Origin of the sequence: Streptomyces sp. NPDC058646, from assembly GCF_042716875.1 — a bacterium.
Classification (GTDB): domain Bacteria; phylum Actinomycetota; class Actinomycetes; order Streptomycetales; family Streptomycetaceae; genus Streptomyces.
Genome location: NZ_JBHXRK010000013.1, coordinates 111393 through 169063 on the forward strand (window position 1 = coordinate 111393; position 57671 = coordinate 169063).

Sequence of the window (57671 nt, forward strand, 5' to 3'; positions counted from 1 at the left end):
GCTCCAGGAGCCCGGCAAGACGATCACCTTCGTCCGCACCGGCGGCGTGATCAGCCAGTACCTGGAACTCGCACCGCAAGCGGTAGTCGAAGACCTCGCCACCGCTTCCGACGGGCTCAGGCCGACTGACAGCAGAACGCTCGTGGCGAGCGAGGCCGTCCTCAGAGCTCACGCTTGGACGAGGCGGGCCGTTTCTCCCCGTCACGGACGATGAGCAGTACGGCGTTGTGGGGGTCGGCCACGGCGGCACAGATTTCGAACGGCTGGGCGGGCCGGTACCCCCAGACCCGTTGCCGGGCTCGGCGACCGAGTCGTCCTCGGGCAGCAGCCCACCTATGTCCGGCAGCAACGCCAGTTACTCGCGTCGACGGCGCGGAGCAACAGCACGGCGCGCAGCCGTCCGGTCCGGGCCCAGGCTCATGCCCATGCCAGGAGAGCCGCCGTCTCATGGGGCTCCTACCCGCGTACGCGCCTGCACGGGTCGGCTCCGGTGTGTTCCACAACACGGCGGGCGTCAAACGAGAGCCGGCCCCGGGCGCATGAAAGTGGGCTGGTGAAGCATCCGCGAGGAATGGAATGTGTCATTTACGACCAGGACTCGGGCCGGTCGGAGCATGTGGAGTGCGAGCTGCCGGACGACGCCTGCCAGTCCGCCCTCAAGCGACTGCGGGGCTTGGGCGCCGGCGAGTTCGCCTGGGTCCGACTCGTAGACCCCTCGGCGGGCGACTTGGCCCAGCTGGCCCAGGAGCTGGGCCTGCACCCGCTGGCCGTCGAAGACGCGCTCCATGGACAGCAGCGCCCGAAAGCCGAGCGGTTCAACGACATGCTGGCTGTCGCGCTGAAGACCCTCCGGTACGTCGCGGAAGAGACGGCGGTGGAAACCGGCGACATCATGATCTTCGTAGGGGCTCGCAGCGTTCTCACCGTGCGCCACGGCCCGATCGACCCCTGTCTCGAGGCGGCCCGCAGGCTCGATACAGACCCGGACATGCTGCGCCTCGGCCCCTGGGCCGTCCTGCACGCGGTGCTGGACGTCGCCGTCGACGCGTACAACGACGCCGCCCGCAGGGTGCGCGCCACGCTCAACCAACTCGAAGACGAGGTTTTCTCGACGTCCCGCGTCGACCACACCCCGAGCATCTACTCTCTCAAGCGGGAGGTCCGCGAGTTCCGCGACGCCGTACAGCCGCTCGTCCCGGTGGTCCAGGGCCTGCTGAGCGGCCCGGGCGGGGTGGACCAGCGCCCGAAGATCGCCCCGTACCTCCGGGATGTCGCCGATCACCTGCACCGCACGGACATCGAGGTACGGACCCTGGACGAACTGCTGGACTCGGTCCTCGGCGCGCAGCAGGCCCGCGTGGGCACCTGGCAGAACGACGACATGCGACGCATCTCCGCGTGGGCGGCGATCTTCGCGGTCCCCACGATGGTCGCCGGCGTCTACGGCATGAATTTCGAACACATGCCCGAACTCGGCTGGACCTACGGCTACCCCCTCGCGGTGGGCCTCATGGCGATCGCGGCAGGAGCCCTCTACCGTGCCTTCCGCCGCAACGGCTGGCTGTAGAACCCGGCCCCCGCCCGCCCGAGCCCCCCGTCTCGGCCCCGTCCGAAGAACCCGGCGCGTGCTCGCTGACATGAGTGACGCCGCGGTGGAAAGCCGCAGGGTATGACACGCACACCGAAGCCAGGCCAGGAACACGAACGCGGGGAAGTTGGTCGCGAGAGCACGGCGGGGCCGGATCCGCAGGTGGAGGAGCGGGCTCCCGACCAGCTCACCGAGCTGCCGAAACGGTCGTGGAAGGCGGTGCTGCGCGGCACCGTGAAGGAGTTCAAGGAGGACGAGCTCGCCGACCGGGCCGCGGCGCTCACCTACTACGGGGTTCTGGCCCTGTTCCCCGCCCTGCTCGTGCTGGTGTCCCTGCTCGGCATCGCGGGGCAGTCCGCGACGAAGCAGGTCCTGGACAACCTGCAGAAACTCGCGCCCGGCTCGGCCCGCGACGTGATCAGCAACGCGGTCCAACAACTCCAGGGCAACGCAGGCATCGGCTCGCTCCTGGCGATTGTCGGCCTGGCCGTCGCGATCTGGTCGGCATCCGGATACATCGCCGCGTTCATCCGCACCTCGAACGCCGTCTACGACATGCCGGAAGGCCGCCCGGCGTGGAAGGTCCTCCCGCTGCGCCTGGCCCTCACGGTGACGCTGATGGTCCTGGCCTGCGCCAGCGCGCTCATCGTCGTCTTCTCCGGCTCCCTGGCCCGGCAGGCGGGCACAGCACTGGGGATCGGGGACACCGCCCTGACCGTGTGGTCGATCGCGAAGTGGCCGGTCCTGGTCCTGCTGGTGACGATCATGATTGCGATCCTGTACTGGGCTGCCCCGAACGCCAAGGGCCGCGGTTTCAGGTGGGTCACCCCCGGGAGTTTTCTGGCGCTGGTGATCTGGATGATCGCCTCGGCCGGCTTCGCGTTCTACGTCGCGAACTTCGCCTCGTACAACAAGACGTACGGCACTCTCGCGGGCGTGATCATTTTCCTGGTGTGGTTGTGGATCACGAACCTGGCCATCCTGCTCGGCTTGGAGTTCGATGCCGAGCTGGTGCGTCAGCGCGCCATCGCCGGCGGAATGCCCGAGGACGAGGAGCCCTACGTCGAACCCCGCGACACACGCAAGTGGAGCGATGAGGACCGCCGCCGCCTGGAGTGAGCGCAGTATGGAGCGCCCGCGGGCAGGAGAGCGGGGCAGCATCACCTCCTGCATGTCCTGCACAGCCGTGATCATCGGCTGACGAGACGGATGACCACCCGATTGTCGGCCTGAGCCCGCCAGGTACTGCCGCCGGTCATCGGTCGATGCGGGACCGAGGTGGATGTGGCACGACGGGGGGCGGCGGGGTCGTCCTGTCGCCGGTGCGGTCCGGGGCTTGCTGCCCCTTGTGGAGTGCGGAGCGGGCTTCCCGGCGCGGCCGGCCGGAGCGGGCGCCGTCCGGCTCGCTGCGTGCGAAGGCCTGCTCGCCTGCGCAATCCGGGCGGCCGCCGGGGTGCCTGGTGTCTGGCACCGGCCTCCGCACCGCGTTTCACTGGAAGGTGCCGGAAGGTGCCGTACCCCCGCTCCGGGAGGTTTCGTGAACACGCACACGCCGTCCCGTTTCGACCCCACCCGCGTCCCCCACCTGCTGGGCTCCTTCGCGCCGGTTACCGAGGAGGTAGACGCCGCCGAGCTGGAGGTGACGGGCGAGATCCCGGCCGCCCTGGACGGCCTGTACCTGCGCAACGGACCCAATCCCCGCTTCACGCCGATCGGCTCGTACCTCTACCCCATCGACGGCGACGGCATGCTGCACGGGGTGTGGCTCTCGGAGGGCCGCGCCGGCTACCGCAACCGGTTCGTACGCACCCCTGCCCTGGAGGCCGAGGAACGGGCCGGGCGGGCCCTGTGGGGAGGCCTCGAGTCCATGATCATGCCGGATGCCGAGCAGGTCGGACCGCAGCTCGCGGGGACCTTCCGGGACCTGCCGGACATCAACGTCGTACGGCACGGGGGCCGGATGCTGGCCCTCGCCGAGTCGTCCTGCCCGTACCGGATCGGCGCCGGGCTGCAGACCCTCGGCCGCGAGGACTTCGAGGGGGCCCTACCCGCGGGGATCACCGCCCACCCCAAGATCGACCCGGTCACGGGCGAGATGGTCGTCTTCTGCTACGGCCTGGAGCCGCCCTACCTGACCTGGTCGGTCATCGGCCGTGACGGCACCGTCACGAGCGGGCCCACACCCGTAGACGGCGTGGACGAGCCGATGATGATCCACGACATGGCTCTGACCGGCCGCTACGCCGTCCTGGTCCTCGCGCCCGCCTTCTTCGACCTGGACGCGGCCATGGCGGGCGGCTCGTTCCTGGCCTGGCGGCCCGAGCGGGGTACCCGCGTGGTCCTGATCCCGCGCGACGGCGGACCGCCGCGATGGGCGGCCGACGAGGCGTTCTGGCTGTGGCACACCGTGAACGCCTACGACGACGGCCCTGGAGCGGACGCCCCGGTGGTCCTGGACTTCGTGCAGTGGAGCCGGCTGACCGTCGGCGGCGCACCGGAAGCGGCGGACCCGGTCAGCGGCGGTCTGGCACGGGCGCACATCGACCCCGCGGCCGGCACCATGACCCGCACCCTGCTCGACGACGCCCGGGTGGAGTTCCCCCGCATCGACGACCGCCTCATCGGCCGACGCCACCGCCACACCGCACTGGCCACCTCCACCGGCCGGGCGGACCTGCTGCCGGGCGAGTACGACGCGGTGCGCTTCCACGACGCGCGAACGGGGACCGCCCTCGTCTGGGACGCCGGGGACCTGTCGGTCGGAGAACCGGTCTTCGCTCCCGAGCCGGGTACCGACTCCGAGGAACGTGGCTACTGGCTCACCTTCGCCACCGACCGCACCGACGGGTCGAGCTGGTTCCTGGTCGTGCCCGCCGGGGACCCGGCCTCCGGACCAGTGGCGCGCGCCCGCATCCCCGTCCGGGTGCCGCTCGGCCTGCACGGCTGCTGGCTGCCCGCCGAAGCCGGCCGAGCCGCCGAGCGCGGTGCGCCGTCCGCTGTCGGGTGACACACAGCCGGGCCACTGCCGGGCGGACCCCGCCTCCGCTGGCCCCCCATGAGCGCGCCGCCTGCCCGACCTGCGCGTGGCCGGGCCCGACGGCCGGCCCACCGGAGCACCCCGTCCCTGGCCGCACCACCGCGGCGCTGGCCTCCGCCACCGGATCCGGGCGCTCGTCCTCGCTCGGAGGGTTACCGCCGAAAAGCGCGCCGGCTGTGGTGGTGCGGAGACCTGATCCAGATTCTTCGGAGTTCGGCGGTCCGAGGATGTCGAGAACGTGCCACCGGCTCCGTCCCCGGGACACCAGCGGCCACCACCGGCGGCACGAGGAAGAAGGAGAATCCAGCATGGCGATTCAGCGGATGGACAACGTCGGCATCGTCGTCGAGGACATGGAGGCCGCCATCGCGTTCTTCGTGGAGCTCGGTATGGGACTGGAGGGCAGGGCGGAGGTCGAGGGCCCCGTCGCCGACCAGTGCACCGGACTCGACGGCGTCCGCTGTGACATCGCGATGCTCCGGACCCCGGACGGGCACAGCCGACTCGAGCTGGCGAAGTACTGCAGCCCCGCGGTGATCAGCGCCGGTCCGCTCAACCGTCCGCACAACATCCTGGGCACGCACCGCGTCATGTTCGCCGTCGACGACCTCGAGGACACGGTTGCCCGCCTGCGCCCTCACGGCGCCGAACTCGTCGGTGAGATCGCCCGGTTCGAGGACAGCTATCTGCTCTGCTACGTCCGCGGCCCGGAGGGCATCATCGTCGGACTGGCCGAGCAACTGCGCTGAGGCTGAGGAGGAGCGGCAGTCTGGACCTGCGCGGCGCTGCTGCACTGTCCAGGAGCAGCAGGACCGGCCCCCCTTTTCTCGCCCCAGGGCAGCCAGTTGTGATCGGTAGAGTCCAGCTTGCTCGTCCGGGTCAGTGAGCAGTTCCGCGTCTGCACCGCACAGCGCCCGCAGCAGCGCACCCATCGCCGGCACGCCGTCACCGGACCGGTCGGTTCGTCCCCGCGCAGGTCCAGGAGGAGATGACCGGCCGGGCACCAACCCCGCTCGGTAGCGCGGTGCGCCGCCAGGGTGGTCTCGACCACTCCGGCCAGTCCCGCCACTGCCCCGACCGCCGTCCCCGCCGGCCCACTCGTAGCCGCCGGGTCGAGCAGGGCGAGCAGACGCCGTTCCAGGTCGTCGACCCGCATGGTCTGAGTCCGCCCGCATGCCTTCGCGCGCTGTCTGACGCTGCACTCCCAGGGGTCTGGCCAGCGCTGGAGCCAGCCTTGGCTACGATGCGTTGCCGGACTCTCACCGTTCAGGTTGTTCGATAGCAGAAACCCCGGTTCGGTCTCCGAGGGAGAGACCGGTGTGCGTCGGGACCTCCGTCGGACGATCGGCAGATCGGAACGCCGGAAGACGCCCCACAGGTGTCGGCCTCCCGCATACGCGGCCCTCACCCCTCAGAGCGACAAGCCCAGCGGCGCCGTCAGTACGCCGGAATGGCGGTCACGAAGGGGGAGCCGTCATCAACCCGCATCGGTCCGGTCCCCCGGACCGGCGGCACGGTACGCGTCGGACGAATGCTGGCCACGCCGACTCAGCGGTGCCATCCTTGAAACAGCTTTCGGCTCGCACCCTGCGTCTTGTCTGTCCGGCCTGCCCTCCCGCCGGCCACCGAGCCCGCGTGGCTCACCTCCACAGGCCGTTTCTCAGATCCGCGCCGCTTGGGGCCCGCCATGCTTGACCTACGCAAACAGCCCTCACCCGGCAGCCGTCACCGCGCAAGGCACCACGCATCGGTGAGTTGCACAACGGAGCGCGGTGGTGTGTGCGTGATCACCGCTGCCGGGGAGTTCGACGTGGACACCGCGCAAGCCATGCGAGAGATCCTGGATGAAATCGCGCACTCGACCGCCCAAAAAACGATCATCGACTGTACTCGGATCACCACCGCCGACCCCGCGCTCCTGCACGTCCTGCTGGACGCCGACCGCGCACACCACATGATCTTGGCCGGGCCACTCCCCCACCAGGTGGACGCTCTGCTCACGCACACCGCCACCGCAACCCCGTTCCTGATCGCCGACAGCGTGGAAGCCGCCCGCAGCCTGTAGCCGCCTCGAACGGGTTGTCGCCATGACCGTGGGGGCGCGCGAGGTCTCCCACCAGACCGGGCTGGTTGTCCCCCTTCGGCGGCCACCGGTGTCGACTGCAACCGGTCCGATCCGCAGGGGCCGCCGGGCTCCGCCTGACGCTGAGTGCCGTCCCTTGTAGCAGCTGATCTCAGGCGTGCCTACCTGGTGGGTCGTGGCGTCAGCTGGTCCGCGGCGGCCTTCTAAGGGGGGCTCCCGCCGCGTGGAGGCTGGCGAGGGTCTGCCGGTAGGAATCGACCAGGCTGGTCTCCAGGTAGCTGACGCCGAGCTCCTGGCAGTACGCGCGGACGATGGTCTGGGCCCTGCGCAGGTGCGGGCTGGGCATGCTCGGGAAGAGGTGGTGCTCGATCTGGTAGTTGAGACCGCCCAGGACGATGTCGGTGAGGCGGCCTCCGCGCACGTCACGGGAGGTGAGGACCTGGCGCCGCAGGAAGTCGGGCCGCTCGGCGCCCCGCAGGGTCGGCATGCCCTTGTGGTTCGGGGCGAAGATCGAGCCGAGGTAGACGCCGAAGAGGCACTGGTGGACGAGCAGGAACACGACCGCCTTGCCGGGCGGCAGCACCAGGAACAGCGCGCCGAGGTAGGCGGCGGTGTGCACGGCGAGCAGAGCCCCCTCCCACACACGGTGCTTGAGCGAACGGTCGAACAGCGACCGCACGCCGGACACGTGCAGGTTGAACCCCTCCAGCGTGAGCAGCGGGAAGAAGAGGTACGCCTGCGAGCGGCCGAGCAGCCGCGGCAGTCCCTTGGCCGCCCGGGCCTGGTCCTGCGTCCAGACGAGGACGTCCGGGTCGAGGTCGGGATCGAGGTCCTCGTGGTTGGGGTTGGCGTGGTGGCGGGTGTGCTTGTCCTGCCACCAGCCGTACCCCATGCCGATGCCGAGGTTGCCGGCGACGCGCCCGGACACCTCGCTGGCCTTGCGTAGCCGGAAGACCTGCCGGTGGGCGAGGTCGTGAGCGAGGAGGGCCACCTGCCCGAACACGAGGGCGAGGAATGCGGCTGCCAGCAGCGTCCACCAGCTGTCGCCGATCAGGACGAAAGCCGTCCACCCGGCGGCGTACAGGAGCGTCACGGCAGCAATGCGCAGTGCGTAGTACCCGGGGCGCCTGGCCATCAGGCCGGCCTCCTGGATCTTCCGGGAGAGCCGGGCGAAGTCGCTCCCCGTATCCGCCCGTACGGGAGGGGGACGCACCGTCTGGGAGGAGTTCATGATCAGAATCACTTTCCGTCGTCCGTCATACGAAGGAGCGGCCCATGGCACGGGCGGAACGCCCTGCCCGGGACCCCACCCGGCCCGCGGGTGGCCCCGTACTGCTCATACCCGGGAATGCGGCGTTGACGTACGCCTCGGCCTATCCGCCCATTCCGTCCTGGCCCCGCGGCGACGCCCTACGGACCAGGAGCCTGCCCCGCTCCTCCTACCAGGCACGACCCGCCGTCACAGCGACCCGGGCCTGTGTTCACCGGTTCTGGCAGTCCCGCGGAAGTCACCGTCGACGTCTGAGCCCGGCTTCTGGCCCCCGGTCTGAGCATCCTCCTGCACGGCCGGCTCACGGCCCCGGCGACCAAGCCCCCTGACGCTGATCCACATACCCCCGGTGGACCCGTTTCCGGCAACAGTTCCTGCGTACTCATTGCCCTGCCCGGTCAAGCGGGGCTTGATCGTCAGGACCGCCCGCGCCCGTCACCGCAACGGCGCCCTCGCCCTCCCCTCCGCGACGCAGCCTCGGCCCAGAGCTGAGCCGGTACGGAAGGCGGCCATGCACAATCGAGGCAGCCCCTTCGGCCCCTTCCCTGGAGGGTGCCCGTGTTCGACACTGGTGCCCGGTCGCACTCGTCGACCGGGGAGAGGAACCATGAACTGCAGCAACTGCGGGGCCGGGGCGATCCAGGGATCCGACGGCCGATGGATCTGCACGAACCAGTGCGGGTGGAGCTCGGGGGCAACGCCTGCGGCGATACGCTCTGCCCATGACGGAACGGAGTAGCGACCCCGTGATCGAGGGGCCTCAGATCACCGAAGCGGAATGCCGTCGCTGCGGCACCCTCATCGCCGGCCTGGACGGCCGATATGCGTGCGGGGTCTGCGGCTGGTCGAACCACTGGAACGAAGGCCACAGCCAGCTTCCCAGCGCGGAAGACGATCTCGACCAGCCCGTACCGGCGGCCAAGAGCCGGAAGCCCTGAAGTACCCGGGCCGAGACTGCCGCCCCCGGGGGCCGCTGGCCGGGCGCCCGTCGTCCCGTACCTGCGCTGCGAGATGGTTGGCCAGGTCGTGGCGAGCCCGGTCGACTTCCGTCACCCCACCCGCACCTGCTGGGTGAGAACGCGGCGCAGGCACGGCATGAATGGGTGTGGCAAGCTCGGCATTCACGATGATTCTCCGTTCGGGGCCCTGCGCCAACTCGCGGGAGGCTGCGAGAGCCGGCCGGAGTCCGGACAGCCGTCGGTCTTCGTGCCTCCCCGTGTTTCTGCGCGTTCCGGGTGACCCGTCGCCAAAAGTCCTTGGCCTCGGGCGGTCGGTCTCATGGCCGGCATCTGCTTCACTCGCTTTCGTAGGCGTGCACGTCGCCTACCGACCCCGCCTTTGACGACGCCCCTCGGGCAGACCCAGCTGCTCGACATACTCGTACGGCTTGTTGAGCGCTCACCCACCCGCCGTCCTCCCTCACAGCCACGCCCGGCAGGATCGGCGATGGATTCCTAGCGTCGCCCCCTTTCATCGAGTCCGAGAAGGCGCATACCACCTCTCTTGACGCGTACGGGTTTGACGTAGTGCGCCCGCCGCGCCCCACGCCGCACCCGGGATCACGCACTGCGCACTTGCGCGTGGGCGGTCGCGCGGACTGTGGAGCATATGAACGGCTGCGAGGGCGAATGGGGTGGCTGCCGCGTCGACGACCTTGGTGTCAGCCGCCAGGCCGTCGGTGTCGACACGATCGGGCCGAACATCCGTGCCTGGTCACGCAGTACGGCCAGATCCGCGATGGCCTCACCGGCGTCGGCGAGCATCACCGCCAGGTCGGTGGCGATCCGGCCCGGACCATGTCCGGTCCCACGTGGCCGAAGCGGCCTGAGCGCGGCCGAATACGCGGCGCTCAGCCGGTGGTATCAGCGGGATCCGCCCACAGCCGCCCCCCGACATGTCCGACCACCCCCGAGCTGTCGGCGCTGACATGGATCTTGAGACGCAACCCGATAGCTGCACGTGGAAAGTGCCCTCCGCTTGGACCGACAGAACCCCTCAGCAGGTTCATCGTCCCAGGTCAGGAAGGCACTTTCGCCTTTCCGTCGCAACAGCCGCCGTAACCCAAGCGAAACGGCGAGGCTAAGTCCTTCGGCAGTTGCCGCCAACCGCAGCCTGTCCGCATCTGCCGGGACAGGGCCTCGCCTACACTCGCGCGATCAAGGAAGCGGCCCCCGAGGCCGTGGAAGTCGCCGGCCTCCGGCACCCGCTGCAGAACCGTGCGGCCGCGGTGGAGAAGACCTGCCACCAGCACCGCGCCTGCCTGCGTAAACGCGCCGCCGGAGAGGTCGGGCGGACATCGGAGGCGCCGTGGCTCATGCAGCTCCCACCCCATGAGACGCCCCGCCGCCGATCACGGAGCGGACCCGCATCGCTACGCAGACGTCCAGAGACTCGTCGTGGCCGGCTGGACGATCAGCGCCATCGGCCGCCGCCTCCACCTCAGCTCGTGGGGCCACTTCGGGAGCCCGGACACGCCGAACCCGTTCGCGCCGACGTCCCCAGCCCCCGCAAGATCACCCGTTGGGTCATGCGGCCGCAGGACACACTTCCACCCGAACTCGAACGCCACCTGCTCGACGTCCGGTCCGCCTGCCCTGACATGGCCGGGCATGCGACCTCCCCCGCGCCTTCGCGGAGATCCTCCGTCACCGGCGCGGATTCCTGCTGACCCGGAGGATCCGCCAGACAGAGCAGGATGCACCGAAACCGATCAGCGGCTTCGCCGGCCTCCTCCGTCAGGACCTCGCCGCCGTCACCGCCGGACTCGCCCTCGCCCAGCCATGCCCGTCACGGACGGGCGGAGGCGCGCTCTTACGGGTTCGACTCAAGGAATAGGGCGGCCAGACGGGGAAGCCGACGGCGCATCTCCCCATCGTCGTCGAAGTCGAAATCCTCGCCCATATCAACCACATTGCCGCCGGGAGTGGCAGCCCCGCGGAAGCTCTCCCAGGCTTCGTAGAAGGCATCTCTGTCGCCAGTGATCAGCTCGAACGCACCACTGGCCGCATAGGTGACGTCCTCGTAGAACAGCACCTCGGAGCGGTCCCGCAGATCGGCTGCCTGGATCGCATCAGGGTGCCCAGCGAGGCTGTCGGGAGCTGTGTCGACTCGCTGGTACCAGTCACGTCCCAAAGCGATCACACCAGCGCGGAAGTCGGTGAAGCTGTCGTCGGAGCATCCGCCCCCGATGAGGTATGCCGCCGCCCAGACGTCCCAGCGGCACAAGGCGTCGTGCAGTTCGTCGAAGCGTTCCGCGTACTCCAGGATCTCCTGCTGGGGCCTGCCTGCGAGCTGTTTGACGAGGACTGCGTCGAACGGTTCGCGTGCTGTCGCTGCCTCGGCCCGCGCAGCTTCGATGATCTCCCAGAACGTGTCGATATCCATGACCACGCACCCTGCCACGCGCCTCTGACAACCGGCCATGGGCCCGGTCGGCGCTGCTCTTCGCCCCAGTTGGTTCACGGAATGAACCAACTGGGGAACGTGACAACCACGTCGGGTCTCCCGGCTACCTGGACGTGGCCCGGCACCCCGAGATCGGTTTCCGGGCCCGGAGTCTGATCGGTCCGGCCCGAATGTCACCGTGCACGGCGAGTTGACCGCGTGCGGCGTGAGCCGGCCGGTCTTCGGCTCCCTCCGTACCGTCGCCCCGGACGACAAGCGGATCACCGCGAGCGGCACTGCCATGACCGACAGGTACGCCTTCGGCGTCACCAAAGGCAAGGGCATGACCGGACGGCACCTCAAGATCACTGTGGAGGTCGTCGCGCACCTGCCGCTGAACCGATCGCCATGCCCGTCGGCGCGGACCAAGCACCCGGGTGCCGATCTGGGGTGGTGGGCGGTGGTGACGCCGGCCTGACTGCATCGGGTCCGGCCGCCAGTGGGGGCAGCAAAACGGCCCCGCCCTCGGTGAGGGGGAGCCGTTTTCCGTCTGGGGGGACTGGATCGGTCAGGCGTGGCTGTGGTGTCGCTTGTTGCCGGTGACCAGTCGGTAGACGGCGAGGAGGATGACCGAGCCGATGATGGCGGCGATCCAGGTGGAGACGTCGAAGAAGCCGTCGATGGAGTCGACGCCGAAGATGACCTTGCCGAGGAAGCCGCCGAGCAGGCCGCCGGCGACACCGATGAGCATGGTGATGATGATCCCGCCCGGGTCCTTGCCCGGCATCAGCGCCTTCGCAATGAAGCCCGCGAGCAGTCCGATCAAAATCCAGGCAATGATGCCCATGCGCTTCTCCTACCTCGATGAACAGAGCCGGTGTTAACGACCGTCTTCACCGCGTCGGGGTTTCCAAACGCCCGGACTACATGATCCTTGAGCACCGATCGGCTCTACGGCCGACTCCTTCGTCAGGGCGCCGCGTACCTACGGTGCCTCCTGCCAGCAGGCCTTCGCCGACTGCACCCGACGCGCCGCGGGCGGCCTGACCCTGAGATTCTGCCCTTGCCGGCCCGGCCCGTGGACCGTGTCACAAGCCGGTACGGGTGCCGGGGGTTTAGCGGAGCGGGTTGGGAGCAGGAGAGCGATCACGACCAATCCGGTACTTCACGAGGAGGTCCCCATGTCGGGTACGGAGAAGAGCAAGGCACACGCCGAGCAGGCCAAGGGCAAGGTCAAGGAGACCGTCGGGCGTGCCGTGGGCAACGAGCGCATGACAGGCGAGGGTCACGCCGAGCGGGCGAAGGGCAAGACCCGCCAGGCCAAGGAAGACGTCAAGGACACCTTCCGCCACTGATCACGCGCGGCCGGCAGCCGCGTCGTCCGACTGGGCCCCGACCTCCTCCCCCTGGGTCGGGGCCCAGCCACGTCCACGCGCGGCCCAGAAGCCCGGCCTGGCTGAGGCCGACCCTGGGCACGATGCTGCCCTTGAGTTACCGTTCGGCGGGGAGGCTCGATGGCAGAAATACCGGGAGCGCGAGCGGAACTGGACCGACTGGGACGCTTCATGCACGCGCAGGTGCGTGAGCTGGTGTCACGCTTGACGCCGGAGGCGCAGGTATCTCCTGGGGAGTTAGGTCCGCCGGCCGTCTCCGACTGGCACGAACCGCTGCAGTTCCGCCATACGATGACCTTCCGTGGTGCCCGGCCCGATACCGTGCCCCCGGCGGAGATGGGGCGGCGAGCGGCCGAGGCGCTGGCGGACGCGGGCTGGGCGGTGGAGGAAGAAATCGCCGACGCCTACTTCACCACCGGTCGACGGGACGAGGTCGTCCTCCGCGTGCGGGTGTCCATGATCTCCGATGTGGTGCTCTACCAAGCGGAGACCCCGTCGATGGCGTTCCATACGCCGGAGCCCCTTGTGCGGCCCGAACCCTTGCGGACCGCCGACACCCTCGACCCCGGATATGTGCTGTGCTACGAATGTGACGGCCTGGGCTGGTGCTCCTCGTGCTACGGGCGCAGCTGGGTACCGGACGCGGAGCGAGGGCGGCGCCGCTGCCCGGAGTGCCACGAGGACCGGGTCTGCCCTATCTGCCGCGGTTCCGGTGAAAAATACGCGGCCACCCTGCAGTACTACGAACGCGGTTACTACCCCGAGCTGTTCGAGGGGTGAGCCCCGCCCATGCGTGCGGCAATTACTGGCCGGCGTCACACCACTGGCCCTGGAGGCCGGGATTCGGCGGCGTCGGAGGACGATGCCGCAACTCGGACGTCTCGTACCCAGCCCGCACGTGGCGGCCACCTGGTTCTCGTCTGACACGTCGTCCCGGATACAGGAGGCCTGTCCGCCGGAGCGCTTGCCGACGCGGGCGACGGTCCTGCCGTCCACGGCGGTAGCGGCGGAGTCGACCAGGACCCCCAGGAGCCTGTGTCGGCACGCCCCGGGTGGGCACGAGCGAGGACATGACTCTGCTGCTGATGTTCCTGCTGCCGCTCGGCCTGGCCCTCGTCCTGCTGGCAACAGCCGAACCCCCGCACCATGGACGCCACCGCAACACCCGCTGAACAGCACCCCGGGTGGGCACGGCATCCCTTCCGGTCGACCCTCTGGGCAGGAGGGCGGGGTACCGGCCGCCGAGGGGTCCAGTCGGCGGGGAGATCAGGCTCCGAGTGCGACGGGGCGAAGGCCGGACGGCAGGTGGCGTACCGCCGGCGCCACGGCTTCGTGCGCTGTGGCGCATTCGCCGAGATCCGGAGTGAGGAAGCCGGTGCCCACTCCGTACGTGCCGTCGCTGTTCGCCATCAGGCTGGGGCCGACGATGGTCAGACCCGGGCGGGTGGTGCTGGAGACACGCAGCGCCCAGTGGCTCGTGCACGGGTAGAGGGCGCGGAGCGCCGGGTCGCCATGCGCCGTCTCGATCAGGGTCCGGTACGTCTCCCGCCAGACGGACTCCAGTTCGCTCGCCTTCTGGCGCTTGCCCTGCCACTCGGATTCCGCCATGCGCACGGGATCGAGGTCAGGCACTTCCCAGCGTCCGGTGGGACGTACGAAGGGGGCTGCCTGGCGGATCCCGGACAGCGATGCCCCCTCGAACCATGCTCGGGCGGCCCTGGCGAGCTGCTTCAGGCGTCCGTCTCTCCCCGTACGAGGGCTGCGCCCTCGTACGGCTCCGTTCCGCAGATCGACTACCGCCGCTCGTGCAGCCGTGCGGTGATCTGCAGCGGTTCACGGTGCGCCAGAGTACTTGCGACGGTCGCGTGGTCCAGCGGAGCGGCACCCGGGGACGTGACGGGGGCCCGCCGCCGGGCAGCCTTCGGCCCGCAGGGCTGCGGCGAGGCTGCCGCAGGCCGCGATGTCGGGGTACAGGACAGCGGGATCAGGAGGAGTGCCGGGCCTCGGGGACGGGGGCACGCCGGCGGTGGTCCGCTTCTCGGGCCGGTCGAACGGGCCGGCGCGCGCACCGGCAAGGGGTCATCCGGGGTGAGGGTCAGCCCCGTCGGTGCCGGCTTCCCCGGGGCGGCCTGCTTGCACGGGCGCCCCGGGCGGATCCTGCTACTTGCGGACGGTGAAGCCCTGGTCCGTCCCGTACTTGGCGCTCGCCTTCTGCCATGCCTCCAGCCCCTGAGCCAGGGTCGTCGACGAGACGTATGCCTTGCCGACGGTGTCCTTGAAGACGGAGTTCGCACGGCTTCGAATCCGGCGGAACGGCCCAGTGGCCGCGCGAGGGCATCGAGGGCGGGGGCACCGTGGCCGTCGTGGGGGCGCCCGGGGGCCGTCCCGGAAAGGCCGCCCGGTTCACCATGCCCGACGACGGGCAGTCCTACCGCTCCGAGATCGCCACCAGCCGCCTGCCGTACGGCAGTTGCCGGTACACCTTCGCCAACTACGTGCCCGCTGAATGGATTTCCTACGGGAACATGACCATCGTCTCCCAGTGGCACGGCGGAACGGACACCGTTCCGGCGATCGCCCTCGCGGTCAAGGCCGACAGGTGGGTCATGAACGTCCACCGGCAGGTCGGCTCGCAGCCCGCGCAGGAGGTCAAACACGATCGGGGGCCGGTGCAGTTCGGGCAGTGGAACCAGTGGTCCTTCGATATCACCTGGCCCACCGCAACCTGCGCCGGCTCGATCACAGCGCGGCGCAACGGCGTCGAGGTGGGATCGCACCGCGGACCCAACAGCTACCACCAGGACACTGCCCCCTACCACAAGATCGGCCTGTACCGGCCGAACTGGAAGGCGTCGAAGGGCCACGTGATGGGCGGGACGCCCCCGGTGGTGGTCTACTACGACGACGTCAGCATCGCCTCCCTCTCCCCGGGCTCGGCCCAGCCCGCACCCACAGCGTCCGCCCCCGCGTCGTCGAAGGGCTCGACCTCGCTCCCCACGCCACCCCCCACGGCATCCGCGTCCACATCGGCACCGGCCTCCGAACCGGCGCAGGCCTCCAACTCCGGCCCGACAGAACCGATATCGGCCTGAACCTCGGGCGATGCCGAGGCCGGCCCGACAGACGGCCCGCCGGCCCAGACGGGCACCTCCCGTTCGCTACCGCTCCTCCTTGCCGCGGCCGGCGCACTCCTCACGGCTGGGCTGATCATCGTCGGCCGCGGTCGCGGTCGCGCGAGGGCGGCCCGACGCGGGGCAAGGCACTCGTAGCACGGCGGCGGCCGGCCGGTCGGCTGCGGGCCCGTAACGCACGACCGAGCATGCCTCTGCAGGGGTGTCCGCGGCGTGAGCCGGCCGGCTGGCGGCACCGCGGTGGCACCGCCGCGCCCCGGTAGGGGCCCGGCGGCATAGAGGCCCGGTGCCTCCAGGCCCGGAGGGACAGGGCCCTCCTCGTGGAGTCAACCCGCCCGACCGTAGCGGACGTTATTGCTCCAGATGCGTTCCAGCCTGACACGGGTTCCCGGACGCGGAGCGTGCCAGATCTTGTCGTGGCCTGCGTAGATTCCCACGTGTTGCACAGTCGAGCCCTGCGGGAAGAACACCAGATCACCCACTGCGCGTTTGTCACGGGAGACGTGAGAGGTGTGCTCGTACTGCTGCTCGGCCGTGCGGGGGAGCTTTTTACCGGCCTTCCGGAAGGAGTACAGCATCAGCCCCGAGCAGTCGAACCTTCTCGGGCCCGTCGCGCCGCGCGCATAAGGGGCACCTTTCTTGGAAGCGGCCACGGCCACAGCTTTGGCTCCGGCCGACGTGGCCGCGTCGGCCGGCGTCACCGGGCCGGCCAGGGTGCCCGCCGTCAGCAGGCAAAGGAGCAGGAAGAGGCGAGGGGGACGGAATCCGGCGGTGCGTCGGACAACTCTGAGAGCCCGGCGGGCTGGATGGGAGTCGCTCGTGCAGACGGACATCGTGATACCTCCGCGTTCGGATGGACTGCCGGTCGATCGGATGCCTGAAGAGGCCCTGCTTTCTCGGGTGTGATTCCTGGGCGCAACGGCCGACAGTTTTCTCCGAAGCCGGCCCGAATTCAGGTCCGGACATGGGTACGGATGTATCGATTCTGCAACAAAACCGCGAAAATATGACAAAACAACTGGTGAGGGCTCGCCCGTACGGCGGCAACCCGTCGGAGCCCGGAAGCCCGTGACCGCTGCACGCTTCACGGGTACTTCTGCTCCTTCTGTGCAGGTCGCGCACCGGATGCGGAGGACCGCGAGCGGTGGCTTGCGCGCCCTGACGGCGTCGACGCAGCAGTCTGGCGCGGCGCTGCGCCGAGACACCGGCGGGGCGCTGCGGCTCCGGGCGGCGGCCCGGCGCTGCAACGCCCCGAACGACAGGGCTGCTGTCGAAGCCCGCGGGAGGCCTCTGCGTAGCGACGCGGCCGGGTGACCCGTCCGGCTCTGCGGCCTGCCCGACGCAGACTCTGTGTCAGGACTGCTTCAGTCGGCCGCAGGTGTCCGCCTTGCCTACGAGGCAGACGTAGAGCTCGACGTCCTTGAGGTTCTTGCCGCTGCCCGAGGTGGCTATCTTCCTCAGGGGCTTCTGCACCCAGGCACCGCCCTCCCACGACTTGAACTTCGTGTACAGGCCGACCTGATCGTTGGGGCACTGATCCTTCAGGGTGATGGACCATTCCGTACGGTAGATCTTGCCGGAGGCAGAACCGTCGGCCGTCTCGAACCACTGGTAGTTGCCCTTGGCCGAGCCGCAGCTGTTCTTCACCGTGGTGCCGGTGTGCGTGCCGCCGGCGGCTTCGGCCGAGCCGCCCAGAGCGAGGACCAGGCCTACGGCGGCGGCCGCAGCCGCCAAGCCACGACCTGCGGACTTCAGACCCTGCTGTGCCATGGGAACTCCCTTGTGAAGTGCACTGACGTGCGCTGATGGGTTCTGACGGCCTGTAAGTTATCCCGTCCGTTCCTCTGAGCACGGCCCACCAGGGGTTGATCATCGGCTACGCCCCGCGTGGTACGCGCACTACCACGAGGGGGGTACGAGCGACTCGCTGACGACGTTCACCGGGCGTTCCTCGCGGCCGTGGGGATCCGCAGGGAAGGCGTCGGCATCGGTCCCGACCCGGAACACGGAGCAGGCGGTAGCGCAGGCTGCAGCACGGCACGGCGTGGAGATGCTGATGAAAGAGATCCCGGTTTGCCCGGTAGTGGCGTGCCTCGGGGTCCATCACGGCGTGACCATGGTGTCCCGCGCCGGGCAGCGTCACCGAGGCGGGCGGCCCGGACCGGGGTGGGGGGTGGGGTGGGGTGGGGAGCCGTGCGGTTCAGCTTCCGGCAGGCGCGGTGAACTCCTCGGCGGGCCCGAAGTCACCGAAGGTTGCCTTGTTGGCCGCCTTCACTCCGCGCATCTCGAATCGCTGATCGAAACGGATGGTGCGGCCCTGGCTGTCGATCCACTGGTCGCAATCGAAGCCCGTGACACCCTTGGCTTTCATGGAGGTGTACGTACGCGGGTCGACGGAGGCGATCTGCTCCAGACCGAGGTGTCCCGAGAGGTGGTAGGCAGGGACGCCGCCCTGGTCGTCCATGCCCTTGCGTGCGGAGGGGCCCGCAGCGAGAAGCAGTTTGGCGTACTCCTCGTAGCTGGCCAGGTCGTTGCCTGCGGGGTGGGGACTCTTCGTCCACCCGGCGCCTGCTCCGCCGAGGTCACGGACGTAGTTGGCATCGGCCGTCGTGACGGTCGCCATCTTCAAGCCCAGTTCGGGAGAGCTCATCTCCATCCGACCCGTGAACGGGCCATTGAGGTTGGCCCGGCCAGTCATGGTCATCAGCCCCGCTGCGCCGCCCGCCTCAGTGGTGATCTTGATGTTCGCCGCGTAGGACTTCTTCCCGGCCGCGGTGAGGGCTTCCTCCGGGTCGAACGCCTCGTCCGCAGCCCCGGCGGGTGCGGTGGACGGTACATCGGGTGCCGGGGCCGCCGGAGTGGCCGAGGCCGAACCGGTGGGAGTCGCAGGAGTCGCCTTGTCGTCGGCGTCGCAGCCGGACAGCACGGTCACGGCGCAGACCACGGCAGTGAGGGCGAGGGCGGAGCCGCGACGGCGCGGTGGGGTGACACGAGTACGCATGTTCATTGTGATGAGCATTTCACAACCCCGACCAGCCCTCGCACCTATTTGGGCAGGGCCCGCTCCGTCACGGCGCCGTCGGCCGATCCCGGGGTTCCACCTCGTCGGTGACGGCCGTGGCGTATGCGGACCCTGTGCAGGGTCCAGGACGGCTCGGCGGTCGGCTCGCCGACGGGTCCGGGAGATCACGCGCTTGTCCTCCACCGCACTTGAGGTCCTATGGTCTCCACATGACCCGCACGGCGTGCAGGCTCCGAACCGAAGTACCAGGAGGGGACACCTCATGACGACCCAGCAGATCTCAGACGCCGAACTCGCCGGACAGCCCGCCGCATACTGGACCGGTGTCGCCTACGAGGCGCTCATCGCGTACACGCGGTCCCAGCTGGCCGCAAAGGGCTACACCCAGCCCCAGTTCTGGCTGCTGCGCAACCTCTCGGAGAACGACATCTCGCCCGACGGCGAGGGGATGACCCTGCCCGAGCTGCGGGAAGCCATGACCTCCTACATCCGGCCCGAGGACGATCTGGCGGCGGAGGCCGAAATACTTCTGCAACGCGGCTGGCTGACCCGGGACGCCGAGGACCGGCTGTGGCTCACCGGGGAGGGGGAACGGGCCCGCGTCGACCTCGCGCGCAACGCTCCCGCGATCCGCGCCGCGCTCCACGAGGGCATCAGCGACGCGGACTACGTCACCACGGTGAAGGTGCTCCAGCAGCTGATCCGCAACGCGGGCGGGACGGTCGCCTGAAAGACCGAGGGCCAGGCGGGGTGCCCGGGCCCTGGTGAGTTCGTGGCAGGTCAGCCGGCGTGGTCGTCCAGCGGGGTCACGCCACCAGCCAACTCGCCCTGGTCCGACGAGCACCGTGACCACATCTCGAACACGCCTTGGATCACGGTTGCATGCCGGCGAGCCAGTACGACAGGGGCCGCATTCCGTCCCCCGTACGCCGATCCCGGTGTGCCGTGACGAAAGGCAGGCCTTGCCCGCGGCCCTCGCCCGCGCGTAGGCCCGGGCCGGGAGGTCGGACTCCCGCTCCCCGTTCATGGGTCACAGGCCAAGCCGTGTGGCTGGGTCTCGTGAGGATGAGAGCTTCCTTCGATCTGAGCCCCTCGCCCCGCGGCATGTTGCGACGAGCCTGCGCTGGGACATGCCTCGACGGGAAGCGGTGTTCTGAACAACAGCCTGGGGAACGGTGGTCGGACCCCTTACGGATGTCAGCGGCGAGGGCGATGCGTGCGGCACCGATCACGACTCCTGGACCGGCTCGGGAACCGTTCCCCAGGATCCTGCGTGACCACTTGATGTGAAGTCGGCTGGGGGAGGGAACCGGATGAGAACGCGCGCGATGGTGAGCGTGGGGGTATCGGCCTGTGTGGCGCTGGTGGCGTGCGCGTGCGGTCCGGAGAACTCGAAGGAGAACGCGGACGCGAAGCCCTCGCAGCCAGCTGCGTCCACACAGGCAAGAGAACCATCGGCCGCGCCGTCCGCCTCCGCCGGGACCGAGAAGGCCTCGCCCACCCCGACCGCTCCCCTGCCCGCGCCCCGGACGAAGGAACGCGCGATCCAGCGGTACGAGCAGTACCTCCACGCCCTCGGCCACCAGGACATCGACACGGTCTGCGAAGTGGCCGGGCCCGGCGCGAAGAAGGCGCAGGACATGGGATTCGGTCCGTGCACGTCTACGTACGCCATCGTGTTCCAGATGATTTCATCCGAGCAGAAGAAGGCCCTGCAAACTGCGACGGTCGATCCGCTGCTCGTCTCCGTGCGCACGCCCGAGAAGATCGAGATGCCTCTCGAAGCGGTCAGGTCCTCCGCCTCCTTCTCCGAGAGCGACCTCGGCAGTTACACCCTGGAGTACCTCGAGAACGATTACTACATCACTGACGGAAAGTGACGCGTCGTACCCGGAGCCGCCTCCGCCGACGTGCCGGATCCACCTCGCTGCCGTCTTCACCTGGTCAGCCAAATGATCCGGAGGAATCGGCCCAGCCGAAACGTCGGGAAATGCCGACGGAGTGCGGGCGGTGGGAGGGGCGAGCCGGCGGGAGTGGTGCTACGGGCTTGGGCTGGCGGAACCCAAGCCCCGGCTTCTTCAGCAGCCTGGGGTGATCAGCAGTTGACCCAACCCATGGAGTACGTCACAGTGCCCCAGACTCCTGAGAAGGAGAAGTACTTCTTTGCTCCCTTGGGCCCGACCCAGGGGCTGTCCTTGGCGCCGCTGCTGGTGTTGAGTCGCACGTACGGACAGCGTCCGTCGGCCTTGGTGTCCTCCACCCAGCCGGAGACGACACCGTCGGAGCAGTGTGTGCCGGAGCCCTTGCCTTGTGCGCTGCTCACGGTCCAGTTCTGGCAGCTCACTGCAGACGTGGGAGAGGCGGCGGCGTGAGCGGTCGGTGCGGTCAGAGTCATTCCGATCGCAGCCACGCCGATTACGGCTGCTGTGGCCAACTTTGATTTCATGAGGCCCTCACTCTTCTCTGGTCGGTGGGCATCGCAAAGTGCGCGTGCTAGCCAGATCGATGGGCAAGGTAGCCTAGAATTCAATGCCGTGGCCGCGTCATTACAGGTCAATTCGTGGCCCGGTTGCGTTAGTTGAAAGCAGCTGCATTGCGGAATCCGGCCTTGCGATTGATCAACGCGCTGAGCTTCCAGCGCCGAGCCGCAGGTCGGCCGCCCGGCTCTGGTGACAACCAGAGCCGCGAGGCGCGCCTGCGGTCGGCGCCGCGAGGAAAGGCGAAAAGCTGTCCTCGGCGTTTCGATTCGGGGTGTGGCCGAGAACCCATCGCCGCAGGTGAGGAACCAGCTGCCTGAAAGCGCCCCGAGCGGATCAGGCCCTTCCTGTCGTCGTCTCCACCGGGGTCGCGGCCGGCCTCAACGCCCCTGTAATCCCCCGGGCCGATCAACCGGCCGCGAGGGGTCCGAGATAGGTACCGCCGGAGACGTCGATGGTCTGGCCGGTCACCCAGCGACCCTTGGGGCCCGCCAGGAAGCCCACCACGCCGGCCCAGCTCGTTGGCGAGCGACGGGCCGAGCGCCGCCAGCGCTGCCTTGGTGACGGTGTACCCGATCTGGCCGGGTTCCGCGATCCGGGTGGCCGCCGAGCCCATGTTGACGATCCGTCCGCCGTCCCGCAGCAGCGGCAGCGCCCGCTGAACCACGAAGACCGGCGTGGTCACGTTGACCGCCAGCAGCCGCTCGAACTCCTCCTCGGTGAGCTGCCCGATCGAACTGACCGAGTGGATGCCCGCATTGTTGACCAGGATGTCCAGGCCGTCCGCGCCGTGATCCGCCAGCCCGGCGACGAGCGCCTCGAACAGCCGGTCCACCGCACCGCTCTCGCCGAACCGGGCCTGCACCGCGAACGCCCGGCCGCCGGCTCCGGCGATCCGCGCCACGGTCTCGGCGGCGGCCGCATCGTTGTCGCCGTAGTGGACGGCTACCAGCGCTCCCTCGGCTGCGAGCCGCAGGGCGACCGCGCGCCCGATCCCGCGCGAGCCGCCCGTTACCAGTGCGGTCCTGCCGTCCAGTTCCCCCATGATCGCCTCTTCCCTCGTGACACCCGGGTCGTATCCGGGAACGATTCAGCCTGAGCCGTCTCGCTGAAGTGCGGTGTGTCCTTCGACCGACCCGCTCAGATGACCAGGGATGCCTTGGCCCGTACGCCATGTCCCCTTGATTGATCACTTCGCGGACGCCCCACCCTGCCGGAGCCGGGCCCTGACCGAAAGGGCACGGCCGGTCAGCCCTGTGGCGGGAAGACACGCTAAGCGCCACGATCGGTCTCGGCGCCGACGGCTCCGATTATGCGGGTTGCCCTGTCAGGGTCCTGCGCTTCGACGGCCGAGGCCAGGTCATGGTCGGCCCTGATCACGGCCACCAGGGCCTGGGCAGGCAAGGACCGCGGCGAAGTGCTCAGCCGACGCCTCGGGCGCTGCTGCCGCTCGTGCCTGCGGCTGCGGATGTCGCCACGGTCTCGGTGCGATATGAGGCTCGACCGCATCTCGCCCCATCCGTCCGGGACTCTCCGGTCCGGCCGTTTCGTCCCAGGAGCGTCCCCGTTCCCGCGGGGCGGGCCCTGTCAGATGCGGCGCCTAGGCTGTCCGGACGGACCGGCATCAAGGAGCAGTGCAGTGCGGATAGAGCGTCATCAGGTGGGCGAGGCAGTCGTTTCGGCGGCTCGCGAGGACTTCGCGAACCGCATCGGGGGGCAGGTCCGCTCCATGTCGAGGGCCGGCCGGATGGGCACCTACGAATGGCAGGCGATCGCCGACGAGTTCCTCGACCACTTGGGCGCGCTCTCCGCTGAGACACCCAACCTGGACATCCCGGAGGCCGAGGCGGTGCTCAAGGACGCGTCCGAGGCCGCCGCCGGCGCGGTCTCCTTCGCGGCGTACCACCCGCACTGCACGTTCCAGGTCTTCCTCGACTACGTGAACTTCGGCATCAGCTACGACCCGGGCGACGAGGACGACGCCGAAGAGAGCGTCACCCCTGGCGAGTGGATCGACGCGTTCTGCCTCACGCTCCTCCGTGACAAGGCCCAGTGGCACGGTGAGGCCTTCCGCTTCGCCCGTCAGAAGTTCGCCGAGGAAGCACAGGGAACCCCCGCCGGTGAGCTGATCACCGGATTCATGGCCCAGTGCCTCGACGACACCGGAAACGACGCGGAGTACCCGCCGAGCGCACGGGCGAAGGTCGCCGCCATCGACGCCGCGCTGGCCCGCGTCCGAAGCCGGGCCGAGGAGACCGGCGAAACACTCCTCGACCGGCCGGACAGCGTGGCGCTGAGGACCCTGCGCGCCCTGGCTGCCGAGGACAGGGGGGCCTTCGACACGGGACTGGCGGCCCTCCTGCGCGCGCACGCCACCGCGCACGTCCGCTCCACCTCGCCGGCCGGTCTCCTCCCGCTGGTGCCACTCGGTCTGGCGTCGGTCGCGTACCGGACTCTGAGCTGGATGCCGGCCGTCCACTCGGATTACCTTCCGCACGCCCTGATCACCGGCTTCGAGGCCCGGGGCCCGCGGGTGGGGGGCCTCGGCCGCGACCGGCGGTCGGACGCGGTCGCCGCGCTTGCGGCAGGACCGCTGGTGGTCGAGCGGCCGGCCGGCGGACAGCCCGTGAACCCGAAGACCGAGGCCCTGTGGGACCGGTCCACCCAGGAGGCCTTCACCTCGGAAGAGGGAAAGCCCCTTGCTGTCTCGCGGCTGGGGAGCGCCATGCACCACCAGGAGCTCCTCTTCCTGTGGCGGGCGGGCAACTCGGCCGACGTCACGGACGCCCAGCTCGCGAACCTGCGGCTGGCCTCCCAGGTGGGGGCGGCCCTGTTCCGCATCGCCCTGGCGGAGCCTGGTACCGAGGTCGAGGTGAGCATCGCCGGGCGCAAGCTGCGCTACCCGGCTGCCCGTGGTGAGGCGGCGGACGCCGGCACCTGGGCGAAGGCCGTTGCCTTCGCCCTGATCACGGGCGTACGCGAAGATCTCGCCCCCTTGGTCCTTGCCGGCCCTGCGATCGCCGGCAAGGACGGTTCGGCCTTCGCCTCGTACCGGGAGGCCCTCCACGCCTACCTGACGGGAGGCGATGCCGCGCCGGCGGCGGAGCGGGCACTGCGCGACGCCGGGAAGGCCAAGGAGTGGGGCTTCTTCCCACCCCCCGCCGTACTGCTGTCTCAGCTCGTGGAGGGCGACGAGGAGAGCTTCAACCTGGCCTTGGCCGATGCCCTCGAAGCCCACCGCGACCACTACCAGGTTGCCGACCGGGCTGACACCCTCGACGTCGCGATCGACCTCGACGTCCTGGCTCTGGCCTGCCACGCCCGACGACGGGGCTGGGACATCCGCGTCGAATCCCCCTACCTGCCCCAACGGCTCCTCGAGGCCGCCCTGCCCATCTAGGACCGGCGATACGGCTGGCCAGGCAACGGCCACCCCAAACCTCGTCCCTACTGCGGGCTCGTCCTCCGTCCCGGGGTCGTACCGCCGTCGGCCGAGACAGTGGCTCCGGCACCGCCGACCGGGGTGACCGGCAGTCTGGCCGGCCACCCCGGCCGGCGATCTGGGCAGCGGGCGTCTGGTCCGGGGTGGTCGTGCGCGGGCGAGCGGTTGCCTGACGGCCGCCTCCGGCTGCCGCGCCCGGCCGTACCCTGCTGGTCAGGGCCGCAGTCGGGCTCGGGCCGCTCTGGCCGTCTGGCGCTTGACAGCACGCCGCTCCTCTTCGGTGAGGCCGCCGCACACGCCCGCGTCCTGGCTCCCCTCGAGGGCCCATTCCAGGCAGTCGGCCATGACCGGGCAACGGCGGCACACCGCCTTCGCCTCCTCAATCTGGAGCAAAGCCGGGCCACCGGTGCCGACGGGGAAGAACAGGTCCGGGTCTTCCTGCCGACAAGCAGCCTTGTGACGCCAGTCCATGTCGTGCCTCCATTCGCGTCGCCGGATGCGTCTCCGCCCGCCTGACCGGGATCTGCACCTGTATGCAGTGGAGCGGACAATCACCCGCCCCTTTTTTTCTGAAGCCGCGGGCGCCGCCTCCGTTTAGCGCACACGCCGAGGGTAGGCGGGCCGCATGTTCAAGCATCGGCGTGTGCGTACGGCTGTTGTACTCGTGATCAGTTGGGTGGTGTTGGCAGGTGTCGAACGCTGGGGTGAAGGCGCATCGTGGCGGGTGGCTCTGCTCAGCGGGCTGGTGTGGGCGGTCGTGGTCACCGGCGCTTGGTGGTTCGCCGAGTGGACGCAGCTGGGCCGCCGCCGGGCGCCGCGGTCCGCAGACGACGGGGGTGGGGAGGACCTTCCGCCGATGGCTGCGGCGGAAGACAGCCCCACACCCACGGGCCGAGGCCAGCACGTGCAGGGCTGACCGCTGACCGCTGACGGAGGGAATCGTCCGGCGCGGCCTCGAGCCGCCCGGCAGGGGCAGACCCGGGCGGGCTCGAGGCCACGGATGCGCTGTGACCGGGACCCGCCGCCCGCACAGGCACAGGCGCAGGCCCAGGTCGGTCCAGCGGTGTCAGCGCGAGCCGAGGTAGTCCTTCGTGGCCCGTGCCTCGGTCAGCACGATCGCTGCGGCCGAGAGCACGAAGGCCGCGATGAAGCCCGCCAGCTGATTCTGCGCCGCGCTGGTGGAGAAGTCCGCTTGGGCCACCATGCTCCCGATCGCGATACCGGACAGGCCCGCCGGCACCACCAGCAGCTGGCTCAGCCGGGGGCCCGCCTCGGGCTCACCCGACAGCAGCTTGGCCCCGTTCCGTACCAGGGCGATGCCGAACGGGATGACGAACGCGCTGAGGAAGACCAGCCACCCCACGTCCCCGAACGAGCTCAGTCCCCAGACCATCGCGGCCACTCCGGCGCACCCGACCACCAGCCCGTACGCAATACCGAGACCCCCCGCGGCCGTGGCGGTACCGGGGCGCCGCCGCACGGGAGGACCGGAACGGCCGTCACGGCGCGGGGGAACGGGCGAGTAGGACATGGAGCAACCTCCGGAAGTTGACGGGTATGTGATGTGTCCGCAGGGCGTTCAACGGCGCCACGCGGTGACCACGGTGAGCAGGATGAGGGCACCGGCTGCCAGCAGCAGGCATCCGCTACGCGTGCCCGGCCCGCGCCTCCGGGTCTCGACCTGGCCGGCCGGAGAAGTGCCGGGGTGCTTGCGGGCGTAGTGCTCGATCTGCCGGCGCAGCCCCTCGGAGTGGTCGCCCCAGGGCGTCTTGAAGTTGCACTCTCCGCACCAGAAGCGGTTGGTCACGTCGACTCCTTGCTCTGACGTCCGTAGGGGGCACCGACCCCTCGACCGTGACCTGGGTCATGGTGGCTGTACAGGTCAGGCGCCCGGCCATCGGTGACCGGCGGCCGCGGGTAGGCTCACCGCCGGTCGTACGGGTGGATCAAGGGAGTTGCTGGATGACAGAGGACCTCGGCACGTTGCTGCGCAAGCTGCGCGATGAAGCGAACCTGACGCAGGAGCAGGTGGCCGAACGGTCGGGGGTCAGCGTGCGCACCATTCGCCGACTGGAGAGCGGCAGCTCCACGAACCACCGGATGGGGACGGTGAATCTGCTCGCGGACGCGCTCGGCCTGGACGAAGGAAACCGTCTGCTCCTGGCGGCTTCTCTCACCGGCGCGTCCACGGCTCCCGACGACGACAGCGCCGACCGCCACGGCCGCGGCCATCCGGCACCCGCGCTCGCCCCGTCCGCCCGGCCGCCCGGCCACGACGCGTTCGTTCACGGCTCGTTCGTTCACGACTCCTTCGTTCACGACTCGCTCGCCGACGCCGCGCAGGAGCTGGCGACGGAGGTCCGGCGCCGCTGGCGCCGCGAGGAGGCGCAACGCCGCGTCCACGACCCGTTCCCCCTCCCCGTCCGCTGGACGCCGGCGCCCGCCGTCCTGACCGACCGAGCGGAGAACATCCAGCGCCTCGGCCCGGGTGAGACTCCGCGCGAGGTGGATCTGGGCGGCGACCTGCGCAGCATGGCCGAGGTCTACCTCAGGATCCCCTCCGGACGACTGGTGATCCTCGGCCGGGCCGGCTCGGGCAAATCCATCCTCACGATCAGGCTGGTCCTGGACCTCCTGGACACCCCGGCCCCGCAGCGCCGCGTGCCGGTCATCTTCAGCATCGGCTCCTGGGACCCCTCGACCACCGCACTGCGGGACTGGCTGATCACCCGACTGCTGCGCGACCACCCGCATCTGGCCCGCCGCAGCTCCGGCGGAAAGACCTTGGCCGCCGTGCTGGTCGACGCCGACCTCATACTGCCGGTCCTCGACGGCTTCGACGAGATCGCCGAAGGGTTACGCCGCGAAGCCTTGGACGCGCTCAACGCGACATCCGCCCCGCTCGTCCTCACCAGTCGGCGCGACGAGTACGCCGAAGCGGTCCGGGCCGCGCACGCGCCGCTGGTCTGGGCGGGGGGCATCGAGCTCACCGACCTCACCCTCGATGACCTCGCCGACTACCTGCCCCGCACCGCCCGCACCGTCCCGTCCGACGCGGGTCCTGCCTCCAGCCCGGGAGGGCCAGGCTCGGGATGGGACGGGGTCCTCACGGAGCTGCGCACGCGCCGGGGTCCGGCTCACGCCAACCTCGCCGCGGTGCTCACCACCCCGCTCATGGTCATCCTCGCCCGCACCCTGTACAGCGAGACGCCCGACCGGGATCCCGCCGAGCTCCTGGACGCCACCCGGTTCCCCTCGGTGAAGAGCCTGGACGAACACCTGCTGGCGGGGTTCGTGCCCGCTGTCCACCGACGCCGGGCCCCGGAACGGGACGGGGCCGGTCAGCCCAGGGCACCGTACGCGGACCCCGCTCGGGCTGAACGCTGGCTCGGCCACCTCGCCCACCACCTGGTCCGCCTGGACCGCGAGCGCCAGGACCTCGCGTGGTGGCAGCTCGGCGATTCGCTGTCACGTACGACGCGCACCCTGGCGTTCGTCCTGGCCACCGCCGTGAGCGTCACCCTGAGCGACTGGCTGGTCGGCCTGCTGCTCGCCCCTCTGTCCATCGGCGAACTCCTGCTGCAGGGCAGTCTCATGGGGCCCGCCGCAGGACTCGCCTTCGGAGCCGTCTACGTGATGGCGGACAGGTCCGGCGGCGGAGCGGCGTTCGAACCGGTCCGTATCCGGCTGACGCTGCGCCCCTCGCAGGAGAGTCTCGGCCGCCGACCCCTGCGCACCTTCACCGTGCGGTTCGGACAAGGACTCATCGGAGGCACCGTCATGGGCGTCGGATGTGCCTGTGCCCTCACCCTCGGGCGCGCGCTGGCCGCGGGGACATCGGTCACCGATCCGCGCATCGTCGAAGGCACCCTGATCAACATGCTGGTCCTCGGGTTGATCTTCGGATCGGCTGCCGGTCTCGTCTTCGGGCTCATGGCGGCACTCGAAGTGCCCGTGGACGTCACCGCGGCGGCCACCCCGATCGGATTGCTGTCCTCGAACCGTACGACGGCCGTCCGGCAGTTCCTCATCCTGGCACCGGCGTTCACCCTGGCCATCGCCTTGGGCGGACATCTGGTCGTCCGTCTGCTCCAGGGTGCGGTGGGACCGCTCAACTGGGGGTTCCACGACAGCCTGTTCATCGGCGCGGTCGGTGGCCTGGGCGGCGCGGCCTCCTATGTGCTCACCTTCACGGCCTGGGGGCAATGGATCGTACTGGCGCGCATCTGGCTGCCGTTGGCCGGGCGACTCCCCTGGGACCCCGCCGCGTTCCTGGACGACGCCTACCACCGGGGAGTGCTGCGCCAGACCGGAGCCGTGTACCAGTTCCGCCACGTCCGGCTGCAGCACCACCTCGCACGCACGTTCCGCGGCCGGCACCGGGACTTCGCACCGGCCACGTTCGCACCCCCCTCGACCCGCACCCCGTGACCACGGGACCGGGACCTGGGGACCTCAAGCAGACGGGCACCAGGGCACACGTCGGCGGGTGGCCTCGTGACCGGCACGGACCGCAGGCCGCCCGGTGCCGGTCACCGATGGCCGGTCGCTTGGCCTGTTGGCCGGGCGGTGCGGGGCACCAGCATCGGGATGTCCGGCTCGCGGCAGCAGCTCACTACGCCGCGCGCCTCCTCGACGAAGGATTCCCGATGACCTCCCTGCGCCTCATCTCACTCGGCGCGGCACTCGCGCTCACCGCCCTGACGGGTACCGGCGTCGCACACGCCGCTGCACCGGCCGCCACGCCGGTGCTCACCGCCCCTTCGGCTTCCGCCGCCGTCCCCGACTTCAGCGACGGCTACGGCCTGTCCTTGGTCCCCGAAGAAACGCAGGTGCACAGCCCCACCGACTTCACCCTCACCGTCACCACCCAGCAGCTCTCCGGGAAGCACCAGATCCGCATCCTGCTCCCCGCCGCGTACGACACCGTCCCCGGCCGCGACTGGCCGGTCACGTACTTCCTGCACGGCGGCGGCGGCAACGTGAACGACGTCGCGGCCGCGCCGGCGCTGCATTCCGACTCGATGATCACCGTGGTGCCGGACGGGGGCATGAAGGGCTGGTACGCCGACTGGCTCATGCAGAACACCGCCGAAGGGAAGGCGAACTGGGAAACCTTCCACCTCACCCAGGTCGTCCCCTTCATCGACGCCAACCTCCGTACGCGCGCCGACCGCGCCCACCGCGCCGTCGTCGGGCTGTCCATGGGCGGCTACGGCTCCCTGCACTACGCCCAGGCCAGGCCCGACCTGTTCGGCCACGTGGCCGCCCTGTCGGGGGGCATCGACTTCGGCATGTGGGAGGTCCGCGGGGCCGTCCTGGCCACCGAGCTCAACCTCGCGGGCGCTTGGTGCGCGGCGAGTTCCTCGTCGGGCTCCGGCTCCGGCAACTGCCCGGGCCACGGTCCCTATGTGGACAGCGACGCGATCTTCGGCTCCCCGTACCCGATCTTCAACGCCGACCGCGTGTGGAAGGCGGTCGATCCGGCGGCGCCGGTCAACCTCGCCAAGCTTTCCCGTACCGGCATCACGCTCTACACCGGCAACAACGACCTGATCGACGTCCACACCGCTACGGCTTCCCACAACGTCAAGGCCCGCCTGGATCAGCTGGGCATTCCCAGCCGTCTCGTCGACTACGGAAACGGCGCGTCGCTGGCTCCGAGCTGCAACGGCGGCCACAACTACGGGTGCTGGGTCCCCGCCTTCGCGGATTACGTCCCGCGCCTCGAAGCCGCCTTCGCCGCGGCGGGCTGACCGGGCGGCAGTGCACCGGGCCGACGCCGGCGCAGCCGCGAGCGAGCGGGCCGAGCCGGAGGGCGACATGGCAGCAGGTAGGGGAGAGAGGAGAAAGAGGGTGTACTCATGGTGAAATCCAGCGCCGGTCTCCGCCGCACCACGCACGGATTCGTGCACGGGGTGAAGGGCGCCGATCGACCGCTTGCGTGGTCGGAGACGGCCGGACTGGCGTCCGGCAGGGACCAGCCCGCCGACAGTACCCGCGCCGGAGGTTCCTGGGACGGCTGCTACGCCGCTGCCGGGACGAACGCAGCCGCTCCGGACGTCGCATGCCGGCTGCGGACGCGTACGTACGGGGGACGGCGCACATGAGCCACGACCAGTCCGGACCGTACGGTCAGCAACCGCCACAGGTCCAGCACGTCCCGTACGGTCAGCCCGCCCCCTCGGGGCAGCAGCCGTACGGCCAGCAGGGCTGGGGCCCGCCCCAGCAAATCGGCAGCTACGGCCCGCCGCCCCCGCAGTCGGCCCCACGCAGGAAGACGGGCCTGATCATCACCGGAGCGACCGTCGCCCTCGCGGTCATCGCGGGGGGCGCGTACTTCGTGCTCGGCGGCAACGGCGACGGTGAGAGCGCGAGCAGCAGTGCAGTCGCCGACAGCACGAAGGGGTACGGGCTCGTCGCCCCGGAGTCGGTCGACGCCTACAAGAAGTCGGGTCCGGGCAGCGCGCCCGGCGAGCTGAATGCCGAGCAGAAGAAGGAGGCCGAGGGCCTCGGCGTCCGCAACGCCCGGGCGGTGTCCGGCATTTACAACGCGGAGAGCAGCGACCCCGGGAAGGTGGGCGGCGCGCGGCTGATGTTCGATGGCCTCTACGGCGACATCCCCGACCCCGCCCGGGCGCTCGACAACTACTTCTCCGGCCTCGCCAAGAAGGGCCTCAAGGGCGACGGGAAGACGCGAGGGCTCCAGTTGCAGCTCGTCGGAACCGCCACGACCGTGAAGCCCGCCGGCTTCGAAGGCGCGCTGATGAAATGCCAGGACGTGAAGGTGACCCGCGAGAGCGGTGCCGGTCCCCCGAAGGACGGTGACAAGGACTTCCAGTACCCGGTCTGCGCCTGGGCCGACCGCTCCACCCTCGGCGGTGCCAACGTCGTCCACTTGGTGCAGCCGATGACCGGCGGCAAGGGCGCCTCGCAGGAGGAGGTCGCCGCGCTGACCGTCAGGCTCTACGAGACGGCCCGTCAGAAGGCCTGACACCCAGTAGCCGACCACGAGCCCGGCCGACGCGATCGGCCGGGCTCCTTCGGCACACCGTGGGCTCGACGCCCTCCCCCGCATGCTCCCCGGGCTCGGCGCGGACGCGGCCCGCCGGGCGCGGGTACCGCGATGCTGCGCTCCCCGGCGACCCGCCCGTCCGGCGGGCCGACCCCCTGCGCCCCACGAGACCGGTGATTCCACCGATGTGCGCCTGCCGGGTACGCCGTGACAGTGGTCCGGCCAACGAAGCGGCGGTACTCCACCCGCAGGCAGTGCGGTCCCCGGCCCGGAGCCGGGAGCCGGCTGCCGGCCGGGCCGGCTCCGCCACGACCGAGAGGACGACTCCGTCGTGCAGCAGTACACCGAGCACACCCAGCGAGCCCAGCGAACCCCCCAGGCCCCTCCCCGCCACCACGCCCGTACGAGCGGCCGGTCCGGCGGCCCCGCCGGCTCCGGGAGGACGCCGCTCCGTTCGCTCCTCGCCGCGCTGGCGGCACTCCTGACCATGAGCGGACTCGCTACGTTCACGGCGCCCGGGGCAGTGGCGGCAGACAACCCGTACGAGCGGGGACCCGCACCGACCAGGTCGAGCATCGAGGCCGCCCGCGGGCCCTACACCGTCGCGCAGACCAGCGTGTCGTCCCTGGGCGTCACGGGCTTCGGCGGCGGCACCATCTACTACCCGACCGCCACCGGCGCCGGGACCTTCGGCGCCGTGGCCATCTCCCCCGGCTACACCGCCACCCAGTCGTCGATCGCATGGCTCGGCCCGCGACTGGCCTCCCAGGGCTTCGTCGTCCTGACCATCGACACGCTCACCACGCTCGACCAGCCCGACAGCAGAGGGCGCCAACTGCTCGCCTCACTGGACTACTTGACGCAGCGCAGCCCCGTGCGCAGCAGGATCGACAGCAGCCGACTCGGCGTCATGGGCCACTCCATGGGAGGTGGCGGCACGCTGGAGGCCGCCAAGACCCGGCCTTCCCTGCAGGCAGCCGTCGCCCTCACCGGCTGGAACCTGGACAAGTCCTGGCCCGAGATCCAGACGCCGACCCTGGTCGTCGGAGCCGACGGTGACTCGATCGCACCGGTCCTCACGCACTCGGAGCCCTTCTACGCCGGCTTGCCCAGCTCGCTCGACAAGGCGTACCTGGAGCTCGACAACGCCACGCACTTCACGCCGAACACCTCGAACACCACCATCGGCAAGTACAGCGTCGCGTGGCTGAAGCGGTTCATCGACAACGACACCCGCTACGAGCAGTTCCTCTGCCCGCTGCCGGTCCCCGGTCCGACCATCGAGGAGTACAGGGGGAACTGCCCCCACACCTCCTGACCCCTCCCGGCCGGTGGAGACGGTCCCCCTGGGGCCCTCCACCGGCTGCGGCAAGGCTTCCGCCACTGTTTACACCGCAGTAACCTCACCGGCGTGACCGGACAGACGACCGTGCGACGTCCTTGCCGGATATACGGCCGGACGACCGAGAGCGCAGCTGTGGAAGCGCTGTGGGCCCAGCTCCGGTCCCGGCGCGGCGGGACACTCCTCCTCGCGGCGGAGCCAGGACGGGGCCGGAGCGCTCTCCTGGCCGCGGCCGCCCGCGAGTTCACGCTCGGGCCCGTCCTGCTCCCCCGGCCCCTGCCCGTTCGCCCCCGTCCCTACGACGGCATGCGCGCGCTGCTGTGCGCGGCAGCCGAGGGCGGGGGCGCGGCGCCATCGCGGTCCGCGGGCGGAGCGGGCCGGTGGACGGCCGACCTGCCCCGGCTGCTGTGGCCGTACGTCCCCGGGGGAAGGCCGCTGCTCATCTGCGTGGACGACGTGCACCTGTGGGACGCGCCCTCGCGGGCCGTCCTGGCTTCGGCCGCCCGTCACCCCGACCCCGATCGCCCGATCGGGCTCCTGCTGTCGATTGCGGAGCACCGGGCGGACGATCCCGACTTCGCGGGGCTGCCCCTGGTCCGCCTCGGCCCCCTCGACGACTGCTCATCGACGGCCCTGCTCCACGATGTCGCCGATACGGGCGTGGACCCGTCCGTGCGCTCGGAGCTGCTGGCCGAGGCCGAAGGGAACCCTGCCGTCCTGGCGGCGCTCGCCCAGCGCCTGACGCCGGACGAACTCCGCGGGCACCGCCCGTTGCCCCGCCCGCTGGTGGACGGCGGCGCCCTGTGGGCCACCTTCGGCAGTCGCCTCGCCCCGTTGCCGCCCCCCACGCGACAGCTCCTGCTCCTGGCGGCGGCCGCGCACGAACCCGGCCCCGCGGCGGCCGGCGCGGACGCCTCGCTGGTGCTGCGCGCCGCCCGCGAGGCCGGACTGGACCCGGCCGCCCTGGACCCCGCCGAGGCGGCGAGGCTCGTGTACCACGCCGACGACCGCGTGACGTTCGGCAGCTCCCTGCTCCGGCGCACCGCCTACACCGGCGCGCCGTCATCACAGCGCCGGGCGGCCCACGCCCTGCTCGCCTCGGTCATCGACGCCGACCGGTACCGCCTGCGCCACCTGCTCCACCTCGCCCTCGCCACGCAAGGTCCCGACGCCTCTCTCGCCGTCGCCCTCGTCGCCGCGGCCGCTCCGGGCACGCCCACGTCCGCGATGGAGCGCTCTGCCGCCCTCGCCCTCGCCGCCGATCTCACCGCCCACGCGGGCACCCGAACCGCTCACCTGACCGCCGCGGCCGAGTACGCCCGCATGGCAGGACACCCCCGCAGGGCGCGCCGCCTGCTGGCGGCCACCCGGGACGGCACCTTGCCCGACACGGTGCACGGCCGCACGGAACTCGTACGGGGCAGCCTCGGTCTGAGGGACGGGCCGGTCGGCGACGCATACCAGGCACTGCTCATGGCTGCGGAACGGCTCGCCCCGCTGGATGCCGAAGCGGCCCTGGAGGCCAGGATGGAAGCGGTCGACGCGGCGTGGGCCGCGGGTGACGCCGGCGCCTGCCTGGCCGCCCTCGCCGACGCCCCGCTGCCGTCGCCTTCCCAGGACGTCACCGTGACCGGTGCACCGCCGCCGACCGGTCCGCACGCCCCGGTCCGGCACGAGACGGTCCGCCTACCGGACCCCCTGCCCCCCTTCTCCTCACCGCCGCTCGATCCGAGGCCGGACTACAGAACGGGACTGCGCACCGCGCTCGACGGACACCTGACCGAGGCCGCGCAGCCGCTGCGCCGGGTGCTCGACGGGGCGCACCACGACGACGACCCCACCCGCCTGGTGCGGGCCGGTGTCGCCGCGCTGGTGCTCGGCGACATCCCTGCGGCGTGCCGGATCAACGCCCGGGCCTTGGCCGCCTCGCGCTCGAAGGGGCTGGCCGCCCTCACTCCCAAGATCCTCGAACACCTCGCCTACGCCGAGCTCCGCGCCGGCCAGCACGCACGGGCCCGGAACCACGCTCAGGAAGGCCTGCACGCCGCCCGTCAAGCGGGCCAGCGCAACGTGGCCGCGAGTCAGCACGCGATCCTGGCACTGGTCGCCTCCGTCGAGGACGATGCGGCGGCCGTCGCCGCACATGCCGGGGCCGCCGTGGAGATCGCCCGACCGCACGGGCTCCTCCAGGCCGTCACCCTGGCCGAATGGGCCCTGGCGCGCGCGGACCTGTGCCGCGGCCGGCCTCTCGAGGCGGCCGCCCGCCTCGGCCCGCTGACCCGGCCGGGTCCCGGGCGCGGCCACTTCGCCGTCCGCATGCTCGCCCTGCCCTGCTTCGTCGAAGCCTCCGTGATGTCCGGGGCTGCGGCGGAGGCGAGAGCGGCCGTCGAGGAGTTCGCCCTCTGGGCCGCCCAGGGCGCCGACCCGCAGGCACCGGCGCAGCTGGCCCGGTGCCGTGCCCTGACCGCCCCGCCGGACGACTCGGCCGACGCCCTCTTCGCCCTGGCCGTGCTCCGGCACGAGTCGGCGCACGGCGACTTCGAGCGAGCCCGCACCCAGTTGCTGTACGGAAAGTGGCTGCGGCGCCGACGCCGTCCTGCGGAAGCCAGGAACCGGCTGCGGGACGCACTGGTCGCCTTCGAGCGCTGCGGGGCCCCCGCCTGGGCCGAGCAGACCCGTGCCGAACTGCGGGCCACGGGTGACGCCCCCGTCCCCGTACCGGCGGGTGGTCTGGGCCGGCTGACCCCTCAGCAACTGCGCATCGCGCGCTGCGTCGCCGAAGGCGCGACCAACCGGGAGGTGGCCCTCAGTCTCTCGGTCAGCCCCCGCACCGTCGACCACCACCTGCGCAACGTCTTCGCCCTGCTCGGGGTGCGGTCGCGGACGGAACTCTCCCGGTTGGTGCACCGCACCGACCACGGCGGCGTACAGCCGTGAGGCTCTCCACCTGCTCACCGCCGGGCAAGCCGGTTCCCGGCCGTCCGCGGCCTCACCGGGGCGCCGGCGTCAGCGGGTGAGGAAGCGGGTGGCACCCACGTAGACGCGGCCGGTGGAACCGATGGGTTCCTCCTTCACCACGTCACCGGTTCGGGGAGAATTGATCATCATCGGTTCGCCGTTCCTCGTCCCCGAGTAGATGCCGACGTGGGTGACCTCGGTGCCGGTGGCCGGGCGGAAGGCGACGATGTCGCCGGGCCTGAGGTCCTTGGTGCCGGTGATGCGCACCCCGGCGGCCGAACCGGTGGGTGCCTGCCCGCCACCCGCGTCGAACTGCGGCTGGGCGTCCCGGGGGATGGTGATGCCGAGGGCGGAGTAGATCTGGCCGGTCAGCCCGGAGCAGTCGTAGCCGAATCCGGAGGTTCCCGACCACAGGTAGGGCAGGCCCATGAAGGTGCGTGCGGCGGCGACCACGTCCTCGCCGCTCGGTGCGGCCGGCACCCTCGCCAGGTCACCGGCCCGGAAGAACACCCGGTCTCCGCTGTGGGAGTAGGCGGTGACGACGCCGGGCAGCGGGCCTGCTTTCACCGGGAACGAGGTGTTGTAGGAGTATGCGCGCGCCTGCCCCGGCCCGGCGCCCGTGGAGGCGGCCTCGGCGGTGGTGAAGGCCCGGGCCGTGGGACGTCCGACCCGTTCCTCGTGCGTACCACGGGGCGGCCGCAGGTGTTCGGAGGTCAGCTGCCGGTCGGGAATCCAACCGGGGTAGGCGCCTCGTCCGGCCTGGTCCCTGGGGGTCGGCTGGCCGTGCACCCATACGTGGTCCCAGAGGAGGCCGCCGTACCACATCGTCCGGTCGACGGTCACCTTCGCGCCGTGGAGCGCCTGCGTCTCACCGGCCACGTCACGACGCTCGTCCAGGGACATGGCCGTCAACCAGCCACGGATGTCGGCAGGATTGGCGGTTGCGGGAGCGTCCACCGGCCGGACCTGCCCGGGACTCACCCAGACCTGGGCCACCGTCACGTCGACGTAGCAGGTCGGGGCACCGTCGCACGGACTCGCCGTGGCGGAGTCGGAACGGGCGGGCGGGCGGGTCGGAGCGGCGGGGAGTGCGGCGGCCGGGGCGGCGAGGGCGAGGAGCACCGCGGCAGCCGTCAGGGCGGTCTTCACGGAATACATGAGCCGATTCTGTCCAGTACGTCGCGTTTGCGAACCCGTCCGGACGGTGGACCGTCGAGAACACGCTGCCCGGCCCGACGCCGCCGGCGGCACCCGCGGCCCCGGCCGCGGGTACCGGTGGCGCGCGGCCCGCCGTCCGCGAGAGCGGCCACCATCGTGCGGAGCACCGTGAGCGCGGCTCCCGCGGCTCCCGCGGCTTTCTGGCCGCGGGAGCAGGAGGGGCAGCGGCCGGAGGCGCGTTCCTGCACCTGTCGGCGCTGCCTCCCCCGCGCGGGGGAGGCGGTCGCGACTTTCGGACGATGCCCGGCCACCGGATGGTTGGCGACGATCAAGGCACATGCCGTCACATGCCGAGATCGGAGCCCCTCCGTGCTGAAGTGGACCCTTCGCGCCACCGCTGTCCTCGCGATCGCCGCCGCCCTCGCCACCCCCGTGGCCGTGACCCCACCCGAAGCCGTGGTCGCCACACCCGCCGTCGCCGTCTCCGTCGCCACACCCGGCCCCGGTGTCCTGGGGGTTGAGCTCACCTCCGGCCTGCGCGAGCAGGCTCGGACGGACCGTCCCGTCGCCTTCTAGTACTGCAACGGCGCTTGGTGTGACTGGTGGCCAGGGTGGTCGTTGGTCTGGTTATGGGTGGGGTGCTTGGTGATGTGAGGGCGTGGGCGGCGGGTCTGGGTGAGGTGCATGAGCGGTTCCTGCACCGGTTTGCCCGGTCGGAGCCGCGCGAGTCGGCACTGGCGTATATGCAGGGGCTGATAGCTCCGCTGGAGCGGAAGAACGGCTGGACGCTTGCGGAGGAAGCAGGGCATGGGAGCCCGGACCGGATCCACCGGCTGCTGAACCGGTGCGACTGGGACGCTGATGCAGTCCTCCACGACGTCCGCGACTACATCGTCGAGCATCTCGGCGACCCGGAAGCGGTGCTGATCGTGGACGACACCGGGTTCCTGAAGAAGGGTGTCCGCTCGGCCGGCGTCCAGCGCCAGTACTCGGGAACAGCGGGCCGCACAGAGAACTGCCAGGTGGGTGTCTTTCTCGCCTACGCCGGTGCCCGGGGTCGCACGCTGATCGACCGCCGCCTGTATCTGCCCACGTCATGGACCGACGACCGGGAACGCTGCCGGGCCGCGGGCATCGAGGACGCGGTTGCCTTCGAGACGAAGGTGGCCATCGCCAAGGCGATGGTCCGCCGGGCGATCACTGACCGGATTCCGTTTCGGTGGGTGACCGCGGATGCCGCCTACGGATTTTCCAAAGGTTGGCGCACGGAGCTGGAGCGAGCCGATGTCTTCCATGTCATGGCCACCACCCGCCACGACACCGTCGTCACCCGCTGGGCGATGGACCACCCCGTCCACGACCTGTTCAACGGCCTTGCGAGGCAGAAGTGGAAGCGCCGTTCCTGCGGGAACGGAGCCCACGGCCCGCGGGTCTACGACTGGGCCCGGGTGGAGGTCCGGCCCTGGCACCGCGAGGACCGACGGCACGGGGTGATCGCCCGCCGCAGCGTCAGCCGGCCCGATCAGATGTCCTACTACATCGCCTACTGCCCCGCCGAGACGACACTCGACGAACTGATCAGCGTCGCCGGCAGCCGGTGGGCCGTCGAGGAATGCTTCCAGACCGCCAAGCAGGAATGCGGCCTGGACGACTACCAGGTCCGCCGCTATCCCGGCTGGCACCGCCACATCACGCTCGCCATGGCCGCCCACGCCTGCCTCACCGTCCTGAAGGCCCGAGCACTGGATACCGGGAAAGCAGAAACGGATCCTCCCGGCTCATCCCCCTCACCCTCCCCGAACTCCGACGCCTGATCACCCGCCTCACCCACCGCCAACCAGCACCCGTCGAGCACGTCCTGCACTGGTCCCACTGGCGCCGCCACCGCCAACACCAAGCCCGCACCAGCCACTACAAACGACGCGGCCACACACCACCAGAAGCTGCCAACCTTTCAGACAAAAGACCGTTGCAGTACTAGCTCGCGTCCTTCGGTCACACCGGCGCCGTCGACCGTGGGATTTCCTCCTCAGGTCGAGAGGCTGCCACGGGCCTTCGCGGTGGGTGCACTCCGGCCGGTCCGCCGATGTACGGAGCCTCAGGGCACGAGCGCGATCTTTCCGCGGACGCGCCCGCTCTCGCTCAGCCGGTGGGCCTTTGCAGCATCGGTGAGGGGCAGCGTCTCCGCGATGGAAGGGCGGATGCCGGCGCGGTCCACCAGGTCGGCGAAGCCGGACAGGTCGGCCGGGGTCGGTGCGAGGTAGTACTCGACGAACCGCACGCCGTCCGCCTGTGCCTGCTCCGTCACGGCCGTCCGTTCGACTCCTACGCCCACGACGTCGATGAGGATGCCGCCGCGCTTGAGCGTACGGAGCGACCTCGGCCCGTAGCTCCCGCTGATCGTGTCGATCACGACGTCCACATCTCGGAGGCCCGAGAAGTCGGCCGTCGTGTAGTCGAGCAGTTCGTCCGCGTCCCGCAGGAAGGAGTGGTTGGCCGTCCGGGCCGTGCCGATCACGTACGCCCCGAGGGCCTTGGCGATCTGAACCGCGAAATGCCCCACACCGCCGGCGGCCGCGTGCACCAGAACACGCTGACCGGGCTGCACCTGAGCAAGGTTCACCAGGGTCTGGTAGGCGGTCAGAGCCGCGATGCCGAGTGCCCCTGCGTGGACGTGGTCGAGGGTCGTCGGCTTGGCGGCGATGGCGGACTCCGGCACGAGGACGTAGTCGGCATGGCTGCCGTGAGGCGGAGTCACCCAGCCGTACACCTCGTCACCGGGCCGGAATCCGGCCGCCCCCTCACCGACCTCGTCCACCACACCGCTGAACTCGTGCCCCAAAACGAAGGGAGGCTCGCCGAAGAACTGCACGTACCCGGAGCGGACCTTGTGGTCCGCCGGGTTGACGCCTGTGGCATGGACGCGCACGAGCACCTCGCCGGGTGCGGGAGCGGGCCGCTCGGTTTCGACGACTTCCAGCACTTCCGGGCCACCAAGGGTGTGCTGCCTGATCACGCGCATGTGTGCATCCTCGAATGGAAAAGGGGAAATGGAGGTGTTTCTGGCTCTTTCCGAGGAGCTGCACTTCGGTCGTACCGTCGAACGGCTGCACGTCACCACCGGGCTAATCAGCAAGACGGTCAAGAAGATCGAACGCCGCATCGGTGCGACGCTGTTCGAACGCACCAGCCGCCACGTCGCCCTGACCCCCATCGGTCGCGGCCTCAGGGATGCCCTCCTGCCGCTGCACGAGGGCATCAAGCGCGCCATGGACCGCGCAGAAGTCGCCGGGCGCGGCATGAGCGGCACCCTCACCGTGGGTTTCATGGGAACCCAGGCGGGGCGCATCATGTCCACCGCCCGGGAAGTCTTCGAACAGCGGCACCCGGACTGCCGCGTGCGTGTCGTCGAAACCCAGCTGGACCACCACGTGACGCAACTGCGCGCGGGAACGGCTGACGTGCTTCTCACCGCCCTGCCCGTGGACGAGCCGCACCTGACGGCCGGCCCGGTGGTCACCCGCGGCACCAGGTACATGTGCCTGAACGCGGGCCATCGCCTCGCGGAGCAGGACACGGCGTCGTTCGAGGACCTCGCGGGTGAGACCTTCATCTCCGTGGCCAACTCGGTCCCCGACTACTGGACCGACTTCCACTCGCCCCGGCAGACACCGGGCGGGCAGCCGATCGGCAGGCACCCCGAACCGTGCGCCACCTATGCCGAGGCGCTGGCGCTGGTGGCGACGGGGCGTGGCATCATCCCCGGCGACGGCCAACTGCTCGCGCTCTACCAACGGCCGGACATCCGGTTCGTCCGGATGACGGACATGCCGCCGGTCGAGCACGGACTGGTGTGGCGTACGTGCGATGACGGCGATCCGCGCATCCAGGCCTTCTGCGACGTCGTCCTGGAGGTCACGCCCGCACTGGCCGTTCCGGACACCGTTCCCGGATGCCCTGCGCCACGGACAGGCTGACGCGGGTGCCTGCGATCGGCCGTGGGCCCAGGGCCATGGATCCGGCCGGCCTCCTGGGGGGCGCGTACGTCGTCCCGATTGCCCGGAGCGTGGGGACCTCCGCTATGTGCGTGGTCAGGTGCTGTGAAGTGGCCGGCCATCTCGTCTTTCGTGATCGAGCACGTACGTGAGGAACACGTCAGTCGAGCACATGGGTGCCCGGCTCAAGCGCTGTCGCGGTACGCGGAAGAGGCGAGCCGGTCCGCGGGGCGAGGGATGTCTCTGTGGATTCCGCGCGACTCATCGCCAAGGATGACTTCCGCTGGTGGGGTGATCAACGACGACGCGGTCAACGATCGTTGAAGAGAACTCAAGGACCGGCAGCCGGCCGCTCCCCTGCCACGGCGAGGGCGTCGACCCGCCTGTTCGGCATCGACAGCACACGGCCCTCACTCAGCCACAGGGCGCAGGAACTGGCGTACACCGCTGGGGCGGCGAGCAGCCGTCTGCCGTGCGTAGCCTGCTCCGCGAGGTCGTCCTGCGCTCCGGACGAGGATGCTCTGAGCGAGCTGGCGCAGGGCGCCCACCCCGGCCGCCTGGAGGGGCCCGACCGTGCAGATCGCCGTGCAGCTGCCGGGTAGCAGATCCTGCCTGAACTGCAGGAAGACCCCGGGGTTATCGTCACGTCAGCCTGGGTTCACCCCCGATGGCTGGAACCGTGCGCCTGTGTACGGCAACACCACCACCCGGCAATACGGCACGGGTGAGTGCTCGACGACTGTGAAACGAGGCAGGAGCGAATGGGTACGGCGCAGGATTCCATCGCCCCCGATCAGGAATCGGGGCTCACTTTGATCCCGCCGAGCAAGCGCCACGCGTTCGCTCTCGGCGTCTCGGTCCGGGGCGGCGCTGCCGAGAAGGCGTTTCACGCGTTCGTCCAACACGAGGTCGCCTCAGGGGGTCTGGCGCGCGGGGGCGGCACGCCCGGGCAGGACGCCGTACTGCCCGTCAAGGTCCAGCTCGTTCCGCGACCCGACAACGACTACAACCCCAACGCCGTCAGCGTGGCCGCCCCACCGGAGCACGGGGGAACCGACCATGAGCGTCATCTCGGCTACATGTACGACCGCAACCTGGTCTCGCTCGGCGGCCCCATACGCGGCCTGGCGTACGCCGCCGGGCAGCCCGTCGGCTGCCACGCCCACGTGGAACTGCACCAGGTGGATCCCCAGGAGTACCGGGAGGGAACGGCCGAACACGGACCGGTCGTCACCGCCTCCCGCAACCTCATGTACGGCTACAGCGGAATACGTCTGCTGATGCCCTGGTGGGAAGACCTGCAGCAGATGGCCATCACGTACGCCCGGACGGTGCGCCCCGACCTGATCCTTCCTTTCACGGGGCACTGGAGCACCTGGCAGCCAGGGGCCCGCCGGGAACTCGCCGCCCGGACCCAGGAGCATCTCTTCCCCGTCACGCTGCGCGTCGAGGACGGGCAGCTGCTTGCCTACCACCAGGATCTGCTGCTGTCCTGCCTGTGGCCGTCGGGCAGGGACTTCTACGACCGCACCATGACGCAGGTGCAGGGACGGGGCGGAACAGCGACCGCCTATGCAGAAGATCACGAGGGCTCCATCAAGGTCTACGTCGAAGACAGCAGCCCGCGCACCTGACGGCGCTGCGCGGCCGAGGAACCGGACGTCATCCTCGAAGACGAGGCCGATCCGCGCTCCCGGACCGCTCCCGTCTCCGCTACCGGGCCGACCAGGTCGCGCCCCGCCTCACCGGACTGCGACGCCGCCGAGCGCATGCCCGACGACACCGTCGCCGTCTACCAGTACGGAGCCCAGTCATGTCCGAGGTCCGGGTCAGACCCAGAAGGCGTCGCACTCGCTCCACAGGCCGGTGCCGGAACCGCTCGGCAGGCCGGCAAAGCGCTCACCTCGTCTTCACGCTCGGCCGGCGGCCCGGTCCGACTCACTGCGCAGAACGCAGAATTCGTTGCCTTCGGGATCAGCAAGGACTGCCCAGCCTGACCCATCGGGATTCCGGTGATCGGCGACGAAGGCGGCACCGAGGCCCAGCAGCCGGTCCACCTCCTGATCGCGCGAGGTCTCAGGGCGCAGACACAGATGGATCCGATTCTTGATCGTCTTGGCCTCGGGCACCTGGTTGAAGTACAGCACCGGACCCTCCGCCAGCAGCACCTGAGTCTCCCGGTCACCCGGTCCGACGTCCGGATGCATCGGACGGCCCGTCACACTGCTCCAGAACCGGGCCAGCTCATAGGCATCCGCACAGTCGATCGCTACGTTCTGCACTACCGAAACCATGCGCTCCAGCCTTCCAGGATCCGAGGGCTCCATCAACCCGGCCTCCCAGCGCGCGGGTCGACCGGTGTGAGGACTCCGAGACGGTCCTCGATCGCCTGGGCCGCGCCCAGGCACAGGTCTTCCCGGAACGCGCGACCGACGATCTGCACTCCGCAGGGGAGCCCGTCGACCATCCCGGTCGGTACGGCCACACCGGGAACTCCCACGAAGCTGGTCACGGCGCACAGACGCATTCCCGACGCGACCCGGTCCCTGCCTGACCTGTCACGTGACTCCAGCCCCGGCTCGACCGGCGGCTCGGTGAAGACGGGACCGAGCAACAGCGGGTAGTCGTCGAGGAATCCGGCCCATGAGCGGCGGATGTTCATCCAGGTGCCCATCAACTTCATGATCTCGTCCGCGCTTGCGGGCGGAGTCTGCTCCATCGCCATCTCGATGTAGCGGTCGCCGCCCTGGCCGAGCAGTTTGCGCACCACCGGCCAGGTCGGGGCGAACTCGGTCACCGTGATGCGGCCGTACGCCTCGAGGGCCTCGTCCATGCGCGGTACGTCCTGCACGTCGCGCACGTCGTATCCGGCGTCGCGCAGCGCGTCGGCCGCGGTCGCGATGGCGCCGCGAACGGTGGGGTGGACGCCGTGTCCGCCAGGATCCGCCACGACCGCGACCTTCACGCGCCCGGGGAGCGGTTCACCGTACGTGGGCACCGGCACGGCTCGGGGGTCTCGCGGATCGGTTCCGGCCAGGACTTCGTAGGCAAGCCGAAGATCGCCGACGTTCCGGGCCAGCGGGCCGTCGGTGACCAGGAACTGGGACGCCGGGCCGGGGTCGTCCGGGCCCAGAACGCGGTGATCGGCGGGGAACCGGCCCGTGGACGGCTTCAGGCCGGCCACACCGCAGAACTGGGCCGGGACGCGCACCGACCCGCCGGAGTCGTTGCCGAGCCCGAGCGCCGCCATGCCCGTGGCCACGGCCACCGCGTCGCCACCGCTGGAGCCGCCCGGGGTCCGGCTTCGGTCCCACGGGTTGACGGTGTCGCCGAACAGCTCGCTGCGCGTGTGCATGCCCGCAAGGATCAGGGTGGGGATGTTGCTGTGCCCGATGGGGATGGCCCCCGCTGCGCGCAGCCGTGCCACCGGGGGTGCGTCCGCCGACGCCACCAGATCACGGAAGCGCTCCGTGCCGAAGGTCGTCGGTACGCCTTCGATCGCGGTGCTCTCCTTCACGGTGAAGGGCACACCCGCGAGGGGGCCCAGCGCCGCGCCGGCGGCCCGCCGCCGGTCCACCTGCGCTGCGGCCTCCCGTGCTCGCTCCGCCAGGAGCTGCGTGACCGCGTTCACCTGCGGGTTGATCGCGGCAATCCGATCCAGGTGACTGTCGACCAGTTCGACGGCCGAGACGTCAGCGCTGCGCACGGCCTCCGCCTGCGCGGCGGCCGACATCTTCCACAGGGCGTCCTGCATGGCTCTTCCCTTCCCTCCCCTTCGCGTACCGATGCGCTTGCATCGGAACAGAACCGTACCCCTGGAACCGATGCGAGCGCATCGCATAAAGTGCTGCGAAAGCAGATCGCACTGCAACAGGAGGGAACCGGGCATGCCCAGGCAGGTGGATCACGCGGGCCGACGCCGCCTTGTCGCCGAGGCCGTCTGCCACCTCGCCGATGAACGCGGGCTGGAGGGTGTGACCCTTCGCGACGTCGCGGCCCGTGCGCAGGTGTCGATGGGCGCCGTTCAGCGGTGCTTCCGCACCAAGGAAGAGATGCTCGTGTTCGCTCTCGGGCACATCGGTGAGCGGATCATGGAGCGCGTACGAGCCCGCCTCGTCAGGAGCCCGGCCCAGTCGGCCGGCACCACTCTGGGGCACGCGGCCACCGAGATCGCGCTGCTACGGGAGGAGCACCGCGCCGAGGCCAGGGTCTGGCTCGCCTTCGTTGCGCAGGCGGCGGTCAGCGAGGCGCTCGCAAGGACGGTGAAGGCTAACTACGCAACTTTGCAGGAGGCGTTCACCCGTCTCATCTCGGAAGCCGGCGAGGACGTCGACCACGCCGTTCCCCTCGATCCGCAACGCGCGGCCCGCACTTTGCTCGCCCTCGCGGACGGCCTCACCACGCACGTCCTGATCGGACACCTCACCTCCCAGGAGGCACACGCCGTCCTCGATGCGCACCTGGCCGACCTCTGGGAGCAGCCGGCCCCCGCTTCGGCGTCCGGTCCGGCAGCAACGGCTCGATCCTGGCCCCCTGGGCGTCAGTCCCAGCCCTGATGCCGTGGCGTCCGCCGGACCGGGGCGCAGGGCCCGGCCGGGCCACGTCGTGGTGTGAGGCCCGGCCGGGCCGTTCGGCGCAGGAAGGCCGTGCCCGTCAGGAGGCCGGTGGCGGGGCTCCCGGATCCTTGCGGTCAGGGCCGGGGCCGCGGCCGGGGCCTGGGCCGGGGTCAGGCTCCTTTCCCCCGGGTGCCTCGTCCTGCGACGGGCCGATGCGGATCTGGAAATCGCCCGCGTACTTCTCGTGGCCCGCGATCACGGCTTCCTCCACCGCCTCCTCGGCAAGTTCCACGCGGACGATCAACGGGTCCCGGCGGAGGTCCCGCAGGAGGGCCCAGCACATGCCGATCATCACCAGGACGAACGGGGCCGCGACGAGGATCGTGAGGTGCTGCAAGCCCGCGAGTGCGTCGCCCTTGCCCTCACCGACGAGCAGCATCACGGCCGCCACGCCACCGGTCACCACGCCCCAGAAGATGACGACGAACCGGGCGGGTTCGAAGGTGCCCTTCTGGGAGAGGGTGCCCATCACGATCGAGGCGGCGTCGGCGCCGGAGACGAAGAAGATGCCGACCAGGACCATCACGAGCAGGCTCATCACGCCGGCGATCGGGAACTCCTGGAGCACGCCGAAGAGCTGCGCCTCGGGCGTGGTCGCTGCCCCCAGCTTTCCCTGCTCCGTCAGACGCATGGCCGTACCGCCGAAGACGGCGAACCAGACCAGGCTCACGGCGCTGGGCACCAGGATGACGCCGCCGACGAACTGACGGATCGTGCGGCCCCGGCTGATGCGGGCGATGAACATGCCGACGAACGGCGTCCAGGAGATCCACCAGGCCCAGTAGAAGACCGTCCAGCTGCTCAGCCAGTCGGCGACGTCACCACCGCCGGTGGACGCCTCGGTGCGGCCGATCAGCTGGGGCAGCTCGTCGAAGTACGCGGCGAGGGAGGTGGGGATCAGGTCGAGCACCAAGATGGTGGGGCCGACGACGAACACGAAGACCGCGAGGATGACGGCCAGCACCATGTTGATGTTGGAGAGCCACTGGATGCCCTTCTCCACGCCGGAGACGGCGGAGAAGACGAAGCAGACGGTCAGCACGGCGATGATGGCGACGAGCAGCCCCGTCCCGGCCTTGTTGAGCCAGCCCACCTCGTGCATGCCACTGCCGATCTGGAGCGCGCCGAGTCCCAGGGAGGTGGCGGAGCCGAACAGCGTGGCGAAGATCGCCAGGATGTCGATGATCCGGCCGGGAGCGCCTTCGGCACGCTTCTTCCCGAGGAGCGGGACGAAGACGGCGCTGATCGTCTGCCGCCTCCGGCGCCGGAAGGTGCTGTACGCGATGGCCAGACCGACCACCGCATAGATGGCCCACGGGTGCAGCGTCCAGTGGAAGAGCGTGGTGGCCAGCGCCGTCTGCATGGCGTCCGCCGAGTCGGCGGGGTCGGTGCCCGGCGGTGGAGTGGTGTAGTGCGCGAGGGGTTCGCTGACGCCGTAGAACATCAGGCCGATGCCCATGCCGGCGCTGAACATCATGGCGACCCAGGAGACGGTGCTGAACTCCGGCTCCTCGTGCTCCTGGCCCAGCTCGATCCGTCCGTACCGGCTGATGGCGAGCCAGAGCGCGAAGACGACGAACCCCGAGGCGACCAGGACGAAGGCCCAGCCGCCGTTGTGCATCAATCCGTTCAGCAGGGTGTCGGAGACGCTCTCCAGTGCGCCGGTGGCCGTGGCACCCCAGATCACGAAGCCCAAGGTCAGCACGGCCGTCACGCCGAAGACCACCCGGTCGGTGACGGGCGCCTCGTCCTCGTGCGGGTGACGGCCGGGCAGAGCCGCCTTCACGGGCAGCCGCATCCTTTGCCCCCGTTTACGTTGCTCCTGAGACACAGGCGGCACCTTTCGCGATCATGGCCGGAATTGGCTTCTGATATCCCGTACCCGTACCACGGCGCGCACAGCTGACCCGGCATCAACAGGCGTCGGCCGGGCGCCTCTGTGACGCGATAGGCCGCACGGGTGCCGAGTCGGCCCGGGACACCGAAAAGCTCGCCGCCCCGGTCCGACTTCCTCCGCACAGGCCCCGTCCGGCTACACCCTCGAAGACGAGTGAGATGTTCTCACGCCTCCTGTTGCCTCCACCTCCATTGAGTTATAGCTTCTAACGAACGCGATGCTCTCTACCGTCATCGCATCGTCCCGCGGAGGAGCACTCCATGCCCGGCATCCCCGGCACCGGCGCCCGCGCCGCCCTCGTGACCGTCCCGCGCCCTCGGTCTCCTCGGCACTGCCACCTCACCCGCCGGGGCCCACCCCTCGCACCCCGGCACGTCCCTCACCTGCCGCGGCAAGGGCGTCGACTCCGACGCTCTCGTCCGCCACCGGCCCGAAGTCGTGATCAGCGCACCGCTGCGCACCGTCTGGAAACTGCAGACCGACGTGGAGCGGTGGCCGTCCTGGCAGAGCCCCGTGGAGACCGTGGAACGCCTCGACCACGGCGTCCTCCGCAAGGGTTCGGCATTCCGGTGGACGCTCCCGATTCCCCCCCCATCCCTCGACTCCCGCCACCACCCTGGACATCACCTCGACCGTCCGGCAGATCAAGGACGGATCGTGCATCCGCTGGACCGGCCCCGCTACCGGCGAAGGACTGCACATCGACGGCGTCCACGTGGGGAACTTCACCCAGGTCAGTGGCGGCGTCCGCGTGAGCACCGAGGAGACGCACACCGGCGCGCAGGTCGAAGCGGACGTTCCCACCGCGACCCGGCTGCTCCGCGAGGGTCTCGAAGCCTGGCTGCGCGACCTGAAGTCAGCCGCCGAAGCCCGCGCGTACGACGGGCCGCACTGACCCCGATCCGGTCCCGTGCCCGCCGCGGCCGCGACCTGGCGAATCGTCTGCCGGGCGAACGGGCCGCGGGGCGACGAGGGCTGCGCGTGAGCCGCGGGGGATGTCGTCGTGCCGGGTCGGGGCCACGTTCCGACCCGGCCCGACGCCCATGTCCGGTGAGCCGCCCTCCGGCCCACCCGTCGCGCCTGCTCCCCGCCGGGGCCGACGCCGCGCTCGTGGCGGGCTGGCAGCGATCGACAGCCCGGCAGGCGTCAGCGGGTCGCGGAGCCGCTCGTCATGGCCGCCCAGCTGCCGCCGTTCACCGCGTACACCGTCAGCCGGCGGTTCACGGTGTCGCCGTTCCCGTCGAAGGCGACGCGGCCCGTGACACCGTCGAAGGACAGCTGCGTCACGGCCTGCGGCAGTTTCGCCCGGGCGTTGTCGGGCAGCGTGCCGCCGTTGGCCGTCACGACGGCCTTCACCGCCTCGATGAGGGCCCAGGTCGCGTCGTAGGCGTACGGGCCGTACCAGCCGGCCGCGTCCGGGTACCCCGCCTTCTGGTACCGGGCGAGGAAGTCCTGCCCTGCCGCCGACTCCTCGGCGGGCACGCCGATGTGGGTCGCGAGGTCGCCCTCGGCCTTCGGGTTCGCCGTGAGGTACTCCTGGTCGAAGATGCCGTCGCCGCCCATCAGGGGGACGTTCACCCCCGCCTGCTTGAGCTGCTGGGACAGCGGGGCCGCGGTGTCGTAGGAGCCGCCGAAGTAGACGGCGTCGGCGCCCGAGGAGCGCACCCTCGTGGCAAGGCCCGCGAAGGCGCGTTCCGCGGGATCGACCTGCTCGGTGCCGACGACGGTCCCGCCGAGCTTCGTGAACTCGGCTGTGAAGCCGGAGGTGAGGCCGGTTCCGTGGGCGCTCGCGTCGTCGACCACGTAGAGCTTGGACTTCTTCGCCTCGCCGTGCAGGTATCGGGCGGCGAACGGCCCCTGGTCGACGTCCGTGGCGACGGTGCGGAAGTAGGTGGAGTGCGGTCGGGACCTGGTGCCCGCGGCCCAGTCGGGGCCCAGTGTCAGCACCGGGTCCGTGTTGCCCGGTGACACGTTGACCACGTCCGCCTGCGCGAGGGGTGCCACCAGGGTCCGGGCGACACCGGAGTTGAGGGGTCCGACGACGCCCAGCACCTTCTCGTCGGAGACGAACCGGGCGGCGTTGGGCGCGCCCTTGGCGGGGTCGGCCGCGTCGTCCAGGGCCTTGATCTCGAAGTTCACGCCGGGGACGTGCCGGGTTTCGTTGGCGGTCCTGACTGCCAGGTCGGCGGAGTTCCTGACGCCGACGCCCATCGAGGACAGCCCGCCGCTGAGCGGTGCGTCCACCCCGAGGACCACCGTGACGGAGGAGGCCCCCGATCCGCTGCCGGCCGCTCCTCCGCCGCCCGGTGCGTCGTCGTCACGGGTGAGGGTCCAGGTCAGGACGGAGCCCGTGGCGAGCGTGGCCAGCGCCGTGCCCAGGATCACGGAGCGCCGGGTGAGGGCCCGCCGCCTGGCGGAGGCCCGCTCGCGGTGCTCCGTCGCGGGTGTGGTCCCGAGCGTGAGCGGGTCCTCGGCCGGCGGTACGGGCGCGGGCGGGTCGGTCGGCCGGTCCGGGACGGGGCGCCGCGGGGTTTCGGCGGCGGACCCGGACCCCGAGTCGAAGACCGTGGGCGTCGGCGGTGACGGCGTGGTCGACGGTGCCCGCTCCGGTGCCGTCGGCACGGAAGCCTGCTCCGCCGCCGCATCCGGTCCCGGTACGGGGGTTGCCCTCGGGTCGGGCGGTGTGGACGCGGGAGTGTGCTCCGGTTCGGGCGTGGGCTCGTGCCCCGGCCGGTGCCCGGCGGTCGCGTCGACTCCGGGCAGGGAGGACCGCAGCACCGCCGCCAGCATCTCGGCCGCTTCCGCGGCGCCCACGCGCTGTTCCGGGTCCTTGGTGAGGAGTGCGTCCAGCACGGGCGCCAGCGGGCCGGCATGGATCGGCGGCCGGTGCGGCCGGGTGAACACGGCGATGGCGAGGGCGTGGAGCCCCTCCACATCGAACGGCGGGCGTCCCTCGACGGCGTGGTAGAGGGTGGCGCCGAGCGCCCACAGGTCGTTGGCAGGGGTCGGGCGCTTGCCCTCCAGCTGCTCGGGCGGCATGTACTGCGGCGTGCCGATGACGATCCCGCTGTGGCTCAGCTTGGTCGTGGCGTCCGCGAGGTGGGCGATACCGAAGTCGGTGAGGACGACGCGGTCCTTGGCCAGGAGCACGTTGTCCGGCTTGATGTCGCGGTGGATGATCCGCGCCCCGTGCGCCTCGGCCAGCGCGTCGAGCATGACGGCGCCGATCTCGGCCACCCGCCGTACGGGCAGCCGGCCGCTGCTGCGGATGGCGGCGGCCAGGGACTGCCCGCGGATCAGCTCCATGACGATGACGGGCGCACCGTGGTGGTCCACGACGTCATGGATGGTGATGATCCCGGGGTGGCTGAGAGTGACCGCTGCGCGGGCCTCACCGGTGAACCGCCGGAGCAGCGCGGTGCGGTCGCCGTCGTCCAGGCCCGGCGGGAAGAGGATCTCCTTGACGGCGACCTCCCGCCCGAAGAGCTGCTGGTCGAGGCCACGCCAGACCCGGCCCATACCACCCTGGCCGATGCGTTCGACCAGCTGGTACCGGCCGGCGATGAGTTCGGGATTCTGCTCGGTCACGCGCACACTCTAGGTCCTGCAGAGCCGATCAGGTGACGGAACAATGGCTTGATCACGCACCCGGTGGCGAGGGCGCGACCTGCCCGGCAGGGGCGCGCGGCGCGGGGGCTCGCCCCGTCGGCCGCCTGAGGGGTTCGTCCGTCCGCCCGGAGTGTCGACGCGAGCGCCCCGGCTGACCCGGCGCAGAGGCGGGGTGGGTCTCTTCCTGACCGCCCCGGCTCCCGGAGCGGCAGCGACCCTGCACGCGGGAGCGATCTTGCACGTCGGCGCGCTCCCGATGCGCGCAGGAGCCGGCGCTCGCATTCAGGCGAATCTCCCCGCGCTCCGTAAGCGCCCGGACCTGGTACCTGCCGGAGCCGGGCACTGCGAGCAGCCGGCCCTACCACCAGGCCGCGAGCTCCTGCACCCCGAGCCACGCGGTCGGGTACGGTACGCCGCGCTGCCCCCACGCGGCTTCGGTGTCCTCCTGATCCGCAATCCGGACGGAGATGTCGTCCTCGGCGGTGGTCGGCGGCGTGCCACCCCCCAGCTCCAAACGCAGGACCGGCGAGGGGCCGGCCACGAACTCCAGCGCCGACCCGTGCAGCGAGTACGCACCGCGCGTCATGAGGCCCGGGCCGGCGGCGGTACGGCGCACTCCTGAACGGGCCGGGCACCGTCCTGCAGGATCACCGTCCCGTACTGAGGCTGCCCCGGGAACTCCACGGCGCGTAACAGGTTGCTTGTGCGCCGAGCGCGCCGGCCGCAGCGACCCGTCAGGATCCGGGACACCCGTCGCGACAAGCCGAAGCAGCACGCGCCGGCCGAACTGAACCTTCGGAGGCGGACGATTGGCGGCAACCACAGCTCCGTAACGGAAACGCAGCCTGACTTCGCCCCGCTACACCGAATGCGGCGGGCTCTAATCGGTTGCCGCCGCCCCATCCGGTCGGATAGGAACCTTGCATGCTACGAGGCCGCAAGGTCGGGCTCCGGGCCCGGCACGAGAACGACATCCCTGTCCTGCAGACCGAGCTCTACGACGACGTGGTCAACTACTCGCGGTCCGAACTCCGGCCGTGGCGGCCGATCACGCCCGGCTCGAAGCATGCGCGGCTCGTGGTGGACGACAACGAGCAGGGACACGTCCCGTTCTCCGTGGTGGAGCTGGACGGCGGCACGCTGGTCGGATACGCCGTGCTGTGGGGCATCGACACCCACAACCGGTCCGCGCACATCGGGCTCGGACTGCTGCCGACCGCCCGCGGCAAGGGCTACGGCACCGATGTGGTGGCGGTGCTGTGCCACTACGGTTTCCTCGTGCGCGGCCTGCAACGGCTGCAGATCGAGACGCTGTCGGACAACACTGCGATGCTGCGCTCAGCCGAGCGCAACGGCTTCGTCCGCGAGGGCGTGCTGCGCTCTTCGGCCTGGGTGATGGGCGAGTTCCTCGATGACGTGCTGCTCGGACTCCTCGCCCAGGAATGGACGGCGAACACGCGGAGCTAGGCTGCCGCCCCCGGTCAAGGGTGGGCCGCAGGGCAGACACGGACGATCGGCAGCCAGGACGGCGGCGGGGTGGTGCGGCGTGTCTCTGGCGCGCACCACCCCCGCGGCCCGTCCCCCTCCTGGAACTCAACGACACCGCCTGCCGGTTCTGCAGCACGGACGCTGACGGACACCCCGCCGGAAGCTCAGTTCGCGGCGGTGGCCCCCGCGACAGAGAGCGCGCTCGCGCCGAGCCGACGGCCCACCACACGGCACAAAAGTCACCCATTGTGTTTACAGAGCCCCATTCTGGTAACACCAAGTAGCTATAGACAGTTAGAACCCGACGGAAGGCAGGAACATGACCCTCGTTACCGTGCTCATCCTCGTCGCGGTCCTCACGTGCATCGCTCTCCTGGCCCTCGCCCCCAGCGCCCCCGCGCGACGCAACCCCCTCCCGGGCCGCCGGCGCCGGGCCGGCCACCGCCGGCCCGCCGTTCGCCGGCTGAGCGAACTCCCCCGCCAGCGCGGGACCCAGCACCACGCCCGCTGAACGCAGGGCGCACATGCGCCTCGCCGGGTGGTGCCCGGCTCGTGATGTTCGCTGTACGCCCGCAGGGCACCTGGTGCACACCGGCTGTGGGGCGCCGCCGTGGGGTGCGGCGCGCCCAGTCGGTGTGTTGCGGTGAGGCTCCCTTCCGGTCCGCCACCGGGCGCTCCGGCGTCGCACAGGACTGCCGGAGCGCCGCGGACCGGCCCCGGCGAACGGTCAGCGGGCGGCGGCGAGCGCGGCCACGTCGACCTTGTACGGGGCGAAGCCCGCGTTGTCCTTGCAGCCGAGCTCCTCGAAGGTGCTGACCTTCGTCTCCGGGTCGGTGTAGGTCAAGTGGTACTTGCAGGCGCCCTTGATGTACTGGCCCTTGACGCCTCCGGGGAAGTCGACCTCCTTGTTCCAGAGGTACGGCGAGCTGTAGTTGTTCAGGCGCGCCGTGGCGTTCACGTCGATGCCACCGGGTGCGTAGATCTCGTAGACCCAGCCCGTCTTGGCTGCGCCGTAGGTGGCGAACTTCTGGGCCACCCACTTCTCGCAGCTGGTGCTCAGGTGCGCGCTGTTCTGCCCGCCGCCCTTGACGATGTACTCGGCGAGCGGGGTCACCCGGTCGCCCCGGGGCGTGAAGCCGGTGCGGAAGATCTCCTCGACGGTCTCCCGGGTGTCTCCGCGCCACAGGGTGTTCACGTCGTTGCGCCACTGCCAGCGCTCGTCCGCCGCGCTCGCCGCGACGTCCACGTCGATCGTCTTGTCGGTCGTCGTGCGGTACCAGTCCCACGGGCGGTACTCGACGGTCGGACCGCAGGCTGCCGTCAAGTCGTCGGCGCGAGCGGCAGGGGTTGCGGTGGCCGGGGTGACGGCGGCGGCCGAGATGAGGGAGACCGCGGCGAGGAGCCGCAGAGCTGTCTGCAACATGGTGAGGACCCATCAGTTGATCAACGTGACGGCCCTGTTATAGGTGCCCACCCTTCACCCGGCGGCCCGAGCCCCGGCCCGGCCACCCGCCCGGGTGTATCAGTCGTACCGGATAAAGGATTCGCCGACGGCCGCGCACGGAGGACACCTCCCTCCGGATCCGGCCCTGCCGTGCCCGTGGCGGCGCACGGGATGGGAACCGAGAACACGGTGGAGGGGCGGGGTGGCGGGGCCGTAGGGGTGGGAGGAGGGTGGAGGTATGCGATGGCGTGTGCCCGGCGGGGTCACGGCCGCGGTGGCGGCCGCCGTCCTGCTGCTGGTGGCGGGGACACCCGTGCCGTCGGGCGGCACGGACACCGAGCAGCGGGTCGACATCGGCGGCGGCCGGAGCCTGTACCTGCAGTGCTCGGGCTCGGGGAGCCCGACCGTGGTGCTGCTGTCAGGCCTGCACGAGGCCTCCGACTCGTGGACGCTGACCGACACCGCACCACCCGTCCCGAAGTCCCCGGCGGTCCTGCCGGGCGTGGCCGCGTTCACCCGCGTGTGCACGTACGACCGGCCCGGCACGATCCGCTACACACAGCCGCCGGCCCTGACCACCCGCAGCACGCCGGTACGGGGAACCCGCGAACTGCCCGCCATGGTCCGGGACCTGCATCAGGTCCTGTCCGCCGGGCGGGTGCCGGGGCCCTACCTGCTGGTGGGGCACTCCTTCGGCGGGATGCTGGCCCTGCGGTACGCGCAGGAGCACCCGGAGCGGATCCGCGGGCTGGTGCTGGTGGACGCGCTGGGTCCGGGGCTGAAGCCGGCGATGGGGGCGGACTGGCCGGCGTACGTCGAGGCCTTGCGGCACCCGGGCACGCCCTTCGACGCCGACCCTGACTTCGAGCAGGTGGACATCGACGGCGGGGTCGCCGCCCTCGATCGCGGCGGCCCGCTCCCGCCGGTCCCGGTCGCGGTACTCAGCAAGACCGCGCCCTTCGCGGCGCCGGCGACCATGTCGAAGGACCTGCTGAAGAAACTGGAGACGGCCTGGCCCAAGGCGCAGCAGGCCCTGGTCGCGCTGCGACCGCAGACCCCGCACCTCCTGGCGACCGGCAGCGACCACTACGTCCAGCTCCACGACCCGGACCTCACGATCGCGGCGATCAGACTGGTCGCGGACAGGGTGGCGGCACCGGCCGGGCCATGAGCTCCTGCCCGGCCGCGGCTCCCTCAGGGCCGGCCGGCGCCGCGACACACGGAGTTCCGTCGCCTCACCTGGAGGGCACGCTCGCTCCCGTCCCAGAAGGGCGGAGGGCGGACGCGGTGGGTTCAGGCCCTCTCGTCCTTGTTTCCCTGCGCCGCGAACGGTCCCGCGCACCTCCCGGCCCACCGCCGCACCGCTCGTGCGACGATCGGGTACGCCACCTCCCAGGGCGAGGAGGCGCAACGGGCGTACGGAGCCGATCCGATGCCCGGTGGCCGACCTGACGATGGAGCGTGACCCCGGCATGTGGACCGAGCTGGTCACCGCGCTGCCCGGAACGACGACCCTTCAACCGGCGGTTTCAGAAGCGTCGCTGCAACGATGCGCTGCCGCGCTCGGCCATCCGCTGCCTGCGGACCTCACCGCTCTGCTCCGCGAGAGCAACGGCATCGAGGGCGAGTACGGAGAGGGCGTGATCTGGTCAGCGGAACAGATCGCCTCCGAGAACCTCACCCTGCGCGAGGACCTCGCGCTCGCCACGCTCTACATGCCCTTCGATCCCCTGCTCTTCTTCGCGGATGGGGGAAACGGAGACCTCTTCGCGCTCCTCCCGAGCTTCCGCAGACCCGATGTCTTCATGTGGAACCACGAGAACGACAGCCGCACCTGGGTCGCGCCGAATCTCGCCACGTACCTCGATTGGCTGCTGACCGGACGGATCGCGGTGTAGTCGTGCGGCTCCCGTACGCGCCAGTGCCCTGGGACCTGACCCGGTCGGGCCCTGGGCAGGGGTTGCCCCGTGTGCGTAGCGACTTCGGCACGAGAATCGCTACGTCGCACTCGGGGGTGGGCATCGGGGAGCCGTGGCGCCCTTCCGCCTTGCGGAGTGGGGTAGTTGCTCCTACGCCCCGCGGCGATCTATCGTTCCGCAAACAGAACGTTCCGTTTGCGGAACGCACGCTGCTGTCACTCTGCCGAAGGAGTCACATGGCCGCCCAGGAAGGCACGTCCCTGCCCGTCCGGAGTGTGGAGGTGGCCGGCGTCCTCGCCGCTGCCGGGATCGCGGGCGAGGTACGCGAGCTCTCGGAGTCAACCCGTACGGCAGCCGAGGCCGCCGCGGCCCTGGGGTGCGATGTGGGCGCGATCGCCAACAGCCTCGTGTTCCTCTCGGACGACGAGCCCGTCCTGGTTCTGACCAGTGGCCGGCACAGGGTGGACACCTCGGCCCTTGCCGCCCGGTGGGGGCGCGGCGCGCTCCGGCGGGCCACCCCGGAGCAGGTGCGCGAGGCGACCGGGCAGGCGATCGGGGGCGTGGCTCCCGTCGGGCACCCGCAGCCGCTCCCCACCGTGGTCGATGTGGCACTGACGGACTACCCCCAGCTCTGGGCCGCCGCCGGAACCCCCCGCACCGTCTTCCCCACCACTGCCGACGAACTCCTGCGCCTCACGGCAGGCATCCTGCTCCCCGTCGGCCCCTGACGGAGGCTTCCGTCGGACCGCGCCCGTCGGCGGCGGAGGGACGCGGCGGCTCGCTCAGTGGACGGAGAGCCCTCCGTCGACGAAGATCGCCTGCCCGGTGACGTAGCCGGAGGCGCGGCCGGCCAGGAACACCGCCGCCCCGGCGAAGTCCTCGGCCAGGCCGTTGCGCCCGATCATCGTGCGCGCGGCCAGCGCCGCCACCGTCTCCGGCTCGGACGCCAACCGCGCGTTGAGCGGGGTCATCACGAAGCCGGGCACGAGCGTGTTGCAGGTCACGCCGTACGGAGACCATGCCTCCGCCTGAGAGCGGGCCAGCGACTCCAGCGCTCCCTTGGAGACCCCGTAGGCGCCACTCCGGACGAAGGCCCGGTGCGCCTGCTGGGAGCTGATGTGGATGATCCGCCCGAAGCCCCGCTCGGCCATGCCGGGCCCGAACCGCTGGCCCAACACGTAGGGCGCCTCCAGGTTCAAGGCCATCGTGGCGTCCCACACCTCGTCGCCCACCTCGCCCATCGGCGGCCGCAGGTTGATCCCGGCGCTGTTGACGAGGATGTCGGGCTCACCGAACACCTCGGCCGCCCGCTCGGCCGCCGCGCGCACCCCGTCGCGGGTGCTCAGGTCGGCGCTCACCCAGGCCGCCCGGCAGCCGTCCGCGACCAGCTCGTCGACCGCGG

General features: G+C 70.7%; 47 protein-coding genes and 4 pseudogenes (1 of these 51 only partly in view). 29 read left to right on the top strand and 22 right to left on the bottom strand.

The annotated features are described in order from the left end of the window. Positions 1-571: 571 nt before the first annotated feature. The 5 genes from ACFWUZ_RS18010 (at position 572) to ACFWUZ_RS18030 (ending at position 6690) form a co-directional block, all read left to right on the top strand. Positions 572-1567 carry a magnesium and cobalt transport protein CorA gene (locus ACFWUZ_RS18010; RefSeq protein WP_384373189.1) on the top strand — a complete coding sequence of 332 codons (996 nt, stop codon included), beginning with the start codon at positions 572-574 and terminating at the stop codon, positions 1565-1567. 102 nt (positions 1568-1669) lie between these two features. Continuing rightward, positions 1670-2707 carry a YihY/virulence factor BrkB family protein gene (locus ACFWUZ_RS18015; protein WP_384373191.1) on the top strand — a complete coding sequence of 346 codons (1038 nt, stop codon included), beginning with the start codon at positions 1670-1672 and terminating at the stop codon, positions 2705-2707. 418 nt (positions 2708-3125) lie between these two features. Continuing rightward, positions 3126-4595: a carotenoid oxygenase family protein gene (locus ACFWUZ_RS18020; RefSeq protein ID WP_384373193.1), complete on the top strand. Its 1470-nt coding sequence runs from the start codon at positions 3126-3128 to the stop codon at positions 4593-4595. A gap of 338 nt (positions 4596-4933) precedes the next feature. Next, on the top strand, positions 4934-5374 hold the full coding sequence (locus ACFWUZ_RS18025; protein ID WP_384373195.1) for a VOC family protein: 441 nt from the start codon (positions 4934-4936) through the stop codon (positions 5372-5374). Between the two features lie 1001 nt (positions 5375-6375). Further along, positions 6376-6690, top strand: coding sequence for an STAS domain-containing protein (locus ACFWUZ_RS18030; protein ID WP_384373197.1), 315 nt, complete (start codon positions 6376-6378; stop codon positions 6688-6690). A gap of 199 nt (positions 6691-6889) precedes the next feature. On the opposite strand, the gene ACFWUZ_RS18035 is transcribed toward ACFWUZ_RS18030, so the two are convergent. Further along, positions 6890-7939, bottom strand: coding sequence for a fatty acid desaturase family protein (locus tag ACFWUZ_RS18035; RefSeq protein ID WP_384373199.1), 1050 nt, complete (start codon positions 7937-7939; stop codon positions 6890-6892). A gap of 761 nt (positions 7940-8700) precedes the next feature. Between ACFWUZ_RS18035 and ACFWUZ_RS18040 the strand changes: the two genes are divergently transcribed. Further along, the gene (locus ACFWUZ_RS18040; protein WP_384373201.1) at positions 8701-8916 is read left to right on the top strand and encodes a hypothetical protein; all 216 of its coding nucleotides are present in this window, start codon (positions 8701-8703) and stop codon (positions 8914-8916) included. Positions 8917-9639: 723 nt separating this feature from the next. Here the strand turns inward: ACFWUZ_RS18040 and ACFWUZ_RS18045 are convergent. Next, positions 9640-9967 (bottom strand): annotated as a pseudogene (locus tag ACFWUZ_RS18045) (IS1380 family transposase); the annotation flags it as partial. Positions 9968-10789: 822 nt separating this feature from the next. Continuing rightward, positions 10790-11362 (bottom strand): DUF4240 domain-containing protein, encoded by a 573-nt coding sequence (locus ACFWUZ_RS18050; protein WP_384373202.1) that lies wholly within the window; start codon positions 11360-11362, stop codon positions 10790-10792. Positions 11363-11561: 199 nt separating this feature from the next. Here ACFWUZ_RS18050 and ACFWUZ_RS18055 point away from each other — a divergent pair, with 199 nt between their 5' ends. Next, on the top strand, positions 11562-11840 hold the full coding sequence (locus tag ACFWUZ_RS18055) for a hypothetical protein (protein ID WP_384373204.1): 279 nt from the start codon (positions 11562-11564) through the stop codon (positions 11838-11840). Between the two features lie 90 nt (positions 11841-11930). Here ACFWUZ_RS18055 and ACFWUZ_RS18060 read toward each other — a convergent pair whose 3' ends face one another. Then, positions 11931-12209 (bottom strand): GlsB/YeaQ/YmgE family stress response membrane protein, encoded by a 279-nt coding sequence (locus ACFWUZ_RS18060; RefSeq protein ID WP_384373206.1) that lies wholly within the window; start codon positions 12207-12209, stop codon positions 11931-11933. Between the two features lie 334 nt (positions 12210-12543). Here ACFWUZ_RS18060 and ACFWUZ_RS18065 point away from each other — a divergent pair, with 334 nt between their 5' ends. Next, positions 12544-12717, top strand: a complete 174-nt coding sequence (locus ACFWUZ_RS18065; protein ID WP_384373208.1) for a CsbD family protein — start codon at positions 12544-12546, stop codon at positions 12715-12717. A gap of 159 nt (positions 12718-12876) precedes the next feature. Further along, positions 12877-13536: a hypothetical protein gene (locus tag ACFWUZ_RS18070; RefSeq protein ID WP_384373210.1), complete on the top strand. Its 660-nt coding sequence runs from the start codon at positions 12877-12879 to the stop codon at positions 13534-13536. Between the two features lie 486 nt (positions 13537-14022). Here the strand turns inward: ACFWUZ_RS18070 and ACFWUZ_RS18075 are convergent, their stop codons facing one another. Beyond that, entirely contained in the window at positions 14023-14364 is a 342-nt protein-coding gene (locus ACFWUZ_RS18075; protein WP_384373212.1) for a DUF6193 family natural product biosynthesis protein, read from the bottom strand. Positions 14365-15065: 701 nt separating this feature from the next. Between ACFWUZ_RS18075 and ACFWUZ_RS18080 the strand changes: the two are divergent. Continuing rightward, positions 15066-15848 (top strand): annotated as a pseudogene (locus tag ACFWUZ_RS18080) (heparin lyase I family protein); the annotation flags it as partial. Positions 15849-16213: 365 nt separating this feature from the next. On the opposite strand, the gene ACFWUZ_RS18085 reads toward ACFWUZ_RS18080, so the two are convergent. From ACFWUZ_RS18085 to ACFWUZ_RS18095, 3 genes are all read right to left on the bottom strand, one after another. After that, positions 16214-16720, bottom strand: a complete 507-nt coding sequence (locus tag ACFWUZ_RS18085; protein WP_384373214.1) for a C40 family peptidase — start codon at positions 16718-16720, stop codon at positions 16214-16216. Between the two features lie 520 nt (positions 16721-17240). After that, positions 17241-17657 carry a hypothetical protein gene (locus ACFWUZ_RS18090; RefSeq protein WP_384373216.1) on the bottom strand — a complete coding sequence of 139 codons (417 nt, stop codon included), beginning with the start codon at positions 17655-17657 and terminating at the stop codon, positions 17241-17243. Positions 17658-18087: 430 nt separating this feature from the next. After that, positions 18088-18888, bottom strand: a complete 801-nt coding sequence (locus ACFWUZ_RS18095; RefSeq protein WP_384373218.1) for a hypothetical protein — start codon at positions 18886-18888, stop codon at positions 18088-18090. Between the two features lie 283 nt (positions 18889-19171). Here ACFWUZ_RS18095 and ACFWUZ_RS18100 point away from each other — a divergent pair, with 283 nt between their 5' ends. Beyond that, entirely contained in the window at positions 19172-19639 is a 468-nt protein-coding gene (locus tag ACFWUZ_RS18100; protein WP_384373220.1) for a MarR family transcriptional regulator, read from the top strand. 583 nt (positions 19640-20222) lie between these two features. Beyond that, positions 20223-20789, top strand: a complete 567-nt coding sequence (locus tag ACFWUZ_RS18105) for a hypothetical protein (protein ID WP_384373222.1) — start codon at positions 20223-20225, stop codon at positions 20787-20789. Between the two features lie 215 nt (positions 20790-21004). On the opposite strand, the gene ACFWUZ_RS18110 is transcribed toward ACFWUZ_RS18105, so the two are convergent. Together ACFWUZ_RS18110 and ACFWUZ_RS18115 are read right to left on the bottom strand one after the other, a co-directional pair. Continuing rightward, entirely contained in the window at positions 21005-21232 is a 228-nt protein-coding gene (locus tag ACFWUZ_RS18110; RefSeq protein ID WP_384373224.1) for a hypothetical protein, read from the bottom strand. A 562-nt stretch (positions 21233-21794) separates the two neighbouring features. Continuing rightward, positions 21795-22431 (bottom strand): annotated as a pseudogene (locus ACFWUZ_RS18115) (SDR family NAD(P)-dependent oxidoreductase). A gap of 615 nt (positions 22432-23046) precedes the next feature. Here ACFWUZ_RS18115 and ACFWUZ_RS18120 point away from each other — a divergent pair. Next, the gene (locus ACFWUZ_RS18120; protein ID WP_384373226.1) at positions 23047-24786 is read left to right on the top strand and encodes an Imm49 family immunity protein; all 1740 of its coding nucleotides are present in this window, start codon (positions 23047-23049) and stop codon (positions 24784-24786) included. A 255-nt stretch (positions 24787-25041) separates the two neighbouring features. Here ACFWUZ_RS18120 and ACFWUZ_RS18125 read toward each other — a convergent pair whose 3' ends face one another. From ACFWUZ_RS18125 to ACFWUZ_RS18135, 3 genes are all read right to left on the bottom strand, one after another. Further along, positions 25042-25299: a WhiB family transcriptional regulator gene (locus ACFWUZ_RS18125; RefSeq protein ID WP_384373228.1), complete on the bottom strand. Its 258-nt coding sequence runs from the start codon at positions 25297-25299 to the stop codon at positions 25042-25044. A gap of 595 nt (positions 25300-25894) precedes the next feature. Then, positions 25895-26221: a hypothetical protein gene (locus ACFWUZ_RS18130; RefSeq protein ID WP_384373230.1), complete on the bottom strand. Its 327-nt coding sequence runs from the start codon at positions 26219-26221 to the stop codon at positions 25895-25897. Positions 26222-26407: 186 nt separating this feature from the next. Then, positions 26408-26635: a hypothetical protein gene (locus ACFWUZ_RS18135; protein WP_384373231.1), complete on the bottom strand. Its 228-nt coding sequence runs from the start codon at positions 26633-26635 to the stop codon at positions 26408-26410. 155 nt (positions 26636-26790) lie between these two features. Between ACFWUZ_RS18135 and ACFWUZ_RS18140 the strand changes: the two genes are divergently transcribed. From ACFWUZ_RS18140 to ACFWUZ_RS18160, 5 genes are all read left to right on the top strand, one after another. After that, a complete protein-coding gene (locus ACFWUZ_RS18140) occupies positions 26791-29259 on the top strand; it encodes a helix-turn-helix domain-containing protein (RefSeq protein WP_384373233.1) in 2469 nt (822 codons plus the stop codon). Positions 29260-29477: 218 nt separating this feature from the next. Beyond that, the gene (locus ACFWUZ_RS18145) at positions 29478-30584 is read left to right on the top strand and encodes an alpha/beta hydrolase (RefSeq protein ID WP_384373235.1); all 1107 of its coding nucleotides are present in this window, start codon (positions 29478-29480) and stop codon (positions 30582-30584) included. A gap of 350 nt (positions 30585-30934) precedes the next feature. Beyond that, positions 30935-31822, top strand: a complete 888-nt coding sequence (locus ACFWUZ_RS18150) for a hypothetical protein (protein WP_384373237.1) — start codon at positions 30935-30937, stop codon at positions 31820-31822. 508 nt (positions 31823-32330) lie between these two features. Beyond that, positions 32331-33161: an alpha/beta hydrolase family protein gene (locus tag ACFWUZ_RS18155; RefSeq protein ID WP_384373355.1), complete on the top strand. Its 831-nt coding sequence runs from the start codon at positions 32331-32333 to the stop codon at positions 33159-33161. Positions 33162-33320: 159 nt separating this feature from the next. Next, positions 33321-36122 carry a LuxR C-terminal-related transcriptional regulator gene (locus ACFWUZ_RS18160; protein WP_384373239.1) on the top strand — a complete coding sequence of 934 codons (2802 nt, stop codon included), beginning with the start codon at positions 33321-33323 and terminating at the stop codon, positions 36120-36122. A 69-nt stretch (positions 36123-36191) separates the two neighbouring features. Here the strand turns inward: ACFWUZ_RS18160 and ACFWUZ_RS18165 are convergent, their stop codons facing one another. Then, the gene (locus tag ACFWUZ_RS18165) at positions 36192-37301 is read right to left on the bottom strand and encodes a C40 family peptidase (RefSeq protein WP_384373241.1); all 1110 of its coding nucleotides are present in this window, start codon (positions 37299-37301) and stop codon (positions 36192-36194) included. 369 nt (positions 37302-37670) lie between these two features. Here ACFWUZ_RS18165 and ACFWUZ_RS18170 point away from each other — a divergent pair, with 369 nt between their 5' ends. Continuing rightward, positions 37671-37877, top strand: a complete 207-nt coding sequence (locus ACFWUZ_RS18170) for a hypothetical protein (RefSeq protein WP_384373243.1) — start codon at positions 37671-37673, stop codon at positions 37875-37877. Between the two features lie 53 nt (positions 37878-37930). Next, entirely contained in the window at positions 37931-39115 is a 1185-nt protein-coding gene (locus ACFWUZ_RS18175) for an IS701 family transposase (RefSeq protein ID WP_384373357.1), read from the top strand. Between the two features lie 284 nt (positions 39116-39399). On the opposite strand, the gene ACFWUZ_RS18180 is transcribed toward ACFWUZ_RS18175, so the two are convergent. Further along, positions 39400-40323, bottom strand: coding sequence for an NADP-dependent oxidoreductase (locus ACFWUZ_RS18180; protein ID WP_384373244.1), 924 nt, complete (start codon positions 40321-40323; stop codon positions 39400-39402). Between ACFWUZ_RS18180 and ACFWUZ_RS18185 the strand changes: the two genes are divergently transcribed. Continuing rightward, on the top strand, positions 40322-41278 hold the full coding sequence (locus tag ACFWUZ_RS18185) for a LysR family transcriptional regulator (RefSeq protein ID WP_384373246.1): 957 nt from the start codon (positions 40322-40324) through the stop codon (positions 41276-41278). The two genes, ACFWUZ_RS18180 and ACFWUZ_RS18185, sit on opposite strands and share 2 nt — an antisense overlap. 779 nt (positions 41279-42057) lie before the next feature. Continuing rightward, positions 42058-42930, top strand: a complete 873-nt coding sequence (locus ACFWUZ_RS18190; protein ID WP_384373248.1) for a hypothetical protein — start codon at positions 42058-42060, stop codon at positions 42928-42930. 276 nt (positions 42931-43206) lie between these two features. Here the strand turns inward: ACFWUZ_RS18190 and ACFWUZ_RS18195 are convergent, their stop codons facing one another. Next, the gene (locus tag ACFWUZ_RS18195; protein ID WP_384373250.1) at positions 43207-43590 is read right to left on the bottom strand and encodes a VOC family protein; all 384 of its coding nucleotides are present in this window, start codon (positions 43588-43590) and stop codon (positions 43207-43209) included. Positions 43591-43622: 32 nt separating this feature from the next. Further along, the gene (locus ACFWUZ_RS18200) at positions 43623-45050 is read right to left on the bottom strand and encodes an amidase (protein ID WP_384373252.1); all 1428 of its coding nucleotides are present in this window, start codon (positions 45048-45050) and stop codon (positions 43623-43625) included. A 133-nt stretch (positions 45051-45183) separates the two neighbouring features. Between ACFWUZ_RS18200 and ACFWUZ_RS18205 the strand changes: the two genes are divergently transcribed. Beyond that, a complete protein-coding gene (locus tag ACFWUZ_RS18205) occupies positions 45184-45852 on the top strand; it encodes a TetR/AcrR family transcriptional regulator (RefSeq protein WP_384373254.1) in 669 nt (222 codons plus the stop codon). Positions 45853-45949: 97 nt separating this feature from the next. Here the strand turns inward: ACFWUZ_RS18205 and ACFWUZ_RS18210 are convergent, their stop codons facing one another. Continuing rightward, positions 45950-47710, bottom strand: coding sequence for a BCCT family transporter (locus ACFWUZ_RS18210; protein WP_384373256.1), 1761 nt, complete (start codon positions 47708-47710; stop codon positions 45950-45952). A 359-nt stretch (positions 47711-48069) separates the two neighbouring features. Between ACFWUZ_RS18210 and ACFWUZ_RS18215 the strand changes: the two are divergent. Continuing rightward, a pseudogene (locus tag ACFWUZ_RS18215) lies at positions 48070-48704 on the top strand (SRPBCC family protein). Between the two features lie 251 nt (positions 48705-48955). On the opposite strand, the gene ACFWUZ_RS18220 reads toward ACFWUZ_RS18215, so the two are convergent. Together ACFWUZ_RS18220 and ACFWUZ_RS18225 are read right to left on the bottom strand one after the other, a co-directional pair. After that, entirely contained in the window at positions 48956-51397 is a 2442-nt protein-coding gene (locus tag ACFWUZ_RS18220) for an ABC transporter substrate-binding protein (protein ID WP_384373258.1), read from the bottom strand. Positions 51398-51776: 379 nt separating this feature from the next. Continuing rightward, positions 51777-52034, bottom strand: coding sequence for a hypothetical protein (locus ACFWUZ_RS18225; RefSeq protein ID WP_384373260.1), 258 nt, complete (start codon positions 52032-52034; stop codon positions 51777-51779). Positions 52035-52342: 308 nt separating this feature from the next. Here ACFWUZ_RS18225 and ACFWUZ_RS18230 point away from each other — a divergent pair, with 308 nt between their 5' ends. Next, on the top strand, positions 52343-52885 hold the full coding sequence (locus tag ACFWUZ_RS18230) for a GNAT family N-acetyltransferase (RefSeq protein ID WP_384373262.1): 543 nt from the start codon (positions 52343-52345) through the stop codon (positions 52883-52885). Between the two features lie 340 nt (positions 52886-53225). Continuing rightward, complete coding sequence (locus ACFWUZ_RS18235; protein WP_384373264.1) at positions 53226-53417, top strand: hypothetical protein; 192 nt, start codon at positions 53226-53228, stop codon at positions 53415-53417. 216 nt (positions 53418-53633) lie between these two features. Here ACFWUZ_RS18235 and ACFWUZ_RS18240 read toward each other — a convergent pair whose 3' ends face one another. After that, on the bottom strand, positions 53634-54329 hold the full coding sequence (locus ACFWUZ_RS18240) for a hypothetical protein (protein ID WP_384373266.1): 696 nt from the start codon (positions 54327-54329) through the stop codon (positions 53634-53636). Between the two features lie 259 nt (positions 54330-54588). Here ACFWUZ_RS18240 and ACFWUZ_RS18245 point away from each other — a divergent pair, with 259 nt between their 5' ends. The 3 genes from ACFWUZ_RS18245 (at position 54589) to ACFWUZ_RS18255 (ending at position 56997) form a co-directional block, all read left to right on the top strand. Next, positions 54589-55521 (top strand): alpha/beta fold hydrolase, encoded by a 933-nt coding sequence (locus ACFWUZ_RS18245; protein ID WP_384373268.1) that lies wholly within the window; start codon positions 54589-54591, stop codon positions 55519-55521. 268 nt (positions 55522-55789) lie between these two features. After that, entirely contained in the window at positions 55790-56248 is a 459-nt protein-coding gene (locus tag ACFWUZ_RS18250) for an SMI1/KNR4 family protein (protein ID WP_384373270.1), read from the top strand. A gap of 257 nt (positions 56249-56505) precedes the next feature. Further along, positions 56506-56997, top strand: coding sequence for a YbaK/EbsC family protein (locus ACFWUZ_RS18255; protein ID WP_384373272.1), 492 nt, complete (start codon positions 56506-56508; stop codon positions 56995-56997). A gap of 54 nt (positions 56998-57051) precedes the next feature. Here the strand turns inward: ACFWUZ_RS18255 and ACFWUZ_RS18260 are convergent, their stop codons facing one another. Beyond that, on the bottom strand, positions 57052-57671 hold the 3' portion of the coding sequence (locus tag ACFWUZ_RS18260; protein WP_384373274.1) for an SDR family NAD(P)-dependent oxidoreductase. It continues 160 nt past the right edge of the window; 620 of the gene's 780 nt are visible here — the last part of the coding sequence; its start codon lies off the right edge, out of view; it ends in the stop codon at positions 57052-57054.

Coding starts and splice junctions, on each gene's coding strand:
- ACFWUZ_RS18145 (WP_384373235.1), top strand. CDS start 29,478: ATGACCTCCCTGCGCCTCATCTCACTCGGCGCGGCACTCGCGCTCACC.
- ACFWUZ_RS18195 (WP_384373250.1), bottom strand. CDS start 43,590: ATGGTTTCGGTAGTGCAGAACGTAGCGATCGACTGTGCGGATGCCTAT.
- ACFWUZ_RS18035 (WP_384373199.1), bottom strand. CDS start 7,939: ATGAACTCCTCCCAGACGGTGCGTCCCCCTCCCGTACGGGCGGATACG.
- ACFWUZ_RS18245 (WP_384373268.1), top strand. CDS start 54,589: ATGCGATGGCGTGTGCCCGGCGGGGTCACGGCCGCGGTGGCGGCCGCC.
- ACFWUZ_RS18210 (WP_384373256.1), bottom strand. CDS start 47,710: ATGCGGCTGCCCGTGAAGGCGGCTCTGCCCGGCCGTCACCCGCACGAG.
- ACFWUZ_RS18060 (WP_384373206.1), bottom strand. CDS start 12,209: ATGGGCATCATTGCCTGGATTTTGATCGGACTGCTCGCGGGCTTCATT.
- ACFWUZ_RS18235 (WP_384373264.1), top strand. CDS start 53,226: ATGACCCTCGTTACCGTGCTCATCCTCGTCGCGGTCCTCACGTGCATC.
- ACFWUZ_RS18095 (WP_384373218.1), bottom strand. CDS start 18,888: ATGCGTACTCGTGTCACCCCACCGCGCCGTCGCGGCTCCGCCCTCGCC.
- ACFWUZ_RS18140 (WP_384373233.1), top strand. CDS start 26,791: ATGACAGAGGACCTCGGCACGTTGCTGCGCAAGCTGCGCGATGAAGCG.
- ACFWUZ_RS18070 (WP_384373210.1), top strand. CDS start 12,877: ATGGCAGAAATACCGGGAGCGCGAGCGGAACTGGACCGACTGGGACGC.
- ACFWUZ_RS18155 (WP_384373355.1), top strand. CDS start 32,331: ATGAGCGGACTCGCTACGTTCACGGCGCCCGGGGCAGTGGCGGCAGAC.
- ACFWUZ_RS18165 (WP_384373241.1), bottom strand. CDS start 37,301: ATGTATTCCGTGAAGACCGCCCTGACGGCTGCCGCGGTGCTCCTCGCC.
- ACFWUZ_RS18255 (WP_384373272.1), top strand. CDS start 56,506: ATGGCCGCCCAGGAAGGCACGTCCCTGCCCGTCCGGAGTGTGGAGGTG.
- ACFWUZ_RS18085 (WP_384373214.1), bottom strand. CDS start 16,720: ATGTCCGTCTGCACGAGCGACTCCCATCCAGCCCGCCGGGCTCTCAGA.
- ACFWUZ_RS18040 (WP_384373201.1), top strand. CDS start 8,701: ATGACGGAACGGAGTAGCGACCCCGTGATCGAGGGGCCTCAGATCACC.
- ACFWUZ_RS18090 (WP_384373216.1), bottom strand. CDS start 17,657: ATGGCACAGCAGGGTCTGAAGTCCGCAGGTCGTGGCTTGGCGGCTGCG.
- ACFWUZ_RS18015 (WP_384373191.1), top strand. CDS start 1,670: ATGACACGCACACCGAAGCCAGGCCAGGAACACGAACGCGGGGAAGTT.
- ACFWUZ_RS18100 (WP_384373220.1), top strand. CDS start 19,172: ATGACGACCCAGCAGATCTCAGACGCCGAACTCGCCGGACAGCCCGCC.
- ACFWUZ_RS18175 (WP_384373357.1), top strand. CDS start 37,931: ATGGGTGGGGTGCTTGGTGATGTGAGGGCGTGGGCGGCGGGTCTGGGT.
- ACFWUZ_RS18240 (WP_384373266.1), bottom strand. CDS start 54,329: ATGTTGCAGACAGCTCTGCGGCTCCTCGCCGCGGTCTCCCTCATCTCG.
- ACFWUZ_RS18230 (WP_384373262.1), top strand. CDS start 52,343: ATGCTACGAGGCCGCAAGGTCGGGCTCCGGGCCCGGCACGAGAACGAC.
- ACFWUZ_RS18065 (WP_384373208.1), top strand. CDS start 12,544: ATGTCGGGTACGGAGAAGAGCAAGGCACACGCCGAGCAGGCCAAGGGC.
- ACFWUZ_RS18200 (WP_384373252.1), bottom strand. CDS start 45,050: ATGCAGGACGCCCTGTGGAAGATGTCGGCCGCCGCGCAGGCGGAGGCC.
- ACFWUZ_RS18150 (WP_384373237.1), top strand. CDS start 30,935: ATGAGCCACGACCAGTCCGGACCGTACGGTCAGCAACCGCCACAGGTC.
- ACFWUZ_RS18205 (WP_384373254.1), top strand. CDS start 45,184: ATGCCCAGGCAGGTGGATCACGCGGGCCGACGCCGCCTTGTCGCCGAG.
- ACFWUZ_RS18010 (WP_384373189.1), top strand. CDS start 572: ATGGAATGTGTCATTTACGACCAGGACTCGGGCCGGTCGGAGCATGTG.
- ACFWUZ_RS18050 (WP_384373202.1), bottom strand. CDS start 11,362: ATGGATATCGACACGTTCTGGGAGATCATCGAAGCTGCGCGGGCCGAG.
- ACFWUZ_RS18185 (WP_384373246.1), top strand. CDS start 40,322: ATGTGTGCATCCTCGAATGGAAAAGGGGAAATGGAGGTGTTTCTGGCT.
- ACFWUZ_RS18075 (WP_384373212.1), bottom strand. CDS start 14,364: ATGGCGGAATCCGAGTGGCAGGGCAAGCGCCAGAAGGCGAGCGAACTG.
- ACFWUZ_RS18105 (WP_384373222.1), top strand. CDS start 20,223: ATGAGAACGCGCGCGATGGTGAGCGTGGGGGTATCGGCCTGTGTGGCG.
- ACFWUZ_RS18130 (WP_384373230.1), bottom strand. CDS start 26,221: ATGGTCTGGGGACTGAGCTCGTTCGGGGACGTGGGGTGGCTGGTCTTC.
- ACFWUZ_RS18180 (WP_384373244.1), bottom strand. CDS start 40,323: ATGCGCGTGATCAGGCAGCACACCCTTGGTGGCCCGGAAGTGCTGGAA.
- ACFWUZ_RS18190 (WP_384373248.1), top strand. CDS start 42,058: ATGGGTACGGCGCAGGATTCCATCGCCCCCGATCAGGAATCGGGGCTC.
- ACFWUZ_RS18025 (WP_384373195.1), top strand. CDS start 4,934: ATGGCGATTCAGCGGATGGACAACGTCGGCATCGTCGTCGAGGACATG.
- ACFWUZ_RS18125 (WP_384373228.1), bottom strand. CDS start 25,299: ATGGACTGGCGTCACAAGGCTGCTTGTCGGCAGGAAGACCCGGACCTG.